The organism is Bacteroides sp. DH3716P, from assembly GCF_025914115.1.
In the GTDB taxonomy this organism is placed as follows: domain Bacteria; phylum Bacteroidota; class Bacteroidia; order Bacteroidales; family Bacteroidaceae; genus Bacteroides; species Bacteroides ovatus.
Window position 1 is genome coordinate 3,419,064 of sequence record NZ_CP083673.1, and the last position, 57,671, is coordinate 3,476,734.

50 protein-coding genes, 2 tRNA genes and 1 pseudogene (1 of these 53 only partly in view) are annotated in these 57,671 nt (G+C 41.1%); 42 read left to right on the forward strand and 11 right to left on the reverse strand.

Annotation, left to right across the window (positions count from 1 at the left end; translation table 11 throughout):
• Window positions 1-232: 232 nt before the first annotated feature.
• Window positions 233-796, reverse strand: coding sequence for an RNA polymerase sigma-70 factor (locus KQP79_RS12680; RefSeq protein WP_004302268.1), 564 nt, complete (start codon window positions 794-796; stop codon window positions 233-235).
• A gap of 173 nt (window positions 797-969) precedes the next feature.
• On the opposite strand from KQP79_RS12680, the gene KQP79_RS12685 reads away from it, so the two are divergent.
• From KQP79_RS12685 to KQP79_RS12755, 15 genes and pseudogenes are all read left to right on the forward strand, one after another.
• Entirely contained in the window at window positions 970-2,961 is a 1,992-nt protein-coding gene (locus KQP79_RS12685) for an SUMF1/EgtB/PvdO family nonheme iron enzyme (RefSeq protein ID WP_004319714.1), read from the forward strand.
• A gap of 94 nt (window positions 2,962-3,055) precedes the next feature.
• A complete protein-coding gene (locus KQP79_RS12690) occupies window positions 3,056-3,976 on the forward strand; it encodes a FecR family protein (RefSeq protein ID WP_008648521.1) in 921 nt (306 codons plus the stop codon).
• Window positions 3,977-4,227: 251 nt separating this feature from the next.
• On the forward strand, window positions 4,228-7,521 hold the full coding sequence (locus tag KQP79_RS12695; RefSeq protein ID WP_004319711.1) for a SusC/RagA family TonB-linked outer membrane protein: 3,294 nt from the start codon (window positions 4,228-4,230) through the stop codon (window positions 7,519-7,521).
• A 23-nt stretch (window positions 7,522-7,544) separates the two neighbouring features.
• Entirely contained in the window at window positions 7,545-9,158 is a 1,614-nt protein-coding gene (locus KQP79_RS12700) for a SusD/RagB family nutrient-binding outer membrane lipoprotein (protein WP_022199280.1), read from the forward strand.
• A gap of 24 nt (window positions 9,159-9,182) precedes the next feature.
• On the forward strand, window positions 9,183-10,268 hold the full coding sequence (locus KQP79_RS12705; protein ID WP_004319710.1) for an endo-beta-N-acetylglucosaminidase family protein: 1,086 nt from the start codon (window positions 9,183-9,185) through the stop codon (window positions 10,266-10,268).
• Between the two features lie 22 nt (window positions 10,269-10,290).
• A complete protein-coding gene (locus KQP79_RS12710) occupies window positions 10,291-11,505 on the forward strand; it encodes a DUF1735 and LamG domain-containing protein (protein ID WP_004319707.1) in 1,215 nt (404 codons plus the stop codon).
• Window positions 11,506-11,535: 30 nt separating this feature from the next.
• A complete protein-coding gene (locus KQP79_RS12715; RefSeq protein WP_224440802.1) occupies window positions 11,536-12,810 on the forward strand; it encodes a BT_3987 domain-containing protein in 1,275 nt (424 codons plus the stop codon).
• A 65-nt stretch (window positions 12,811-12,875) separates the two neighbouring features.
• Window positions 12,876-13,952, forward strand: coding sequence for a DUF1573 domain-containing protein (locus KQP79_RS12720; RefSeq protein WP_004310010.1), 1,077 nt, complete (start codon window positions 12,876-12,878; stop codon window positions 13,950-13,952).
• A gap of 73 nt (window positions 13,953-14,025) precedes the next feature.
• A pseudogene (locus KQP79_RS12725) lies at window positions 14,026-16,373 on the forward strand (glycoside hydrolase family 3 N-terminal domain-containing protein).
• 261 nt (window positions 16,374-16,634) lie between these two features.
• A complete protein-coding gene (locus KQP79_RS12730; protein WP_004310012.1) occupies window positions 16,635-17,174 on the forward strand; it encodes an RNA polymerase sigma-70 factor in 540 nt (179 codons plus the stop codon).
• Between the two features lie 47 nt (window positions 17,175-17,221).
• Window positions 17,222-18,211, forward strand: a complete 990-nt coding sequence (locus tag KQP79_RS12735) for a FecR family protein (RefSeq protein WP_004310013.1) — start codon at window positions 17,222-17,224, stop codon at window positions 18,209-18,211.
• Window positions 18,212-18,387: 176 nt separating this feature from the next.
• Complete coding sequence (locus tag KQP79_RS12740) at window positions 18,388-21,675, forward strand: SusC/RagA family TonB-linked outer membrane protein (protein ID WP_004310014.1); 3,288 nt, start codon at window positions 18,388-18,390, stop codon at window positions 21,673-21,675.
• Between the two features lie 27 nt (window positions 21,676-21,702).
• The gene (locus tag KQP79_RS12745) at window positions 21,703-23,274 is read left to right on the forward strand and encodes a RagB/SusD family nutrient uptake outer membrane protein (RefSeq protein ID WP_022199277.1); all 1,572 of its coding nucleotides are present in this window, start codon (window positions 21,703-21,705) and stop codon (window positions 23,272-23,274) included.
• Window positions 23,275-23,298: 24 nt separating this feature from the next.
• Window positions 23,299-24,324 (forward strand): glycoside hydrolase family 18, encoded by a 1,026-nt coding sequence (locus KQP79_RS12750; protein ID WP_138343422.1) that lies wholly within the window; start codon window positions 23,299-23,301, stop codon window positions 24,322-24,324.
• Window positions 24,325-24,336: 12 nt separating this feature from the next.
• Complete coding sequence (locus KQP79_RS12755; protein WP_004310017.1) at window positions 24,337-25,539, forward strand: DUF1735 and LamG domain-containing protein; 1,203 nt, start codon at window positions 24,337-24,339, stop codon at window positions 25,537-25,539.
• Window positions 25,540-25,671: 132 nt separating this feature from the next.
• Here KQP79_RS12755 and KQP79_RS12760 read toward each other — a convergent pair whose 3' ends face one another.
• Window positions 25,672-26,148 (reverse strand): Dps family protein, encoded by a 477-nt coding sequence (locus tag KQP79_RS12760; protein ID WP_004305814.1) that lies wholly within the window; start codon window positions 26,146-26,148, stop codon window positions 25,672-25,674.
• Window positions 26,149-26,285: 137 nt separating this feature from the next.
• Here KQP79_RS12760 and KQP79_RS12765 point away from each other — a divergent pair, with 137 nt between their 5' ends.
• Window positions 26,286-27,212 carry a hydrogen peroxide-inducible genes activator gene (locus tag KQP79_RS12765; protein ID WP_138343420.1) on the forward strand — a complete coding sequence of 309 codons (927 nt, stop codon included), beginning with the start codon at window positions 26,286-26,288 and terminating at the stop codon, window positions 27,210-27,212.
• 307 nt (window positions 27,213-27,519) lie between these two features.
• Window positions 27,520-28,200 carry an MIP family channel protein gene (locus tag KQP79_RS12770; RefSeq protein ID WP_138343418.1) on the forward strand — a complete coding sequence of 227 codons (681 nt, stop codon included), beginning with the start codon at window positions 27,520-27,522 and terminating at the stop codon, window positions 28,198-28,200.
• A 137-nt stretch (window positions 28,201-28,337) separates the two neighbouring features.
• Here KQP79_RS12770 and KQP79_RS12775 read toward each other — a convergent pair whose 3' ends face one another.
• Window positions 28,338-29,060 carry a NigD-like protein gene (locus KQP79_RS12775; RefSeq protein ID WP_004305817.1) on the reverse strand — a complete coding sequence of 241 codons (723 nt, stop codon included), beginning with the start codon at window positions 29,058-29,060 and terminating at the stop codon, window positions 28,338-28,340.
• Window positions 29,061-29,235: 175 nt separating this feature from the next.
• Between KQP79_RS12775 and KQP79_RS12780 the strand changes: the two genes are divergently transcribed.
• From KQP79_RS12780 to KQP79_RS12845, 14 genes are all read left to right on the forward strand, one after another.
• A complete protein-coding gene (locus KQP79_RS12780; protein WP_004302282.1) occupies window positions 29,236-29,784 on the forward strand; it encodes an RNA polymerase sigma factor in 549 nt (182 codons plus the stop codon).
• Window positions 29,785-29,790: 6 nt separating this feature from the next.
• The gene (locus tag KQP79_RS12785; protein ID WP_138343416.1) at window positions 29,791-31,095 is read left to right on the forward strand and encodes an outer membrane beta-barrel protein; all 1,305 of its coding nucleotides are present in this window, start codon (window positions 29,791-29,793) and stop codon (window positions 31,093-31,095) included.
• A 212-nt stretch (window positions 31,096-31,307) separates the two neighbouring features.
• A complete protein-coding gene (locus tag KQP79_RS12790; protein ID WP_004302285.1) occupies window positions 31,308-31,904 on the forward strand; it encodes an RNA polymerase sigma-70 factor in 597 nt (198 codons plus the stop codon).
• 63 nt (window positions 31,905-31,967) lie between these two features.
• Window positions 31,968-32,930, forward strand: a complete 963-nt coding sequence (locus tag KQP79_RS12795) for a FecR family protein (RefSeq protein ID WP_022199097.1) — start codon at window positions 31,968-31,970, stop codon at window positions 32,928-32,930.
• Window positions 32,931-33,089: 159 nt separating this feature from the next.
• Window positions 33,090-36,632, forward strand: coding sequence for a TonB-dependent receptor (locus KQP79_RS12800; protein WP_004302288.1), 3,543 nt, complete (start codon window positions 33,090-33,092; stop codon window positions 36,630-36,632).
• A 19-nt stretch (window positions 36,633-36,651) separates the two neighbouring features.
• Complete coding sequence (locus tag KQP79_RS12805; RefSeq protein ID WP_004302289.1) at window positions 36,652-38,097, forward strand: RagB/SusD family nutrient uptake outer membrane protein; 1,446 nt, start codon at window positions 36,652-36,654, stop codon at window positions 38,095-38,097.
• Between the two features lie 12 nt (window positions 38,098-38,109).
• A complete protein-coding gene (locus KQP79_RS12810; protein ID WP_008774983.1) occupies window positions 38,110-39,264 on the forward strand; it encodes a glycerophosphodiester phosphodiesterase family protein in 1,155 nt (384 codons plus the stop codon).
• Between the two features lie 28 nt (window positions 39,265-39,292).
• A complete protein-coding gene (locus tag KQP79_RS12815; RefSeq protein ID WP_317130708.1) occupies window positions 39,293-41,047 on the forward strand; it encodes a PKD domain-containing protein in 1,755 nt (584 codons plus the stop codon).
• 6 nt (window positions 41,048-41,053) lie between these two features.
• A complete protein-coding gene (locus KQP79_RS12820; protein WP_008774981.1) occupies window positions 41,054-41,959 on the forward strand; it encodes a glycerophosphodiester phosphodiesterase family protein in 906 nt (301 codons plus the stop codon).
• Between the two features lie 13 nt (window positions 41,960-41,972).
• Window positions 41,973-43,328, forward strand: a complete 1,356-nt coding sequence (locus tag KQP79_RS12825) for an MFS transporter (protein ID WP_008774980.1) — start codon at window positions 41,973-41,975, stop codon at window positions 43,326-43,328.
• 126 nt (window positions 43,329-43,454) lie between these two features.
• Window positions 43,455-43,589, forward strand: coding sequence for a hypothetical protein (locus KQP79_RS12830; RefSeq protein WP_004302294.1), 135 nt, complete (start codon window positions 43,455-43,457; stop codon window positions 43,587-43,589).
• 8 nt (window positions 43,590-43,597) lie between these two features.
• Window positions 43,598-43,843: a hypothetical protein gene (locus KQP79_RS12835; protein WP_004315521.1), complete on the forward strand. Its 246-nt coding sequence runs from the start codon at window positions 43,598-43,600 to the stop codon at window positions 43,841-43,843.
• Window positions 43,844-43,952: 109 nt separating this feature from the next.
• Window positions 43,953-44,255, forward strand: a complete 303-nt coding sequence (locus tag KQP79_RS12840; protein ID WP_049703407.1) for a type II toxin-antitoxin system RelE/ParE family toxin — start codon at window positions 43,953-43,955, stop codon at window positions 44,253-44,255.
• Window positions 44,221-44,523, forward strand: coding sequence for a helix-turn-helix domain-containing protein (locus tag KQP79_RS12845; protein ID WP_008774978.1), 303 nt, complete (start codon window positions 44,221-44,223; stop codon window positions 44,521-44,523). The genes KQP79_RS12840 and KQP79_RS12845 overlap by 35 nt, the downstream gene beginning before the upstream one ends.
• Window positions 44,524-44,759: 236 nt before the next feature.
• On the opposite strand, the gene KQP79_RS12850 is transcribed toward KQP79_RS12845, so the two are convergent.
• Together KQP79_RS12850 and KQP79_RS12855 are read right to left on the reverse strand one after the other, a co-directional pair.
• Entirely contained in the window at window positions 44,760-46,877 is a 2,118-nt protein-coding gene (locus tag KQP79_RS12850) for a BT4734/BF3469 family protein (protein WP_171036013.1), read from the reverse strand.
• A gap of 87 nt (window positions 46,878-46,964) precedes the next feature.
• Window positions 46,965-47,195: a DUF4248 domain-containing protein gene (locus tag KQP79_RS12855; RefSeq protein WP_004302304.1), complete on the reverse strand. Its 231-nt coding sequence runs from the start codon at window positions 47,193-47,195 to the stop codon at window positions 46,965-46,967.
• A 193-nt stretch (window positions 47,196-47,388) separates the two neighbouring features.
• Between KQP79_RS12855 and KQP79_RS12860 the strand changes: the two genes are divergently transcribed.
• From KQP79_RS12860 to KQP79_RS12870, 3 genes are read left to right on the forward strand one after another with little or no spacing between them, the layout of a single operon-like run.
• Window positions 47,389-47,892, forward strand: a complete 504-nt coding sequence (locus KQP79_RS12860; RefSeq protein ID WP_004305836.1) for an HU family DNA-binding protein — start codon at window positions 47,389-47,391, stop codon at window positions 47,890-47,892.
• A complete protein-coding gene (locus tag KQP79_RS12865; protein WP_004302306.1) occupies window positions 47,889-48,080 on the forward strand; it encodes a hypothetical protein in 192 nt (63 codons plus the stop codon). Before KQP79_RS12860 ends, KQP79_RS12865 begins: the two co-directional genes overlap by 4 nt.
• Window positions 48,067-48,510 (forward strand): N-acetylmuramoyl-L-alanine amidase, encoded by a 444-nt coding sequence (locus KQP79_RS12870; protein WP_015532735.1) that lies wholly within the window; start codon window positions 48,067-48,069, stop codon window positions 48,508-48,510. The genes KQP79_RS12865 and KQP79_RS12870 overlap by 14 nt, the downstream gene beginning before the upstream one ends.
• 27 nt (window positions 48,511-48,537) lie before the next feature.
• Here the strand turns inward: KQP79_RS12870 and pflA are convergent, their stop codons facing one another.
• Both pflA and pflB read right to left on the reverse strand, forming a co-directional pair.
• Window positions 48,538-49,266, reverse strand: coding sequence for a pyruvate formate-lyase-activating protein (gene pflA / locus KQP79_RS12875; protein WP_004308786.1), 729 nt, complete (start codon window positions 49,264-49,266; stop codon window positions 48,538-48,540).
• Window positions 49,267-49,281: 15 nt separating this feature from the next.
• Window positions 49,282-51,510 (reverse strand): formate C-acetyltransferase, encoded by a 2,229-nt coding sequence (gene pflB, locus KQP79_RS12880; protein WP_004308785.1) that lies wholly within the window; start codon window positions 51,508-51,510, stop codon window positions 49,282-49,284.
• 242 nt (window positions 51,511-51,752) lie between these two features.
• Here pflB and KQP79_RS12885 point away from each other — a divergent pair.
• The 8 genes from KQP79_RS12885 to KQP79_RS12920 all read left to right on the forward strand — a co-directional run bounded on the left by KQP79_RS12885 (window position 51,753) and on the right by KQP79_RS12920 (window position 56,001).
• Window positions 51,753-51,837 (forward strand) — tRNA-Ser (locus KQP79_RS12885).
• Window position 51,838: 1 nt separating this feature from the next.
• A tRNA-Ser gene (locus KQP79_RS12890) sits at window positions 51,839-51,923 on the forward strand.
• 273 nt (window positions 51,924-52,196) lie between these two features.
• Window positions 52,197-53,426 carry a site-specific integrase gene (locus KQP79_RS12895; RefSeq protein WP_008648492.1) on the forward strand — a complete coding sequence of 410 codons (1,230 nt, stop codon included), beginning with the start codon at window positions 52,197-52,199 and terminating at the stop codon, window positions 53,424-53,426.
• Between the two features lie 84 nt (window positions 53,427-53,510).
• The gene (locus tag KQP79_RS12900; RefSeq protein WP_070751237.1) at window positions 53,511-54,041 is read left to right on the forward strand and encodes an ORF6N domain-containing protein; all 531 of its coding nucleotides are present in this window, start codon (window positions 53,511-53,513) and stop codon (window positions 54,039-54,041) included.
• Window positions 54,042-54,183: 142 nt separating this feature from the next.
• The gene (locus KQP79_RS12905; RefSeq protein ID WP_080597449.1) at window positions 54,184-54,384 is read left to right on the forward strand and encodes a hypothetical protein; all 201 of its coding nucleotides are present in this window, start codon (window positions 54,184-54,186) and stop codon (window positions 54,382-54,384) included.
• Between the two features lie 290 nt (window positions 54,385-54,674).
• A complete protein-coding gene (locus KQP79_RS12910; RefSeq protein ID WP_004329650.1) occupies window positions 54,675-55,208 on the forward strand; it encodes an antirestriction protein ArdA in 534 nt (177 codons plus the stop codon).
• Window positions 55,209-55,285: 77 nt separating this feature from the next.
• On the forward strand, window positions 55,286-55,507 hold the full coding sequence (locus tag KQP79_RS12915) for a DUF3873 domain-containing protein (protein WP_070751238.1): 222 nt from the start codon (window positions 55,286-55,288) through the stop codon (window positions 55,505-55,507).
• Window positions 55,508-55,518: 11 nt separating this feature from the next.
• Window positions 55,519-56,001, forward strand: coding sequence for a DUF6956 domain-containing protein (locus KQP79_RS12920; protein ID WP_070751239.1), 483 nt, complete (start codon window positions 55,519-55,521; stop codon window positions 55,999-56,001).
• Between the two features lie 203 nt (window positions 56,002-56,204).
• Here KQP79_RS12920 and KQP79_RS12925 read toward each other — a convergent pair whose 3' ends face one another.
• The 4 genes in view from KQP79_RS12925 to traN are tightly spaced (at most 13 nt apart) and all read right to left on the reverse strand, a layout consistent with a single transcriptional unit that may run on beyond the window.
• A complete protein-coding gene (locus KQP79_RS12925; RefSeq protein WP_004327301.1) occupies window positions 56,205-56,525 on the reverse strand; it encodes a hypothetical protein in 321 nt (106 codons plus the stop codon).
• A gap of 12 nt (window positions 56,526-56,537) precedes the next feature.
• A complete protein-coding gene (locus KQP79_RS12930; RefSeq protein WP_004329653.1) occupies window positions 56,538-56,996 on the reverse strand; it encodes a DUF3872 domain-containing protein in 459 nt (152 codons plus the stop codon).
• A 13-nt stretch (window positions 56,997-57,009) separates the two neighbouring features.
• Complete coding sequence (locus KQP79_RS12935) at window positions 57,010-57,591, reverse strand: conjugal transfer protein TraO (RefSeq protein WP_005785941.1); 582 nt, start codon at window positions 57,589-57,591, stop codon at window positions 57,010-57,012.
• A 3-nt stretch (window positions 57,592-57,594) separates the two neighbouring features.
• Window positions 57,595-57,671, reverse strand: the end of a protein-coding gene (gene traN, locus KQP79_RS12940) for a conjugative transposon protein TraN (RefSeq protein ID WP_227035165.1). 859 nt of this gene lie beyond the right edge of the window; only the last 77 of its 936 coding nucleotides appear in the window; the start codon falls outside the window, past its right edge — the gene reads right to left on this strand; the stop codon is at window positions 57,595-57,597.

Sequence of the window (57,671 nt, forward strand, 5' to 3'; positions counted from 1 at the left end):
TGAATCTGAAAAGACTAAAAGCGGGATGGGATGAAAAATATTTGTCACAACTTTTACAGGAAAATAATTTTTAATGCGTCTGCCCTGCAACTGATAGCTTATCTGTCCACACAAGTAAGCCCCTGCTAACTATTAAGCAGAGTGATATAAACAACAGGACTAATACATATATAGAGTACGACTGTTTTTCAAAAGAAAGGCATATACCAGGAAGAGAACATGAGGATGTAGATTATGCACGAAGAAATAACAAGAGTAATAGTGGCATATACTCCTTTAATTCATTACGTAAAAGTTCCATCGTTTTTTGTTTATATCGATTGATAGACTTCACGCTAAGATTCATCTCTTCTGCAATCTCTGTATGAGTTTTGCCTTCAAAGAAACTTTTAATAAAGACCGTTCGATAGTTTTCGGGAAGTTTGTTTAATGTCTCATACAACATTCTGTATAGCTCATCAAGAGTATATATACTATCCGGTTCTGTTTCATAGACAGGAGCTTTCTTCTGTATATTTTCCGCATAGCTCCATTCATATTCCTGATGTTTCAGGAAATTCAGGCAGCTATTTTTTACGCACATTTTGATGTAAGCTAATGCGGTGTTCGATTGAAGATCAAAAGAATCAGTATCCAGTTTATCCCATAATGAGGTGAATACATCCGAAACGATGTCTTCACGTGTTTCTTTATCATCAACAAACCTTTTTGCATACAAACAAAATGGGGCATAATACTCCTCATAAAGTTGTTTGAAAGCCCGTTCCTTAGTCTGTTTGGAAAAAGATATTTTCATTATTTAGAGGTTCTGTAGTTTTTCATTTTGCTGCAAATATATAATAAGATAATTATCAAAGCCTAATTTTCGATTCTTTTTTTTGCTTTCAACACTAATGAATAGAAAATAATCAGATGAGGCTGTCCTTTTGTATATAGGTTGATTGTATTATATATAAACGGGATTAAAATATGAAAAACAAGTTTTTTTTATTGGCTATAACCTTTTGTTTGCCAATACATTCTCAAGGAGTTTCCAAGTCTTTTATTCCGATGGCTGAAATACCTGCCGGAAGTTTTTATATGGGAAGTGACGGATTAGGCGAAGATTTTGATGAGGCTCCTATCCATCAGGTAATAATCTCTCGCCCGTTTCGTATGGGAATCACTGAAATAACGAATGCGCAATATGAATCATTCCGTCCGGAACATCGGGCATTACGAGGAAAAAACGGTGTTTCGCTGGAAGATGATGAAGCAGTCGTCAATGTGAGTTATTCCGATGCTGTTGCCTTTTGTGAATGGCTTAGCCGGAAAGAAGGCAAAAACTATCGTTTGCCAACAGAAGCGGAATGGGAATATGCTTGTCGGGCAGGCACATACACACTATTTTCTACAGGAGACGGGTTACCTGCAGTTTATCATCGGAATCAAAAAGTGGTTCGTGACTTTGATCCGGTATCTTTAAAAGTAGCCCAGACTCCTCCTAATACATTCGGGCTTTATGATATGCATGGAAATGTGGAAGAATGGTGCTTGGATTGGTATGCTCCTTATTCCGCAGAAAAGCAGAAAGACCCGGCAGGACCGTTGACCGGAGAGTTTCGGGTCACTCGAGGAGGGAGTCATCACACCCCGGAGAAATACTTGCGAAGTGCCAATCGACTGGCTATGCTCCCGGAAGATAAACATTCCCAAACCGGATTTAGAATTGTGGAAGCAGATACTCGTTTGAATGTATCGGGAACATCTGCCCCTGTCCCGTTCAATCAGAAATCTGTAGAAAATACATCTATAAAATGGAAAAAAGTATCTGCTATCACACCGATGTTTTTGCCTCCGATACCATTTGTGGTACGTCCGGTATGTGATTCGAATACCCCATTTTATCTGCATAATCATCAGCCTGCAGTTACGTGGTGTGATAATGGAGATTTGCTGGCAATATGGTTTTCTGCAAATGAAGAGAATGGGAGAGGGATGGTAGTACTCGGTTCCCGCTTGCGTGCCGGGCACACTGATTGGGATGTGGCTTCTTTATTCTTTAAAGTTCCGGATCGGAATATGACAGGAAGCGCTTTGCTCAATGACGGGAAAGGAAAATTGTATCATATCAATGGAGTGGAAGCATCGGGAGACTGGCAGAATCTCGCAATGGTACTACGTACCAGCACAGATAACGGTGCTTCATGGAGCACTCCTAAACTGATAGCTCCCGAACATACCAAACGTCATCAGGTAATAGCTGGTACGATTCGCACACGTGAGGGATGGCTGGTTCAAGCCTGTGATGCGGGTCCCGGCAGTCATGACGGGGCAGCTGTTCAAATCAGTAAAGATGGAGGAAAAACATGGTGCGATCCTTGGGATGGCGCTCCTTTGCCGGATTTCAAAGAAGGAGGAACGGGAAGTACAATCGCAGGTATCCATGCGGGAATTGTACAATTAGGGAACGGAAGTTTGATGGCTATGGGGCGTGGTAATAGCATACGGAATAAAGAAGGAAAGCTCCGAATGCCAATGAGCATATCAGATGATATGGGAAAGACCTGGAAATATGTAGCAAGCGAACTCCCTCCTATTGACGGAGGTCAGCGTCTTGTTTTAATGAGACTGAATGAAGGACCTTTGCTATTGGTTTCTTTCACAGACCATCCGCAACGTACGCCTTTGGAAGAACGTGGTCTGGAATTTAAGGATAAAAATGGAAATGTGAAGAAAGGATATGGCATGTATGCGGCTCTTTCCTACGATGAGGGAAAAACATGGCCGGTAAGAAAACTACTGACGGACGGTGAATATCGTTTTTTAAACGGTGGAGCATGGACGGGATATTTCGAAATGGATGAAAATCATGCTGAACCACGTGGCTATCTTGCAGGAACACAAACTCCTGATAATGTGGTTCATATCCTTAGTAGCCGATTGCATTACCGCTTCAATTTGGCATGGCTCGAAAAATAAAATAAAAAAAGTTTGTTTTTGCTGTCCTTTTCCAATTACTTCAGTTGTATTATAAGTGTAATTACAATTAAAAGATAAGATTTTGAAAGAAAATATGGAAAATATGAGTCCGGAATCATTGCTCCGTAAAGCACAAGCATTGGGAGATGATATTAAAGAAATGGAATCCATTGATGTATTGGGTGCCTATTATCAAGCACAAACCAAAATAAAAACTAATAGAAGAAAGAACATGTATAATCAACTGATGCGTTATGCAGCATTTCTGACTATACCTTTATTTCTCTCTTCTCTGGTTTTGGGATATTTATATTTTAGTGGAACAGAAACCGACGAGAAATATGCAGAGGTGGTAACCGCTACCGGTTCTGTCATACGTTATGAACTTCCGGATCATTCTGTAGTATGGTTGAATGCAGGTAGTACATTGCGTTATCCTACCACTTTCAAGAAAGACAACCGGTTGGTAGAACTGAAGGGTGAGGCATATTTCGAAGTGCAGGCAGACAAAGATCGTCCTTTCTATGTAAATACTCCGAATGGCTTGAGCGTATATGTTTATGGTACCAAATTTAATGTAGCTGCTTATGAGGATGATAATTATATAGAAACAGTATTGGAAAAGGGTAAGGTAAATGTGATAACCCCCGATCAGGAAACAATCGTATTGGCTCCTGGAGAACAGTTGCTTTACGACAAACAGAGTCAAAAGTCGAAAAAAAATAAAGTGGATGTCTATGGAAAGATAGCTTGGAAAGATGGAAAACTAATTTTCAGAAATGCTTCATTAGAAGAAATCCTGAAGCGTCTGGAACGACATTTCAATGTAGAAATTCAGTTTAACAATAGGTCTGGAAAAGAATATAAGTACCGGGCTACTTTCCGGACTGAAACTCTGTCGCAGATATTGGATTATCTGGCCAGGTCTGCCGATTTAAAATGGAAAATTGAAGAACCGCAACAACAGGCAGATGATACATTATCAAAGACTAAAATTAGAGTAGATTTATATTAGAGTAGTAACCCTTAAAATAAAAGCCCATGGAATAACACAAGAGAATAAAAGAAAGGAAGAAAGCTGCTACCAACAGCTGTCTTCCTCCGAATTTTCCAGATTCACGGTACAAGGTCTCGCAAACACTAGCCGGAATCAAACCATAGTTCATTTAGTAATAAACTTTAGTTAGCCACAAATGTATGAAAAAAAATCATTCATTTACAGCATTATGTCCTAAATATGCTTTAAATCTAAAACTTCCTTTAGTTATGAGGATTAGTCTAGCACTACTTTTCGCAGTAGTATTACAACTTTCTGCCGAAGATGGCTATGCCCAGCGAACGCGGGTTGCCATTTCAATGAACAATGTATCTGTAGAACAGGTACTGAATAAAATAGAGGAGACGTCCGACTATGTTTTCCTTTATAATGATAAAACAATTCAGAAGAATCGTATTGTTTCTGTGAGAAACAATTCAGGTAAGATCCTGGATATTCTTGATGAGGTATTTAAAGGAACCAACATTACTTATACAGTGGTTGATAAGCAGATTATCTTGTCTACCAATAAATTGAATGTAACAGAGCAAGATCCGACTATTCAGGTAAAAGGTACAGTGAAAGATACAAAAGGAGAACCTTTGATCGGAGTGAATGTGAAAGTAAAAGGGACAACTACCGGTGCTATTACAGATTTCGACGGAAACTTTCAGATTCAAGCTAAAAAGGGAGCGGTATTGGAGATCTCTTATATTGGATATGCTTCTCAAGAGGTGAAGGTTACAGATAATAAATCGCTTTCCATTGTGATGACGGAAGATGCAAAAGTCTTGAATGAGGTTGTTGTAACGGCTTTGGGCATTAAACGCGAAACCAAGTCTTTGACATACAATGTGCAGCAGATTGGCGGCGACGAAGTGGCAAAGGCGAAAGATATGAATGTGATGAGCAGTCTTGCCGGTAAGGTGGCGGGTGTGAATATCAATGCAAGTTCATCCGGTATTGGAGGCGGTGCCCGTGTGGTAATGCGTGGTACGAAGTCTATATCAGGTAATAACAACGCTCTATATGTAGTAGATGGAGTTCCTTTGGCTAATATATCAGGTGAACAACCCGACGATCAGTATACGGGTGCCGGACAATCCGGTGACGGATTGGCTAACTTCAACGCTGATGATATAGAATCAATTTCAGTACTTAGCGGATCGGCCGCCGCTGCACTATACGGTTCGGCTGCTGCCAATGGTGTGGTACTTATCACAACGAAGAAAGGAGCTGTAGATAAAACCAGATTGACTTACAGTAATAATTCAACTTTCTATTCACCATTCCGATTGCCGGAATTCCAGAATACGTATGGTTCGGAAACTGGAGAGTGGTATAGTTGGGCATCTAAATTGTCATCTCCTACCGATTATGAAGTTAAAGATTTTTTTCAGACAGGTTACAATGTAGCAAACACTGTAAGTCTGACTACAGGGACACAAAAAAATCAAACCTATGTATCCGTAGGTGCTGTGAATGCCCGGGGTATCATTCAGAATAATGACTTGGACAGATATAATTTCTCTGTTCGTAACACGACCTCTATGCTGAATGATAAACTGACGATGGATTTAAGTTTTATGTATTCTAATGTAAAGGAACAGAATATGTTGTCGCAAGGAGAGTATGCCAATCCATTGGTTCCCGTTTATTTATTTCCGCGCGGTGATGATTTCTCGAAATATCAGTATTATGAACGATATGATGTAGACCGTAACATAAAAACACAGTTCTGGCCATTGAAAGAAAATGGATTATCCATGCAGAATCCTTACTGGATTACGAACCGGAATATGTATACCAACAAGAAAGACCGTTTTCTGGCAAGCGGTTCACTAAAATATACGATAACAGATTGGTTGAATGTTTCCGGACGCGTGAAACTGGATAAGGAAACTATCAACTCGGAAAAGAAAATGTATGCTTCCACTTTGAATGTGATTGCTGAAAACTCGGATAAAGGAGCATACGTGCAATCGAACAAGAATACCAGTCAGATATATGCGGATGCCATGTTGAATATCAATAAATATTTCTATCACGACACATGGAATCTGACAGCATCTTTAGGTGCCAGTTTATTGGATTTGGATTATAAGGAACTTAATTTTGGCGGCGGATTGCTGACCATTCCTAATCTGTTTACTTCTAACAATGCGAACGTTTCCGGTAAATTAACCTATAAAAATACGAACTATCACGACCGTACCAATTCTTTATTCGGAACATTCTCATTAGGATATAAGGGCATGGTTTATGTAGATGGTTCGTTACGTAATGACTGGATATCTGCTTTGGCAGGAACAAACCATTCTTCCATATTATATCCTTCTATCGGTGCTTCAGCGATTCTGACTAATATGTTTACAATGAAATCTAACATTCTTTCTTATGCAAAGGTCCGCCTTTCATATAGTGAGGTGGGTAATGCACCGGAAAGATTCAGGGCTATCACTACTTACGCAGTGTTGGGAGGGTTGAATACCACTTCTTATTTCCCGATAAAAGACCTTAAACCGGAGAGAACTCATTCATGGGAAGGAGGATTTAATTTAGGTCTGTTTGATAATAAACTGACACTGGACGTGACAGCTTATAAGACATATACGGAGAATCAGCTCTTCAGTCCGGAAATTTCTACAACAACCGGATATTCTAAATTATATGTAAATGCAGGTAAAGTAACGAATAAAGGTATTGAGTTAGCTCTTGGCTTTAAACAGAATATAGGGCCTGTAGATTGGAAAACAACTTTACTATGGTCGCTCAACAGAAACCGCATTGACCAATTACTCCCTGAATATACAAATGAAGAGTTGGGAGTGACAGTACATCTGGACGAAATGGATGTCTATTCGTTAGGCGGTGCCAAACAGCGGCTAACAGTAGGGGGCTCTATGGGAGATGTATATGTGAATACAATGAGAACTGATGAGCATGGACATATCTGGATGAATTCAATGACGGGTACATTGGAAACAGATAAGAATAATTATGTCTATGCTGGTAATACCAATCCGAAATATACTCTTAGCTGGAGAAATGAATTTAATTGGAAAGGAATCAGTCTCGGATTTATGTTGAATGCCCGTGTAGGTGGTATCGGAGTTTCTGCCACTCAAGCTGTAATGGACTATTATGGAGTGTCTAAGACATCGGCAGAAGCGCGGGATAATGGTGGCGTGAAAGTAAACGGCCAGATGATTGATGCCCAGACATGGTATCAGACTATCGGAGCTAATGGTACAGGTTATGTAGGTTCTATGTATGTATATAGTATGACGAATGTTCGTTTGGGAGAATTGACATTGGGATATGATATTCCGATCAATAAATGGTGTAAATGGATTTCTGGATTGAATGTGTCCTTTGTAGGACGTAATTTATGGATGCTATATTGTAAGGCTCCATTTGACCCGGAATCTACTGCAAGTACAGGTACTTATAACCAGGGTATGGACTATTTCATGCAACCGAGTTTGAGATCGATGGGATTTTCTGCAAAGATTTCTTTCTAATTGGATAACCTTTAAAAAAAATAATGATGAACATACGTAAGTTTTTTAAAGTAAGGAACTACTACTTACTCCTTGGAGTAATCATGATAAATGTAGGTTGTACAAAGAATTTTTTGGAGTACAATACCAATCCTAATGAAGCAACCGATGAGATGACGGATTGGGATAATGTGAGAACTGGTTCTCTTCTTTTACAGATGGAGCAGAACGTACTGGTGGTAGCACAACCGGGACTTAATATCGGTTCGGACAGATATCAGACTGTGGAAGTGATGGGTGGAGATGGTTATGTCGGCTATTTTGGTTTTCCTGCTCCCAGTATCAATTCTGCCGGTCGTTACAATTGGGATAAAAGAAGTTGGTATGGTGATATGTTCACTACCAATTACCTGACGACTATGAATGCCTGGCGTGAAATAAGAAAAGCGATTAACAATGACGAAGATCCCCGGTTTTCTATGGCACAAATTCTGAAAGTAGCGGCAATGCATCGTGTGACAGATACCTATGGCCCTATTCCTTATTTGAATTTTGGAGTTTCAAAAGAAGTGCCTTATGATTCGCAAAAGGATGTTTATTACAGATTCTTTGAAGAATTGGATGGAGCTATCAATAACTTGGATAGTTATGCTGCATCCGGAAGTAAAGTTTTGTCATCATGGGATTGTGTGTTCAACGGTGATGTTACATCTTGGATAAAGTTTGCCAATTCACTTCGTTTGCGTCTTGCATTGCATCTTGCCTATGTGGATGAAACAAAGGCAAAAAGTGAAGCCCAACTGGCTATTGGCAATAGTTATGGATTGATGAATGTGAAGTCTGATTTAGCAGAACTTCAGCATATTACTCCGATAGCGACTTATGAAAGTCCTCTGTATATTCTGAAAGGATGGGATGATATTTGTATGGGAGCGACGCTGGATTCATACATGAATGGTTATCAGGATCCACGACTTTCTGCTTACTTCGAGGCAGGTACGGGTGGAAAATATCGGGGTATAAGAGCCGGAATGTCAAAGGACGTAAGTAAGGATAAATATATAACAGGAATCTTTGCCGAACCACAGGCAACCGCTACTTCCAATGTAGTGTGGATGCGTTCATCTGAATCATATTTCTTGTTGGCGGAATATGCTTTGCGTTGGGGAACGAATGCCGATGCTAAAAAGTATTATGAAGATGGAATAAGAATGTCATTTGATGAACATGGTGTATCAGGAGCTGACGCGTATCTGACAAGAACTGCGGCGGGTGGATATGTGCCTGCCAATTATGAGGATCCGGTGACATCATCTCATTCCATGGATGCTTTGGGGACTGTTTCTATCGCTTGGGATGAATCGGGAGATTTTAAAACAAATCTGGAACAAATCATTACTCAAAAGTACATTGCTCTTTATCCGGTGGGACAAGAGGCATGGACAGAGTTCCGCCGTACCGGTTATCCGAAAGTATTTCCGGTTGTTGTGAACGAAAGTTCCGGAGGTTCTGTAGACACAAATATACAAATCCGCAGATTACCTTATCCGGAATCGGAATATAATACGAATAGAACAGAGTTGGATAAAGGCATCACACTTTTAGGTGGCGTAGATAACCCGGGTGTCAGATTGTGGTGGGATGTGCCTAATAAATAATTGGTTACTTAAATAATGCAGAATATGAAAAGAAATTATGTATATTTTTTGTTCACCTATCTCTTGACATTTGTTGTGAGTGGTTGTGATACGGATATTGAACCGGAAGTTATACAGGCAGCTAATACTTATAATGAAGAATATTATCAGAACCTGCGTGAATATAAGAAAACAGATCATGCTATTTGTTTCGGCTGGTATGCCGGTTATACTTCAGAAGCATCTCCTTCGCAGGGGCTTCATTTCACTGGTCTGCCGGATAGTCTGGACATTGTCAGTCTGTGGTCAGGTATTCCTTCCAACAATCCGGCTTATGTAGAAACGAGTTATTATAACGAGCGTTATTTGCCGACTGCTTATGAGGAAATGAATTATATCCGTACAGTAAAGGGGACTCGCGTTGTGATGTGTACGATTTGCCGTATTGGAAGTACGGAGTTTCCTAAAACCGACGCAGGTATCGAGGCTTATGCTTTGCATCTTGCGAGATGTGTGTTGCGTAATGATCTGGATGGTTTGGACTTGGACTACGAACCGGAAGGCGACTGGTTGCAAAATGATAACTTTACAAAGTTTATAAAGGTATTGGGAAATTATTTCGGTCCTCAATCGGGTACAGGCAAATTATTAATTGTTGACTTCTATAATCAGCTGCCTCCTAAGGAAACAGAACCTTATGTCGATTATTTTGTACGACAATGTTACACCACCGGTAGTGCTCAAAGTTTGCAATCTAAATTTGACCAGCTTAGCAGCTGGTGTCCTCCTGAAAAATTCGTTGCTACGGAACAAATGGGATGGTACTGGCAGAATGGTGGAGTCGAATTTACGGAAGCCGATGGAAATAAAGTAGATTCATGGGGCAATCCAATCTATTCTGTAATAGGTATGGCACGCTGGAATCCTACACAAGGACGAAAAGGCGGATTCGGTGGATATTATTTTGAATATGAATACAATACCACTCGTCCTGCTAATCAGGCTATAGGTGATAAAGAGAAAGCCGCTATTCCTTATTATAGCCTTCGGCGTGGTATTCAGGAACAAAATCCTGCCGGAAAGCCTGTACAACAGTCTACTAAACAAGAAACGGAAGAAGAAAATGGATGAATTTTAAATTTGTATGCAAGGTATGAAAACATTGAATAATATAAAAAAGATATGGGGAGCTGCTTTGATAGGAATAGCTTCTTTTATGCTGCTGGGATGCCAGGAAGCCGCTCAAAAAGGTGACGGGTTGTTAATGACCGGAACATCTTCGGATAGATTGGTAAAGTTCGCCATTGATGGATTTCCATCTGCGTATGCTGTTTCTGTGACTTCAACTTCTCGCGTTGAATCGGATATTCAGGTGAATCTGGCTGTTGATGCAAGTCTGGTTGATACTTATAATGAGGAAATGGGAACCAATTATTATCCCATTCCGGATAAATCATATACATTTGAAAATCCGGAGGTTACTATTTCAGCAGGACAGGCAATTTCTTCTGCTGCCTCTCTTTCAATTGCCGATGATTCGGAATTTGTTCCGGGACGTGTTTATTTGATACCGGTTACCATAAAAAGTGCGACGGGAGATTTGGATATTATAGAAGCAGGGCGTACTATTTTCCTGAAAGTATCTCGAACATTGCGTTTCCATGCTCCGTATGTAGGACAGGCTTCTATGGCTTATCAATTTTTGCTTCCGGATCCTATTCCTTCTTTGCCTACTTATACATGGGAAGTGAAGATTTACGCCACTAAATTCCGTTCTTCCGGAGCTTCCGGTACTACCCGTGTTTGCTCATTTGGAGGTAGTGAAGCATCTGTAGAAGGGGGAGCGATTGATGATGGAGGCTTTAAATGTGACCAGAACCTGCTTCGTTTTGGTGAAGGAACGGATGAACCGAACCAGTTGCATGTAACAACTAAACAGGGTAAAATGTCATCGAATACTCGCTTTGCTTTAAATACCTGGTATGCTGTTGCCTTGGTAAATGACGGCAGTACGTTGACATTGTATATCAATGGAGAGAAAGATAACTCAATGACAGTTGCTCCGTATGAATATGCGCTTTATGGAGTACAGATCGGTATGCCTTCAAAAGGTTATCAATCTTCACAATTGTTTTATGGTCGTTTGAGTGAGATGCGTCTTTGGACTCGTCCTTTGTCTGCTCGTGAAATTAAAGCAAATGTATGTGGGGTAGACCCTTCTACCAATGGGCTTGTGTCTTATTGGAGAATGAATGAAGGAGAAGGAACTACTTTCTATGATTTATCTCCGTCAAAGCGTGATATCAGTTATAAGAATGGAATCACGATTGACTGGACTTATGATGATACGAATAAATGTCTTGAATAAGGTAATAATAAATGAATAGACTGTATGATAATGAAAAACAATATAAATAGATTAACTCTCCTTTTGCTTGTTTTATTGGGAGGAGTAGGATTCACATCTTGTTCGGATGATGACAATGATTTTATTGAATTGCCGACAATAGAGATGCCACAGTCGGAGGCAGGACCTGTTTCTATTGATTATAGGGAGATACTGGATGCAGGAAGCTATGTCTATGATTATACTATCAAACTGGATAAACCTGCTGCTACTACTTTATTGTGTGACATTGCCGTGGACGAAAGTATGGTAGAGGCTTATAACGCTGCAAATAACACGTCTTATAAGATGATGCCCGCTTTTGTCTATGAGTTGCAAGCTAAAAATGCGATAGTGAAGGCAGGACAGCAAGAATCCAATTCCTTATCAGTTAAGTTTTCATCATTGTTCGGTTTGGTGGAAGGTGAAGAATATTTGCTTCCTATTGTTGCAACAATAGATGAAACGTGTGTAGGACAATTTGTAACGGACACTCGTTCTGTTTCTTATTTTACGATTAGCATTGATGGGGAATTGGATTATATACCGGGATTGAATATGAGTTCTTATTCAACGGATATGTATCGTACGTTAAGTTTCGCAAATGATGAAGTAGTTACGATTGAAGATAATACACATACGTTTGAAATGCTTGTATATCCATATAATTGGCACAGTGGAACTAATTATATAGGTACATGGCGTGGTAAGGATACCAACAATAATAATGAGGTTTTTAGTGGTTGTGAACTACGTGTAACTGGTGCAACGGGAGCGTCTAATATTGGTAATCGTCAATGTGACTTGACATTGGCTAATCAAAATATAACGTTGCCGGCTAATCAATGGGTTAGGTTGACTATTACTTGTGACGGAACGAAAACGGGCCAGAATACTGAGGTTGCTTATCGTTTATATATTAACGGTGAGGAAGTTGCTTCTGCAAAACCTACTAAACGTTGGGGACCATCCTCTTCTCAAAGATTCAAGGTGGGATATACGTTGACTGGTATTCAGTTTGGTAATACAAGTTCAAGTATGTATTTTGATGGTCTGATTTCTGATATTCGTATGTGGAAGAAGTGTCTGACAGCGGAAGAAGTAAAAGCTAACTTGCGTACAATAGCTTCTCCATCTTCTTCGGACTTATATGGCTATTGGAAATTGGATGAAGGAGAAGGAAATACATTGAAGGACAGTTCGGGCAATGGGCGTGATTTAACTTTCCCGGCTTCGGCAAATATCATTTGGAATGCAGAATTCAATGATTTGCCTCAAGATAATTAAAATGTGATTTTATATTGGGAGTTATTGTGTTTTTACGTAGCTCCCAATATTAACTTAAAGAAATGATGATGAAACGTTTTATGTCAGCTTTGATCGTTTTACTGTGCTCTATTGTTGGCGTATGTGCGCAACAACAGGGAAGAGCTGTATTGCGTTTTGATACTACTACTTGGAATTTTGGTAATATTCAGGAAGTAGGAGGCAAAGTGAGTCATACTTTTCATTTTACTAATATGCATACTTCTCCGGTTGTGATTGAAGAAGTGATTTCAACTTGTGGGTGTGCCATTTCTGTTTATAGTAAACAACCTGTAAAACCAGGGCATACAGGCACTATTACCGTAACTTTCGATCCTAAAGGGCGAACAAACTTTTTCTCTAAGAGTATAAGGGTTGTTTCTAATTCAGGGCAAAGTGTCAATACTCTTTGGGTAAAAGGCACGATAAATACAATGAATCGTATAGAGGATGAATATCCTTATTCTTTATCATCAGATATTTTGGCAGACCGAATGACTCTATCTTATGATCTGTTACAACATAATGGGAGGCCAAAACAATTGGAAATTAGAATCTATAACCGATCGGATAAAATGGTCAGGTTGTCATACTCGCTGTTGGATAAGAGCGGATGTTTGTCGATTTCTATGCCATCATCTCTTCAAGGTCGATCTTATGCGACTATAAAAATAACAGCTTCTCCTTTAAAAGGCTTTTACGGTACATTTAAAGATAAGATTATTATTAGTGCCAATTCCGTACACAGTTCTCCTATACAAATCTTTGGTACAGTGATTGATGATATGAGAAAAGTAAGCACGGCAACTGCTCCCCGGATGAAATGTTCACAATCTTATTTTAATTTGGGGAATATCTCATTAAAAAAGCATATTCAGCGAAAAGTAAAAGTTACTAATGAAGGGGCGAATCCTCTTATTATCCGCAAGATAGAATGTCCGGAATTTGTTTCTACTAATATCCGGGGTGAAAAGGTTTTGAAGCAAAATGAGTGTCTGGAGGTTCTGTTTGAATTAAATGTATCATCTTCAAACCATCTATTGGATGCAAAGGTCAAGTTGATAACAAATGATGCTCATCAACCTGTACATACAGTTATATTTGAAGGAGAAATAGGTAAGTAGGATTGAATATCTCTATTTGAAAGATTAGAAATACACTATAAATTAATTGAGTCATTTTACTGCATATAACATTATGATAAAACGATTGTATATCTTGGTGATAGTACAGATGGTATGTACTTTGGGGTTTACTCAATCCTCTCCCTCGTTACCTGCTTACAAAGATCGCTGTTTGTCGATAGATATAAGACTTTCAGATTTACTTTCCCGCATGACTTTAGAAGAAAAGGTCGGTCAGTTACTTTGTCCTTTAGGTTGGGAAATGTATGAAATCCATGGTAGTGAAGTTCATCCTTCCGAAAAGTTCAAGCAATTAATCAAAGAAAGGAATGTAGGAATGCTTTGGGCAACCTATCGTGCCGATCCTTGGACAAAGAAAACTATAGCAAATGGACTTAATCCGGAACTGGCAGCAAAGGCAGGAAATGCATTGCAAAAGTATGTGATGGAGAATACCCGTCTGGGAATTCCGATGTTTTTAGCAGAAGAAGCCCCTCATGGGCACATGGCAATTGGTACTACTGTTTTTCCTACGGGTATCGGAATGGCGGCTACCTGGTCACCGGAGTTAGTAAAAGAAGTTGGTCAAGTTATCGCTAAAGAAATTCGTTCCCAAGGTGGGCATATTAGTTACGGTCCCGTACTTGATCTGACCCGTGATCCCCGTTGGTCCCGCGTGGAAGAAACATTTGGGGAAGATCCGGTATTAAGCGGGACTTTGGGGGCGGCAATGGTAGATGGATTAATCAACGGAAATATTTCCCGGAAAAACAGTACGATAGCTACTCTAAAGCATTTTTTAGCCTATGCCGTACCGGAGGGCGGACAGAATGGGAATCAAGCTTTAGTTGGAATGAGAGAATTGCATGAAAACTTCCTACCGCCTTTTAAAAAAGCGATTGATGCTGGTGCTCTTTCTGTGATGACTTCTTATAATTCAATAGACGGAATCCCATGTACTGCCAACTCATATTTGCTGAATCAACTGTTGCGAAATGAGTGGAAGTTTAGAGGTTTTGTTGTTTCCGATTTATATAGTATTGAAGGAATATATGAAAGTCATTATACGGCTTCTTCTATAGAGGATGCGGCTATTCAAGCAGTTTCTGCCGGAGTAGATGTTGACTTAGGTGGAGAAGCTTATACGAATATTTATCGGGCTGTAAAAGAGAAACGTTTGTCAGAGGCTATTATTGATGAAGTCGTTTGCAGGGTTCTACGATTAAAATTTGAAATGGGATTGTTTGAAAATCCATACGTAGATCCCCAAATAGCGATTGAAAGAGTTCGTAATGCAAATCATATTGCCAATGCACGACGGATGGCACAAGCATCGGTGACTTTATTAAAGAATAGGCATGACATTCTGCCTTTGAGTAAAAACATCCGTAAAGTAGCGGTAATTGGCCCAAATGCAGATAATTGTTATAATATGCTGGGTGATTATACAGCTCCCCAAAAAGACGAAAATATAAAAACGGTACTGGATGGAATCATTTCTAAATTATCTCTTTCACGTGTTGAGTATGTAAGAGGTTGCGCTATCCGTGATACTACCAACAATGAAATAGCGAAAGCAGTTGAAGCTGCTAATCGTGCAGATGTGGTGATTGCAGTAGTGGGTGGTTCCAGTGCTCGTGATTTTAAAACGACTTATAAAGAGACGGGAGCTGCTATTGCAGATAAAAGCCAAATCAGTGATATGGAGTGTGGAGAAGGCTTTGATCGTGCAACTCTTTCTTTGTTAGGAAAACAGCTGGAATTACTAGAATCCTTGAAATCAACGAGAAAGCCCCTGATTGTGGTTTACATTGAGGGACGTCCATTAAATAAAAATTGGGCAGCGGAACATGCAGATGCATTGCTGACCGCCTATTATCCCGGACAAGAGGGGGGGATGCCATTGCTGATGTTTTATTTGGTGATTATAATCCGGCAGGTCGCTTGCCTGTTTCTGTTCCCCGGTCAGAGGGACAAATTCCCGTATATTATAATAAGAAAGCCCCTAAATGTCACGATTATGTAGAAATGTCTGCCTCCCCATTGTATTCATTTGGATATGGATTAAGTTATTCAACTTTCGAATATTCCAATTTAAAAGTGACACAACAAGCGCCTTTGCATTTTGAAATATCATTTGATGTAGAAAACACAGGAAAGTATGATGGTGAAGAAGTGGCTCAACTTTATATTCGTGATGAGTATGCTTCTGTAGTCCGGGCACTTCGGCAACTCAAACATTTTAAGCGTTTCTTTTTGAAGCAGGGAGAGAAAAAAACAATTGTATTCACTTTGGTAGAAGAGGATTTATCCATTATCAATCAAAAAATGGAGCGAATCGTAGAACCGGGAAGCTTCCAGCTGATGATTGGAGCAGCGTCGGATGATATCAGATTATCAAAGACGATTTCTGTGAAATAAGTTAATTTGCTCATATAGTGTCAATAATCATGACACTGTATGAGTACACTATAGAAATATGATTATGTCATCATGTTCAAGAAGAAAATATATTTTTTCTATTTGGGTTGGTAATGACCCTTATTAGAACGACTTATTGGCGTGGTAGATGACTGGATGACATAAATATATTTATTTTTATCGTTGTTATTATTTGTTTTTTTTGATAAAAGCGTTTATTTTTGGCTCTCATAAAAAATAAATCTAACCGGACGATCTTTGATGACACACATAAAAGAACAAGAAAAGAAGAGAAAATTTGAACAATTTTTCATTCTTACTTTTCCTAAAGTAAAAGCTTTCGCATGGAAAATCCTACATTCGGAAGAAGATGCAGAAGATATTGCCCAGGATATATTCGTCAAACTGTGGGATAATCCAGAGATTTGGGAGAATAAAGAGACATGGGATAGCTATATTTATACAATGGCTCGTAATCAGATTTATAACTTCCTGAAACATCAGTCCGTAGAACTTAATTATCAGGAAAAACTATCTCAAGAAAATTCTCCTTCTTATGAATTTGATATGTATGATAAGCTTTATGCAAAAGAACTCCAACTTTTAATAAAACTTACTTTAGATAATATGCCAGAGCAACGGAGAAAAGTTTTTTCTATGAGCCGGCAAAGAGGAATGAGTAATCAGGAAATAGCTGATAATCTGCAGCTTTCCGTTCGGACTGTAGAACGACATATCTATTTAGCTTTGCAAGAATTAAAAAAAGTCATTTTAATTGCATTTTTTTTCTGTTTCTATTGAGTAGTCTGTTTTAGCTAGTTGTCTATATATTATAAGGCAACAGAAAAATGGAGAATTATATTCAAAAAATAATTAGTGTATTCACAGCTTCCAAGCATAGTGAGAAAGTAATTGAAGAAGTGCATCAATGGCTGGTGGATAAAGAGCATTCTGATGAAAAAGAGGCTGCTTTACATACACTATGGAGTGAAACTGACGGTAAAGCTGATGCGGGTACATGGGCTTCTCTTTCTAATGTATATAATAAGATAGGTGCAGGTCAACAAAAAACTGTGCGAAAATTCCGAATGCAGATATGGCAATATGCAGCAGTTGCAGTAGTTGTACTGGCTGTTGCTATTTCAGGAACTTTCTTTTATGCTAAGAATATGTATTCGGAAGTTGCTATGATAGAAAAATTCACTCCTGCTGGTGATATGATTACAATCGAACTACCCGATGGAAGTAAAGTACAGACTAATTCCGGAACCTTATTACTTTATCCGGAAGCTTTCAAAGGAGATACTCGCACGGTATATTTGGTAGGAGAAGCTAATTTTAAGGTGAAAAAGGATCCGGAGAAACCATTTATTGTGAGATCGGGAAGCATGGCTGTTACAGCTTTGGGGACAGAGTTTAATGTGGGTGCTTATCCGGAAAGTAATGAAATTGTTGCAACATTACTTCATGGGAAGATAAAAGTAGATTGTGATGAAGAAAGAAGAAACTATATACTACATCCGGGACAGCAAATTATATATCAAAAAAATAGTGGTCAAGTAGTGTTAGCTAATGCTGATGTAGAAGCTGTAACAGCTTGGCAAAAGGGATTGTATATATTCCGCGGAGATACGATGAAAGAAATCATAGCTGAATTGGAGCGTCGCTTTAATATCACATTCCAATGTAATACCAGTCATTTCAGTAATGATAAATATAATTTTAGTTTCCGTAAAAACTCGGATATTGGAGAAATTATGGATATTATGAAAGAAGTAGTAGGAGGATTTGATTATAAAATAGAAGAGAATGTATGTTATATAAAACTGATTAAGTAATTATCTTACAAATATTTTGTTTAACCTTAAATATCATTGATTATGTAAAAAAGTATCCGGAAAAAGGATGCCGCCTGATTCCGGATATGAAATGACTTTTTTAGTATTAAAGCTACCGGCTTAAATCTTTGATGAATATAATATTATGAGTTTAACACTAAAAACGCTACTAAGATATGAATTTATATCTATTAAAAGCTAAATGTATAACATTTTTTTGCTGTTTGCTATTCGCGCAAACAGTGCTCTTTGCTCAAAGTAATGTGAAAATAACTATTAAGAAAAATGAAATAACATTACGAGAAGCATTGACAGAAGTTGAGAAACAATCTAAAATGTCCGTTGCCTATAATGAATCTCAACTTGGAGGAAGTAAACGTATTTCTTTGAATGTGAGTGAACTACCGTTAGAACAGGCACTCAAGGTCATATTAAAAGGAACAGGATTTAGTTATAAATTAAAAGATAGCTATATCATGATAATTCCGGAAAAAAAGGAAGAGTCTGTATCAAAGGAAATACAAGGTCGGGTTGTGGACGAACAAGGAGAAGCCTTGATTGGAGTTAATGTTTCAATTAATGGTGGTAGTGGTGGTACAATAACTAACCTGAATGGAGATTTTACAATCCGTGTTACCAAAAACGATTTCCTGAAGGTTTCGTATATCGGGTATACGACTCAAATGGTTAAAATATCAGATAAGACTGTTTATAATATTACAATGGCTTCTGACACAAAGGCCTTGGATGAAGTGGTTGTTACAGCATTGGGTATTAAGAGAGAAGCTAAGGCATTGACGTATAATGTGCAGGAAATAAAAGCTGCCGGTATAACAAAAGTGAAAGATGCCAACTTTATAAATAGCCTTTCTGGTAAGGTAGCAGGTGTGACTATTAATCAGAGTTCGTCTGGAACTGGAGGATCTTCCCGCGTTGTCATGCGTGGTACCAAATCATTATTTGGTGAAAACAATGCGTTGTACGTTTTGGATGGTATTCCAATGCAAGGGTTAAGAACCAAACAATCAGATAATTTTTATGAGTCAGTGGAAGTGGCCGACGGAGATGGAATATCTAATATTAATCCGGAGGATATAGAAAGTATGTCCATCCTGACTGGTGCTTCTGCAGCCTCCTTATATGGTAATAGAGGTGCGAATGGTGTGATACTGATCACAACCAAAAAAGGTGCGATTGGAAAACCCAGAATAAGTTATTCAAATAGCACTAGTTTTTCAAGACCTTTTATTACTCCTGAATTCCAGAATACGTATGGACGTAAAGAAGGTGAATTTAAAAGTTGGGGGGATAAATTAGAGAAACCTTCCGATTATAATCCTTTGGATTTCTTTCAAACAGGATTTAATACAATGAATTCTATTGCTGTATCTACTGGTACAGAAACAAATCAGACGCATATATCTTTTGGGTCTGTAAATTCAGAAGGTGTCATTGATAATAATAAATATAATCGCTATAATTTTACATTCCGTAATTCTTGGGACATCGTTAAAGACGTTTTAAGTATGGATATGGGATTATTTTATATCAAACAGAATAACCAAAACAGTAACGGACAAGGTATGTACTATAATCCGTTGGTTCCAGTCTATTTGTTTCCACCAAGTGATGATATGAATAAATATGTAGTTTATGAACGATATGACGCTGATAGAAACTTCAAAACTCAATATTGGCCTTATAAAAATCAGGGATTGGGTATGCAGAATCCATATTGGATTATTAATCGTAATATGTTCAATACTGATAGAGACCGCTATATCATGTCATTATCAATGAAATGGAATATAACCAATTGGCTTAATATTATCGGACGTGCCCGCGTTGATAATGCTTATACTGATTTCGAACGTAAATTATACGCTTCCACTGATGGTTTGTTCTCCAAATCTCAAGGTAACTATATGACACAGGAAGACAAGAATACTGCAACTTATCTTGATTTCTTAGTAAATATAGATAAGAAATTCGGGGAGAATTATCACTTGTTAGTAAACCTTGGTGGTAGTTATTATGATGAAAAATATAAATCAAGTACTTTTGAAGGCAATCTGCTTGGAGTACCGAACTTTTTCCATCCAAGTAATATACCTTCAACAGAAAGCGGATATAGCAAACAATCATTGCATACCCAGACTCAATCTCTATATGGTAAAGCAGAACTGGGGTACCGCAATTTTCTTTATGCTGACGTGACAAGTCGTATAGACTGGTTTTCTACATTGGTAGGTACTTCCAAGGAATATGTATTCTATCCGTCCGTAGGTCTTTCTGTAGTGTTGTCAGAGATTATTCCGCTTCCTAAAAAAGTATTCTCTTTCTGGAAGATTCGTGGTTCCTATGCGCAAGTAGGTAATCCTCCAAGTGCATACTTGCCTTATGCAACAGTGGTTTTGGAAAATGGTAATGCTACAAGTGCTAACTTCTCACCTGCCAATCATCTTAAAGCGGAAATGACCAAAGCATTTGAATTTGGTATGGACTTACGGTTGTTTGATAATAAATTGAACCTTGCAGCAACATATTACAATTCAAACACATACAATCAGTTGTTTAAATATGAATTGCCGCCCAGCACAGGATACGCTTTTGCATATGAAAATGCAGGAAAAGTAAACAACTGGGGTATTGAACTAAGTGTAGGTTTTAATCAGGATTTAGGCCCGGTAAATTGGAACTCAAATTTGATTTATTCAATGAACCGTAATGAAATCAAAGAGTTACTTCCTGAGTATGTGACTGACCGCACTACTAGTACAACAGTAAAATCACCAACAGAATTTTCCGTTGCCAGTGCAGATTCATACAGAATGATTTTGAAAGAAGGTGGTACTATGTCTGATATCTATGCGACAAAATTGAAACAAGACTTACATGGTGATATTCTTATTTCAAATGGAGGTGTATCGGCTGAAGAAAATACTTTCATAAAAGTTGGTTCGGCAGCTCCTAAGTATAATCTAGGATTTAGAAACAGTTTTTCTTGGAAAGGGGTGGAACTTGATTTTCTGATTGACGCGCGTGTTGGCGGTGAGGTGATTTCCGCTACACAAGCTTTGATGGATCAATTCGGAGTATCACAACAAACAGCTACAGCCCGTGATAACGGTGGTGTACCTGTAAATAATGGAAAGTTGGATGCAGAACAATATTATGGTACCGTTGCTTCCGGAAAAACAGGTTTACTGGCGCATTATGTGTACAGTGCGACTAATGTTCGTTTACGTGAAATGTCATTATCATATATGCTTCCGGCAAAGTGGTTCGGAGAAAAATTAAACATTTCTCTGTCACTGACAGGACACAATTTGCTGATGTTTTATAAGAAAGCTCCGTTTGATCCGGAACTAACAGCAAATACAGGAACTTATTATCAGGGTTTCGATTATTTTATGCCACCTAGCTTACGCAGTTTCGGTTTTGGTGTAAAAGTTAACTTTTGATTTTAATACTTTAATACGAAGAATAAAATGAAAAATAGAATCTATAACGTTATACAAACTTGCTTCCTGGTGTTTGCTGTTTGCTTTTTATTGGGAAGTTGTATGTCTGATACGATTAATCTGGATCCTGATAAAGTTCAAGAAAAAGAATTGGATAAAGATAATTTATGGGGCAGCTATCTTACTACGATGCAACGTAGGGTAGTATCTGAAGATGTTAACTTGTTTCAACGCTCGGAAGACCTTTTTGGCAACATGTATTCTGGATATTTTGCCGGAACGCAAAATTGGGGCGGAGGAGCGAATGGAACGACTTATGCTATTTCTGACGAATGGAAAGATGCACCTTTTAAAAGTGCATTTGTAGAGTTCTTATCTTCATGGAATATTTTACGCCAAAAGGTAGACTCTGCATCTGTATTGTTTGCTGTCGGTGAAATTGTAAAAGTGACAGCTATACATAAAACTACAGATATGTACGGTCCGTTACCTTATCTAAAGTTTGGTCTGACTAATCCTGTCCCTTATGATTCGCAAGAAGCTATCTATAAATCTTTTTTCAAAGAACTGAACCATGCTATTGATATCTTGACCAAGTTTGATCAAGCTAACCCAAATTCTAAGGCATTGGAAAAGTTTGATTTAATATTTGGCAGTAACATACCTAATTGGATTCGTTTTGCGAATTCTTTGAAGCTGCGTTTGGCAATACGTTTAAGTGCTGTTTATCCGGAGGCTCAAAAAGAAGCAGAAGCTGCTGTTACACATTCGTATGGAGTGATTGAAACAAATGATAATAATCCGGCAATGCAATCTAATTCAACTCTTTCGTTCACCTATCACAACCCTATAAATAGTATTAGCAGCGCAGACGGCTATGAAGAAGATGTAATGGGAGCTAGTATGGATGCTTATTTGAATGGGTTTGGAGATCCACGTATATCCGTATTTTTCCAATTGTCTTCAAATGACAATTATCGTGGATTGCGTAACGGACATAAGAATGGTGATATATTTAAAGGTGATTTAGGACTCTCCAAACCTAATATATTGCAAGGAACCCCTTATGTTTGGATGACAGCTGCAGAAGTTTATTTTTTGCGGGCAGAAGGTGCCTTGAAGACATGGAACATGAAAGGAACCGCTAAAAGTTTGTATCATTCAGGCATACGTGCTTCTTTCGAACAACATGGAGTAAAAGGAGTGGAAACTTATCTTGCAAGTACTAAAGTGCCGGCAAAATACCCTGGATTCAAAAGCAGTCCTTCCGCACCAGCCCCATCTGATGTTACGATAGTCTGGGATGAAAATGATAAAGAAAAGCAGTTAGAACAGATCATCACCCAAAAATGGATAGCAATGTACCCATTAGGACAGGAAGCATGGAGTGAATTCCGCAGAACAGGCTATCCTAAGATCTATGAAATAGTTAATAATGAGAGTGGTGGTGTTATTAGCTCTTCTGTACAGATCCGTCGTGTTCCTTTCCCCTATTCCGAATATCAAGGAAATAAAGAAGAGGTGGAAAAAGCCGTTAAACTATTGGGTGGTCCGGATACCGGAGCTACTCGCTTATGGTGGGATGTAGAAAATAAGTAATCATATTCTTTTAGATAAAACGACATGAAGAAATTATTAACATATATAATAGTTTTCGTAATAGTTGGTACGGGAATTATATCGTGTAATACAGATATAGAAGCTTTGGATATAGTGGTGCCTGATAAGATGTCCAAAGAATATTGGGAAAATTTAAGAGCATATAAAGCAAGAAACGACCATGAAGTCTTTTTTGGCTGGTTTGGCGGATGGACGGCTAACTCTGCTGATATGATCAACTATTTAAGAAGTGTGCCTGACAGTGTAGATATTATTTCTATTTGGGGAGCTTACCAGAACTTAAGTCCGGCACAAATGGAAGATTTACGTTATGTACAGGATGTGAAAGGAACTCGTGTCACATATACTATCTTTGCTCACAAAATTCCAGATGAATTTATGTCTGGTGAAAATCATGAGATTGCTACTCCTGAAGGAATAGAAGAGTATGCCAAGTCTTTGGTAGATACTATGTATAAGTATGGTTATCAGGGTATTGATCTTGATTATGAACCCGGCTATCAGGAATTTCCTGGGGTTCCGTTCAGTGGTCCTTTAGTAGGTCCGTCTTATATGTGGCCTGATTATATGGATAATATGGAAATGTTTGTAAAGGCATTAGGAAAATATATTGGTCCGAAGTCGGGAACTCGTAATCTATTAATTATTGATGGAGTACCTTATCATTTAAAGCAAGGATTGGCTGAATATTTTAATTATGGAGTGGTTCAGTCTTATAATTCTAGGGGATATCAAGATCTGCAGGGGCGTTTCGATAATGCAGCTAAAAATGGTTGGAAACCGGAACAATACATTTTTGCTGAAACCTTTGAGGGGGGTAAGTATGCAAATGGAGGAGTAGATCACTCTTTAAGAGAAGGCGGGTCGGTACCTTCATTAGAAGGAATGGCACGTTTCCTCCCCATGTATGAAGGAAAATTAGCCACCCGCAAAGGAGGATGTGGTACCTATCACATGGAGAACGATTACCGTTCCAATCCTAATTACAAATGGACACGTAATGCGATCAGAATAATGAACGAACATTAAAGTTTAGAAAAAATGAAACAGAATATAAAATACATATTATTAAGCTTGCTTGTCCTTCTAATGGTATCATGCCAGAAAAGTCAGGAATACTATGAAGGATTATATGTTGTTGGCGCAGATCAATTATCACCGGTTGCTAATCTGACAATTGATGATTTGCCTGCAGTTATCGGAATTAAAGTTGCTTCATCATGTGCGATAGGAGATCATGTAGAAGTGGGTATGAAGGCCACTCCGGAATTAGTGGAGTCTTTCAATAAGGAATATAAGAAGAATTATGAACTTCTTCCTGAAAAGTCGTACAAGTTGGAGAATACAACATTAACTATTGAAAATGGAAAGAATACTTCCACAGATGGTGTGCGTTTAAGTGTTATCAGCCGGGACTTATTAAAGGAAGGCAAAACGTATCTGCTTCCTATAAGTATTGTGAGTGTGTCGGATAAGAATTTGTCCGTAATAGAAGGTTCACGTACCATATACATTGTTATCAATCAAATTATTATTACTCAAGCTGCGGATATTTCTGCTAATAACGGGTATTTCAAGGTCGATTTCAGAAAAGAATCTCAATACAATACCACGGCATTGAATAATGTAACATTTGAAGCACGAGTTCGTTTTAAAAAGATGACTTCTACCAGTGGAAAATGGTGCTTCTCTGTTATGGGATTGGAAGAGAATTTCTGTTTGCGTACTGCCGGTGATAATAAAAGCGGTTGGAAATTGCAATTGAGTGGAGGTAGTCCGGCAATTGATTCCAGAGATGTTTTACCCAATGATAAATGGTTGCATTTGGCTTGTGTATATGACGGTTCACAAGGAAAGAAGTTTGTATATGTTAATGGTGAATTACAGGGAGAACTTCCGGATACAAGAGGTACTATCGATTTAACGCAAGCCTATGGACATGATAAAAATGCAGCATTCTATATTGGTCAGTCTGCAGCAGATAATCGTTATATGGATGGGTATGTAAGTGAAGTACGTGTATGGGCTGTTGCTCGTTCGGCTGCTGATCTGAAAAATAATGTCTGCTGGGTGGACCCTTTAACAGATGGTTTAGTGGCTTATTGGAGATTTAATGAGTCTACTCCGGATAATAATAAAGTAATAACCGACCTTACAGGAAACGGATATAGTGCTACTTATGCCGGACGTGGAACGCTCAATTTTGTACAAGGAGTTCGTTGTCCTGATAATGCTGCTGAATAGCAAAACTATATATCCTTATAAAAGGAAAAATGAAGAAATAGATAATGGTAGACTGACTAAAAAGTCTTCCTATATATAATAGAAGATGTCCCGATTGCAAATAAGCAAGACCGGGACATCTTTTTATTTTAATTACTTGCTATTATAAGCAACCAACATCCAAACCAATTTTTCCTGTTCTTTCAAATAATCGCTCATCATCGAAACGGTTACTTCGTCTCCGGCTTGAGAAGCGATAGACAAAATCTTACGTTCTTCGCCAATCAGATAACTGATAGACTGAAGGATATTATTCAATGCTTCGTCTCCGTTGCTTACCTTATCCACTTCATTCACATTTGCTACTTTTAGATAATCGCTGAATTTATTGGCAGGAGTACCACCCAGCATCAAGATACGTTCTGCGATTTCATCCACCTTTTCAGCCGTGTCATCATACATCTTTTCGAATTGACTGTGGAGTACAAAGAAATTATGTCCCTTGATATTCCAGTGGAAACCGCGAAGATTGGTGTAATACACTTGGAAGTCTGCTAATAGTTGTTGCAAAGATGCTACTACGTTGTTTGCTCCCGATTCGTTCAGTTTGATAAATTCTAAAGTTTTCATATTCTTTTATTTTTAATGATTTATACTTGCTTTCTTTTTTTTCTGTACTGCAAAGATAAGGCGGAAAATGCTTGTTGTCAAACTGAAAATTTCTATCTTTGCATAGATGAAATCTATAACTTAATATGATTTGATAGATGACAATACAACAATTAGAATATATACTAGCTGTAGACCAGTTCAGGCATTTCGCACGGGCAGCTGAATATTGCCGTGTGACGCAACCCACTTTGAGTGCCATGATTCAGAAGCTGGAAGATGAACTGGGAGTAAAGTTGTTCGATAGGACGGTACAGCCCGTTTGTCCGACAGCCATTGGACAGAAAGTGATAGACCAGGCTCGCGTGATTCTGGCGCAGGCAGCTCAAGTGAAAGAAATAATCAGTGAAGATAAGCAGTCATTATCAGGCGTATTCCGCTTGGGAGTATTGCCAACTATCGCTCCTTATTTGCTTCCTCGCTTTTTTCCTCAATTGATGGAAAAATATCCCGAACTGGATATTCGTGTCACGGAAATGAAAACACAGGATATTCAGCAGGCTTTGCATGCCGGCGATTTGGATGCAGGGATTATTGCCAGTAAATTAGAAGACACATTTTTGACGGAAGAAACTCTTTTCTATGAGCAATTCTATGCTTATGTATCACGGAAAGAACCCTCATTCAAACATGACGTTATCCGCACTTCCGATATAACAGGCGAACATCTTTGGCTTTTGGACGAAGGACACTGCTTTCGCGATCAACTCGTCCGTTTTTGTCAGATGGAGGCTGTTAAGGTTAATCAGATGGCCTATCGTTTGGGAAGTATGGAAACCTTTATGCGAATGGTAGAAAGTGGAAAAGGAATCACTTTTATTCCCGAACTGGCAGTGATGCAATTGACAGAAGAACAGCGACAATTAGTACGCCCGTTTGCCATCCCCCGACCGACACGACAGGTGGTGTTGGCGACAAATAGAGATTTTATTCGTCACAGTCTGCTATGCGTCCTGAAAGAGGAAATAAAGGCGGTGGTTCCCAAGGAAATGCTTTCTTTGCAGCCCATACAATGTTTGTTATAGTATATTAGAGATTGAGATGATTCCTGCTCATCTTTTTTGATTGGCAGGAGTCTTTTTACACTTATCTTAGCTCCTTTAAAATAGAAAGAGCTGACAATGATTATCATCCCCATCCCCCGTACCGAATATCAAATGTTTATCCGTTCAAAGAATGGAGGCCAATATGACATGAAGAAGGTCTTTTTTTATTTTAATAAATAAATGTTCGTTCAAAAATGCTGCAAAGATAGTCATTATTGTACATATAAATTTTTATTCAGACCTAAAATCCTATATTTGGCGAAACAACTATTTATATTTAGTGATTATGAAAAAGTACATTGCAGAAATGATTGGAACGATGGTGCTCGTCCTTATGGGATGTGGTAGTGCCGTTTTTGCTGGTGGTTTGGCTGATACAGTAGGCGCTGGGGTTGGAACGATCGGCGTAGCTTTAGCCTTTGGTTTGTCCGTAGTAGCGATGGCGTATGCTATCGGAGGTATTTCGGGATGTCACATTAATCCTGCTATTACATTAGGAGTGTTTTTGACTCGTCGTATGAATGGAAAAGATGCAGGTATGTATATGATTTTCCAGGTAATCGGAGCTATTATCGGCTCGGCTATTCTTTTTGCTTTAGTTGCTACCGGTGCTCATGACGGGCCTACAGCGACAGGTTCGAATGGTTTTGGTGATGGAGAAATGTTGCAGGCATTTATTGCGGAAGCAGTATTTACTTTCATTTTTGTATTGGTAGTGCTCGGCTCTACCGATTCGAAGAAGGGAGCAGGTAATCTGGCAGGACTTGCCATCGGTTTGACTCTTGTGTTAGTACATATTGTATGTATTCCTATCACAGGGACTTCTGTGAACCCGGCACGTAGTATTGCTCCGGCATTATTCCAAGGAGGAGAAGCATTGTCACAGTTGTGGTTATTCATCATTGCTCCATTTGTAGGAGCTGCATTGAGTGCAGTTGTTTGGAATTATCTGGGAGATAAGAAATAACTCTTTTAGAAGAAAGAATATAAAGAAGAAAGTAAAAGGGCGGCAGTTTCACAACTACCGCCCTCTTTTGCGTAATTAATATATTATATTAAAAAAGAGTGTGTTTCGCATGTTCACATTAGATTAGTCGTCTAAGTCTAAGGAAATTTCACTTCATAAGTTTTCGGCCCGCCATAAATGGTGTTGACACGAATTCTTAGTCCCTTTTTCCCCTCCATCCGGTTTTTAATCTTATCCAGTTTGAAAGACACATATCCTTCACCCAAACGTTGAGGATCATCTCCTTCACTGTTATGACGGAATTCCAGATTGATATATTCGTCCTCCGCATTGCCTTCGTCAGCAGTGGGAGCAGTCTCTTCTTTGTCATTAATCACCAGATTCAGGAAATGTTTTTTATCTTCACTATGTGTTCCGTAATATTGGAATTCAATCGTCAGATATTTATTATCCTTATTGATCCACATATAAGTCGTGTTGATCTTATCATCTCCGATTTTCTCTTCGTCGTTGTCATCTTCACCCATTGTGACGATGTCTTTGGTTAAGATTGGATTGATACCTTTCACCTGAATATTAAGGTCGTATCCATTCACAGGCTCTTCCAACTCGTTGAATATCACAAAAGCTCTTTGTCCCTCCACCCAATCTTCATTGTTCCATCCTTGTGAGTTGCTGGGATACATCTTTTTCCCGTCATCCAAAGTGAAATAAAATTCCTTGCTATCTTGGCTAATCATATTGATGGTGCTGATAGCCAGAAGATCGGACGAATTATCATCGTCGTCCAAGCATGACTGGAGAATCGGCATGGTAGTCATAATAGCAAAGATAAAGGCTATGAATTTAAATTTCTTCATATACTTACTAGGTTTTAGATTTTATAATATTTATGTTTTCTGTAGTGAAAATGCAAGAGGATAGAAAATATTGCATTCGGATCTGTTAAAGAAACAAAAGTGATAAAAGAGTTGTTCTCTCTATGCAGTATTTCTATCTTTGCTGCATTTATAAGGTAAACACGTGTATAAGAGAATGGAAGAAATAGAGTTGTCGGAACAATGTAGGCTGGGTAATAATCGGGCCCGCAAGGAACTGTATGAACAGTATGCGGGGCGTATGCTTGGCATCTGTCTACGCTATACCGGCGACCGGGATACAGCCCAGGATCTGCTTCACGACGGTTTTTTAAAGATATTCGATTCGTTCGATAAGTTCACCTGGAGGGGTGAAGGCTCTTTGCGAGCCTGGATGGAACGGGTGATGGTCAACACAGTTTTACAGTATCTTCGGAAAAATGATGTGATTAATCAGTCGACACCTTTGGAAGAGTTGCCCGAAGAATATGAAGAGCCGGATGCTTCCGATGTAGAAGCGATACCACAAAATGTGTTGATGCAGTTTATTGAAGAATTACCCGCCGGCTATCGTACTGTGTTCAATCTTTATACATTTGAAGACAAATCGCATAAAGAAATCGCACAGGTATTAGGTATCAATGAAAAATCTTCAGCTTCGCAACTGTTTCGTGCGAAGAGTGTATTAGCAAAAAGAGTAAAAGAATGGATAATGCATAATGGATAGATAGAGATGGAAGAGAAAGAATTGTGGATGAATAAGTTGAAGGAGAAGCTTGCGGATTATTCCGAACCGGCGCCTGCTTCCGGTTGGGAACAACTGGAGAAAGAACTTATGCCTCCTGTGGAGAAGAAAATATATCCTTATCGAAAATGGATGATGGCTGCTGCAGCTATTATAATATTAGCTGTCGTTTCGTCAGTAAGTCTGTATTTTCTAGGGACACCCGCTGCGGATGAAATACGTCATATACAAACTCCGGCATTGGCTTCCACGCCCGATGCATTGCCGGGTGTGCAACAACCGGATATGCAGGGAACTGCTGTGGAACCTGTCTTACGGCCGGTAACTCGCGAAGATCGTTTGGCGAAAGTCGACAGGAATCATACGGAGCAGAAAACAGGTGTAGATCCATTAGGGATCGGTAATGAAAATAAACTTTCAACAGGAAATGGAGAAGACTCTTTGAGTGAGGAAGATAAGAATGTAAAAGGAAATGGAGAAACTGAAAATGTAAAAGATGAATCGAAGCAGGCAGAAAATACAGATGTCAGTCAGGGACAGTCACAGGATACAGAGCGATCGAATAACAGACCGCGTCGTCCTTCCGGTAAAGACAAACTTCATATTCCGACAGAAAAAAGATCTTCTCAAAAGGGAACATGGTCAATGGGACTTTCGGTAGGAAATTCAGGAGGTGCTTCAACAGAAGTAGGTGCCGGATCTCATGCTTATATGTCACGTGTGAGTATGCTTTCAGTTTCCAACGGTCTGATGGAGACGATTCCTAATGACCAAACATTGGTTTTCGAAGATGGAGTACCTTACCTGCGTCAGGCAAAACAGGTGGTTGACATTAAACATCATCAGCCTATTTCTTTCGGATTGTCCGTTCGTAAAGGTTTAGCTAAAGGATTCTCTCTTGAGACAGGACTGACTTATACGCTGCTTTCTTCGGATGCAAAACTGGCAGGTGAAGAACAACAGATAGAGCAGAAACTGCATTATATCGGTATTCCGTTGCGTGCCAACTGGAACTTCCTGGATAAGAGACTCGTCACTCTTTATGTTTCCGGTGGAGGTATGGTTGAGAAATGTGTTTATGGAAAGCTAGGATCTGAAAAAGAAACAGTGAAGCCTTTGCAGTTCTCGGTATCCGGTGGTGTAGGTGCGCAGATCAATGCAACGAAACGTTTGGGTATTTACGTGGAACCGGGTGTTGCTTATTATTTCAATGATGGCTCCGATATACAGACTATACGTAAAGAGAATCCGTTTAACTTCAACATACAAGCAGGTGTTCGTCTGACTTATTAGTACGAACTACCTCACTAAATATAGTAACGCCATCCGGTTCGGATACCGTCACTATCCTGATTGGATAGCGTCATTATCCTGACCGGATGGCGTTACTATTTGCTATTTACTATCTTTTTCTTCAGAAAAGTCGGATAATTGAGAAAATATTAATAATATTGTCACCTGTTTATGACCTATGGCTGCATACCTTTGTTGCAAAATTCTAAGATATGGTAGATTCTACAGATGAAAAACATTTATTAATCGACTTAAAAGGCGGTTCCTTTCAGGCATTCGAAAGATTGTATAATATGTATAGTGGCAAACTGTACAATTTCATTATGCGACTCTCTTCCGGCAATCAATATATGGCCGAAGAAGTGGTGCAAGCCACTTTCATTCGTATATGGGAAGTGCATGAAAAAGTAGACCCGGCTTCCTCGTTTATCTCTTTTCTCTGTACGATTGCCAAAAACTTATTGATGAATATGTATCAGCGTCAGACCGTAGAGTATGTTTACAATGAATATCTCATGAAAAGTAGCGTAGACCGTGATTCACAGACAGAAGAGAATATTGATCTGCGCTTTTTGAATGAGTATATCGATTCTCTTGCCGAAGAACTGCCTGCGCAACGGAAGAAAATATTCATTTTGAGCAAAAGGCAGAATTACACAAATAAAGAAATAGCCGAAATCATGGGAATTTCCGAAAGTACGGTTGCTACCCAATTATCTTTGGCTGTGAAATTTATGCGTGAACAGTTGATGAAGCATTATGATAAGGTAATTACCCTTTTGTTGGCCTTTTTTGTTAATGAAATGTAATAGTAATACTTGTTTTTGGATGGGAAGTAGGATGAAAATGTATACTTGTAAATAAGTGGAAAGATGGATAAGACACATTATAAAGAGCTAATTGAAAAATATTTCGAAGAAACGATCACGGATGTCGAGATAAAAGAACTGTCAGACTGGATAAAGAATGACCGTCAGTTGCATGACTGGTGGGAACAAGAGTTTGAGAGATCGGATTCCTCCATGAACCCAGTGTTGCGTGATAAACTTTTTGCCCGGATCAAAGAAGAGACTTTGGGCAAGGAAGTGCGCCCCCTCCGTATCATCCCTTGGAAATGGGTTGCTGCCATTTTATTACCTGTCTGTGTCGCTTTCTTCACTTACTATCTTTTAGATTCTTCTCCAACGGCAGAAACACCCTTTATTGTGAAAGCGGGCAAGGGAGATAAAGCAACCATCGAATTGCCGGACGGAACAAATGTTGTTCTCAATTCAGCTTCCCAATTAAGTTACCTGAATAACTTCGGAGAAAATGTGCGTCGTGTGCAACTAAATGGTGAAGCCTATTTTAAAGTAGCCCATGATGAGAAACACGCCTTCATTGTGCAAATCGGTGATTTGGAAGTGAAAGTGCTCGGTACTTCTTTTAATGTATCTGCCTATGAAGATGCCAAAGACGTGACAGTCGTTCTTTTGGAAGGAAAAGTAGGGGTCTATGCGCAGAAAATATCGCATATCATGAAGCCCGGCGACAAAATAGAATATAATAAAGCCACTCATAAGATAACAGCCACTCAAGTGCATCCGAATGATTATATTGAATGGACGAAAGGAAATATGTACTTTGAGAAAGAATCTTTGGAAAATATAATGAAAACCCTTTCACGCATCTATGACGTAGAGATTCGTTTCGACTCCAATAAACTACCTAATGAATATTTCACCGGAACCATTCCGGGAGGCGGCATACAGAATGCGCTGAATATTCTGATGCTAACTTCACCTTTCTTTTATGAAATGGACGGTTCGGTGATAGTTTTGAAAGAGAAATTGTAGAAAAAATAATGAATAGAGCCATTCCGAAGCCCACTACTTAGGAATGGCTTTTTTGTTCTCTGAATTGAATAAGTTAACGAGAGTTAAAGTCTGATAGGCGATTGGACGAGTGAGTATAGTAGTCTGTATACCTATCAAACAACTTAAAAGTTTTGATATATGAAGCACAAAACAACCTTTGAAAAACTCCCTCAAACAAACGTGGGGAGAAGTAAGAACTGGAAAACACTGCGGGCTATTTGTCTGCTATTGTTTTTAAGCGTCTCTTTTACCGCTTATTCTCAAATAACGGTGAATGTGAAAGACATCTCTTTGAGAGCCTCTTTAAAGAAAATCGAGCAAGTAAGCAATTACAAATTCTTCTACAATGAGAGCCTTCCGGAGTTAAACCAAAAAGTTTCGTTAAATGTGAAAGATGCAACGATTGAACAAACCATGCAACAACTTTTGGGTAAAATGGAGTTAACCTACAAGAAAGAGCAAGAGAATGTCATTGTATTGATTCGTAAACCACAAGAAAAGCAGCGTAATATAAAGGTTTCAGGAACCGTAGTTGATTCGAATGGAGAGCCTATTATCGGTGCTAGTGTTGTGGTCAAGGGTACATCTAATGGAACAATAACCGATTTAGATGGTAATTTTTCCATCAATGATGTCTCTGAAACATCTCAACTAACAGTTTCCTACATCGGATATAAACCCGTTCAACTTCGTGCTACCGATAAAAATATGGCGAAAGTTGTTCTGCAGGAAGATAGTAAGATGATTGAAGAAGTCGTAGTCGTTGGCTATACTCCTATGCGTAAGAGTGATTTTACAGGTTCTTTGGCAAGTGTTAAGGCTAGTGAATTATCTCTTTCAGCAGCAACTGCCGGACAAGCTTTAGTAGGTAAAGTCGCTGGTGTACAGGTGATGCAGACAAGTGGTGCGCCGGGAGAAGGAGTGAAGATTAAAGTTCGTGGAACGAACTCTCTTTCAGCTAGTACAACACCTCTCTATGTGATTGATGGATATCCGGCTTCAGAAGATGTATATATCAATCCCGAGGATATCGAAACTATTGATGTATTGAAAGACGCAGCTTCGGCAGCCATTTATGGTTCTCGCGGTGCCAGTGGCGTGGTACTTATCACCACAAAGAGGGGGAATTCAGGAAAAGCCCGTATTGATTATGACTATCAGTTTAGTATGCAACAAGTAGAGCGTAAGATTAAGTTGCTGGATGCCTATCAATACAGGGATTTGGTGATTGAAGCCCGTAATAATTCTTATCGTGATAAAGCAGAAGCTGCTGGAAAATCATGGAACCCATTGGATGATAATGCAATAAGAGCTTCAAAAGGTTTTAACTTGAATGAAGTGGGCATTTCTGATTTGTTTTTTGATTTCACAACCGGAAAACCGGTCGATCCTACTTACAATACAGATTGGCAGGACGCCATCTATGGGAATGCTCCGATGCATCGTCATAATCTATCTGTTACAGGAGGACAGGATTTCTTGAAATATCGTTTTAGTTTGGGTTATCTGGATCAGGATGGAATTATAGCTCCTTCCGGACATAAGCGTTTGAATGTTCGTGCCAATGTAGATGCAGAAGTCACGAAACGCTTGAAAGTTGGAGTAAACTTTTCTTTTGTTGATGTTTCGGAACGACAGGTTCAAGCAGACGGTCGTTATATAAATGATGGTGTCGTACAAAGTGCTCTATTAATGTTTCCTCAATTCCCTGTATATAATTCGGATGGAACTTATGCAGTCGGAAATCAGATTGCGATGAAAGCTGATGGCTATCAGATGGTCGAGAATCCCGTGGCACTTGCTCATGAAATTGATATCCGCAACAAGTCAAGCCGAATGAATTTCAATGCTAATATCACTTATGATATATTGAAACAGCTTCAGTTTAAAGCCAATTTGGGAACTCAATATTATACTTCCCGTTATAATTACTATCGTCCGCGTACTGTAGGACAAGATGGTGATATGCCCAATTCGGATGCTGTTCAGGCACGTGTGAAAGCTCGTGACATAACAAATCGTGATATTGACCGTTTGGGAGAGTTTACGTTAAATTATAATGGTGAATTCGGGAAACATCGCCTGAATGCTTTAGTGGGCTACACCTTACAGAAAAAAACTTATGACCGCGTAGCCGTTGAAGCAACAGGTTTTCCCGACGACCGTATTCATGAAGTGACAGCGCATGGTCCGAATGCTTCCGATATAGGCTTGTATAGCAGCGATACCCGAAAGGCTGCATGGACAATGATGTCTTATCTGGCACGTGTAAACTATTCATTCGATAATCGCTATGTAGTGACGGGTACAGTAAGAACTGACGGATCTTCACGTTTTGGAAAAGAAAACCGTTGGGGTTGGTTTCCTTCTATTTCTTTAGGTTGGACTATATCGAATGAAAAGTTTTATCAGGATTTGTTAGGTAATAATTCATCCTTAAAACTTCGTGCCAGTTGGGGATTGAGTGGAAACAACAATATTGGTAACTACGAGCATACAGCTACTATGTCTCAAGGTGGTTACGTATATGGTAATACTGTCGAAACAGCCTATTGGCAAGGAACTTTCAAAGATGCGGCTATCGGATGGGAAAAAACATCCCAATACAATGTAGGGTTTGATTTGGGATTATTCAATGGTCGTGTCAACTTGATAGGTAACTATTATAATAGTCTTTCGTATGATTTGTTGTACGACCAGCCTATATCATCCATATCGGGCTCTTCCAGTGTAAAAACAAACTTGAAAAATGCAAAAGTACGTAATAGCGGAGTTGATTTCCAAATAGACGGGCGTATTTTGACAGGAGATTTTAAATGGAATGTAAGTGCTAATATATCAGTAAATCGAAATAAAGTTGTCGATTTGGGTGGTATTAATGATTTGTATTTAGTTAGTGAGCGCAATGTGGTAAGCCATGTGACCCGTTCCGGGCTTCCTATCGGCTCTTTCTATGGCTACATTGCTGATGGTATTATTTCCGAGAAGGATTACACCAATATAATGATTGATAAAAGCAATCTGGTTAATGGCAAATTTCCTGACGGATATCAGTTGATAGGACCGGCAGTTCCTAATTATAATAACATACATCCGGGAGATGTGAAATGGCGGGATGTTGATAAGAATGGTTTGATTACAGAAAACGACCGTGAAATTCTAGGCAATGCTTACCCGGATTTTACATACGGTATCAGTACCGATTTCTCTTATAAGAACTTTGATTTGAGAGCGACATTTACCGGTTCTCAAGGAGCTGAAGTAATAAACTTCCAGAAATATTATCTGTACAATATGGAAGGCTCCGGCAATCAGTTGGCATCTGTTTTGAACCGTTGGCATTCTGACGAAAATCCGGGTTCCGGCGGAGTGTTTCGTGCAGCGCGTAGTTCCACTCCTAATACCAGTCAGCGGCTTAGTTCTTATATGGTGGATGATGCTTCCTATTTCCGTTGTGCAAATATCACATTGGGGTATAATTTTCCGGTGAAGTGGATGCAGAAAGTGAGCGTTCAGGCGTTGAGGCTATATGTCAGTGTTGACAATTTATTCACATTGACCGATTATGAAGGATATAATCCTGAAGTGGATTATAAAGGTAATAACCTGTTACCCGGTTTTGATTGGGGGGTTTATCCTTTGGCACGTACTTATAGTATAGGAGCAAAAATAACTTTTTAAATAAATAAAGAATCAGATTATGAAAAAATACATAGTATTTATCGCAGTAAGTTCGCTATTGTTTTGCAGTAGTTGTACGAGTTTTCTGGAAGAAACCAATCCAAATAAGATTCCGGCCAGTACTTTCTATCAGACCGAAGATGATATTGCAATGGCTGCGAATGGTGCGTATGCAGCTTTGAGAGGAAACGGGTATTATAAGAATATGTATTTATACACAGATGTTCGTTCGGAAAACACCACGTTGCAGGATCCGGGAGCAGGAAATGGGGTTAATTATCAATTTTATAACTATACATTGACAACAGATAATGCACAAGTGAAAACTCATTGGGCAGATTTGTATAAATGCGTGACAAGAGCTAATATAATATTGGATCAGATAGATGATATTCCTTTTAAGGATGAAGTTGTGAAAAACCAGAAAAAGGCGGAAATGTATTTCTTGCGTGGATTGACTTATTTTCATCTTGTAATGCAGTTTGGAGATGTCCCTATCGTAACCAAAGAACTAAAGACGAAAGATGAAATTCAGAAATATACTGCCCGCCAGCCAAAGAGCGAAGTCTATAATTTGATTATTTCCGATTTGACACAGGTTATTAATAGTGAATTGCCGGATATTCAAACGGGTAATGGGGTAGGCCGTGCTTCAAAAGCTGCTGCGTATGCTTTATTGGGCAAAGTTTACTTGACAATGGCTGCTGATTCTGATTTTCAGTCGGAAAGAACTTCAAATCTGCAATCTGCGAAAACAAATTTAGTTGCAGCATGGAACATGAAACCTTTTACAAGCCTGAAAGATATCCCTTATGCTGATGTTTTTGATAAGGAAGCTCAAACATTCTGTCAAGAGAATATTTTTCAGGTGATGTATAAAGGAGGCAACTCCAGTTTAGCCTCAAATTACGCCTATATATTTCAACCCACTTCCCAGACGGGGCTTACTTCGCAGAAAACGGGGACGGGGAATAATATACCGACGTCTGATATGATGAGTGCCTATGAATCGGGAGATACGCGTAAGGCTATCTCGTGCGGTACGTCACAGAACGTTAATTATGTGAAGAAGTACACAGATCTCGATGACATAAATGGCTATGGGGCGAATAACTGGATTGTGCTTCGTTATGCCGATGTCGCATTAATGTTGGCAGAAGTGAAAATGCATTTGAGCGAGAATGATGCGGTAAGCTATTTGAACATGGTACGCGAACGTGCTGGTCTGGATGATTATTCCGGCAGTAGTTTGCGCGATGCGATCCTTCGTGAGAGAAGAGTCGAGTTTGCTTTTGAAGGACAGTATTGGTATGATTTGTTACGTCTTTATTCTCGTCAGGAACTGTTGGAGCACATGAAAGCGAAGAATCCAAATTTCTCTGCGAAAGATTTTTTGTTGCCTATCCCGTATGATGAACATAAACTGGATCCGACAAGAATGTATCAAAATGAAGGATATAACTAAAAATAAAATAGTATGATAAGAAAAATCTCAAATATCATTTATATATCAGTATTAGCAGTCGTTTTATTTGCTTGTGGGGATGATAGTACGATTGAAGAACAGGGGAGTGGAACGATTACTGCTAGAGTTATGGCAAGTAATGCCTATCCGGCATTAGAAGAGAAAGTTGTTCTGAAGGTAGCTCTTAATGATGGGCAAGACATCCAATCTGTGGTTTGGACGATGGAAGGGCAGACATTGGGTGAAGAACCTGAATTGGAATATACGTTTACGAAAGAAGGAAGTTATAATATTTCGGTTAGGGTGACAGATAAGACTGGCAATGTAGCGGCGGCTCTGCAGAAATTACAAGTATCCGGCAAGAGTTTACGTTATGCTTTGCAACACTTTGACCCTGCAAAAGTTTGGATAATGGGGCATCGTGGCAATTCTTCCAACCCGAATATTCCCGAAAATTCGATAGCTGGAATTGAAAGTTGTATAGAATTAGGGGGAGCTGTAGATATTGTAGAAGTAGATCCTCGCATGACAAAGGATGGAGTAATTGTGTTGATGCATGATGAAACCATAGACAGGACAACTACAGGGAAGGGGAAAGTGAAAGATTTGACTTATGAGCAGCTCCAGTCTTATCGTCTGAAGCTGGCAGACGGCACAGTAACCAATCACACGGTCCCCTCTTTGTATGACGCATTGGTTGCAGGGCGGGGAAAGATCTTTTTTGATTTGGACTTCTTGAATAAAGTGTCTCCTAAAGAACTGTATGATGTTGTGAAAAGCTGTGGGATGTTAGACCGTGTGTTCTTTTATACATCTAATAATCGGGATGTCTTGCAGAATATTTTGGATTATTCGCCGGCTCCTATACCTTATCCGCAGTGTGAAAACGAGGAGCATGCAGATTTCCTTTCACAGCAACCAGGAGTGATGTTTGCCCAGATATCTTTGTCGAAAACATTAAATGGCGGGCTCTCGACAGCCATATCTTCAAAAGGGCTGTTTGTCTCGACTAATATGTTAGATATGAATGGTTATACCTATGATACACAGATGACACAAGGAAACTATACAGGAGTGGACTTGATTTTGTCGAAGGGGATTAATTTGATACAGACAGACCATCCCCAGTTGCTGGATGCCTATCTGAAACAGAGAGGTAAAAGATAATTGGTTTTAATCTTAAATAATGAATAGAATGATTATGAAGAAATATATATTCCTGATAGTGACAGTCGTTTGTCTATTTGCATGTAAGGACGGCGATGAAGTGCGGCAGACAACCTCCCCGGAGGCTTCTTTTTCTATAGATAAAGAAGAATATACGGTCGGTGATATCGTTTATCTGACTGATGAATCAGTAAAGACGGAAGGAGAGATAGTAGAGTATTTCTGGCATTTTGGATTTGAGGGGGAAGGGAATAGGGCTACTACTAAAGATGCGTCCGTTTTGTATAAGAGGGCTGGAACCTATGTTATTAAATTAACCGTGACAGATGAATTCGGAGGATATGCAACTGCATCCCATACTGTTGTGATTCGTCCGACGAATATGCCTCCGGTTACAAACTTCAGCTATAGCCCTGCCATTTGTAAAGTGAATGAGAAAGTTCAATTTACCGATAAGTCTGTGGATGAGGATGGAGAAATTGTTTCTTACGAGTGGGATTTTGGCAATGGGCAGACTTCTCAAGAAAAAGACCCGGAAATAACTTTCACGACAACAGGATTTGTAACTGTAAAGCTGACAGCTACTGATGATCGTGGAGCTACAAATACAAAGCAAGCTACTTTATACGTTCGTGATACTTCTATATCCGGAGTAACTGTCCTTTGGGATAAGACGTTTGAGGTATCCTCTTCTTTACGGTCTATCTCTCCTGCTGTAGGTGACAACGGGGATGTATATGTGTCATCCAATGCACTCCACCTTTTTGCTTATTCGCCGTCTGGAGAGCAAAAATGGATGTTTGATTTAAGTAAGGACGGAGGAGCTGGAGATCAAGGTTCGTCTCCTATGATAGGTGCGGACGGAACTATTTATATGGGTGCGAGTACAACAGACAAAAACATAAGCAGCAGTCTGTATGCTATTCATCCGGATGGAACACAAAAGTGGAGATATGAACTAGGTATTGGTACTAATATTCCCTATATTTCTCCCGCTTTGTCTCGTGATGGCAATATCTTGATTGGAAATAGAGGGACCGATGGTTCTGTACACATGGTTGACCGTAGTTCCGGCAGACAACTTTGGAGACGCAAATCTCCCAATGGTGGTGCTAATGGTGGTATATCGGTTGGACAGAATGGAGTTATCTATTCAGCCTTGTCGGGAGCGAACGGATTTGCCCGTACTACGCAAGATGGTGTGAACTTGTCTCCTAATCTAGGGAAAGGAAATACGGCTGCTGCTGTATATCCCGCTATTGATGCGCAAGGAAATGTATATGTGGCATTTTCAGAGGGAGTGGTTGCTGCTTATGATAACCAGGGTAATGAGCTATGGAGATATCCGGCGAGTGGTACTATGGGCAAGATTGACCAGGGAGGACCGGCTATCGGTGCTGACGGAACCATCTATGTGGGTACAAAGAATCCGAATGCCCAAGTTGTTGCCCTGACTAAAGGAGGAGCAAAGAAATGGAGTTATTCCTCTGTCGCTGAAATAGGAACAACACCGGCTATAGACAGTGACGGAAATATTCACATCTGTGATGATGGCGGTAACTATATAATATTGAATGCTGATGGTACGGAGAAATATAAGAGACAATTAGGTTCTAAAATTTGGTCGTCACCAGTCATTGCTGACTATGGTATTGTGTATGTCACGTATGAGGATAATGGTGCCTGCAAATTGATAGCTATTGATTGTGGTATTGAAGGGCCTGCAAATTCACCATGGGCACAGCGCGGACAGAATGCAAAAAGAAATGCTTTACAAAAATAAAAAGATATGCTTAGAAAGATAAATATATTAATAGCTTTAACCCTTCTGATAATAGGAGGGTTAGAGGCACAGAATCATTCGGATAAAATAATTGCGAATCTACAGAAGCCTGCAAGTAATTCAGTTTTAGTTGTTTCTCATCGAGCTGACTGGCGTAATGCTCCGGAGAACTCCCTGCAGGCTATCCAGAATTGTATTGATATGGGGGTAGATGTAATTGAAATCGATCTGAAGAAAACCAAGGATGGACATCTGATTTTGATGCATGACAAGAAAATTGATCGTACTACAACAGGAAAAGGTTATCCGGCAGACTATACATTGGAAGAATTACGTCAGTTCCGTTTGAAAAGTGGTACAGGGCATAAAACAGCTCATTTGATACCGACATTGGAAGAAGTAATGTCATTATGTAAAGGTAAGATCCTTGTTAATATTGATAAAGGCTATGATTACTTCAAAGATGTATATGCTGTTTTGAAAGAAACAGGAACTGTTCAGCAATGTATTATTAAAGCCGGACTTCCTTATGAACAAGTCAAGGCTGAAAACGGTGATGTATTGGATAAGGTAATCTTCATGCCTATTGTACAACTTCATAAAGACGGGGCGGAAGCTGTCATTGATAGTTATCAGACACATATGAAACCTGCTGCTTATGAATTAGTGTTTGATAGTGACAGTCCGGAGATTCTTAATTTGATAAAGAAAGTACGTAATACAGGCTCTAATCTTTTTATAAATACGCTTTGGCCCGAACTATGTGGCGGGCATGACGACGACCGTGCAGTAGAACTTCATCAGCCGGATGAAAGTTGGGGGTGGATAATTGGCCAGGGAGCCAAGCTAATTCAAACAGACCGCCCAGCTCTATTATTAGAGTATCTACGCGAAAAGAAACTTCACGACTAAACGCACTTTCTTCATGTTGAAACAACTAATCAATTTTTACAAGGTCTCTTCGCCGAGACCTTGTAACGGAGAAGCTTTGTCTTCATCCGATGCTCGCCGTCTGAAGTTTCTGAAATGGTCTACTTTCCTTTCTGCGACTTTTGGTTACGGTATGTATTATGTGTGCCGTCTTAGCCTGAATGTCGTAAAGAAACCTATTGTAGATGAAGGCATTTTTTCGGAAACAGAGTTAGGCATCATAGGTTCCGTATTGTTTTTCACCTATGCCATCGGAAAATTCACGAACGGTTTCCTTGCCGACCGTAGTAATATCAACCGTTTTATGACTACCGGTTTATTGATAACTGCTTTGGTTAACCTCTGTCTCGGTTTTACTAATTCTTTTATCCTGTTCGCTATCCTTTGGGGGATTAGCGGCTGGTTTCAATCTATGGGAGCAGCCTCTTGTGTAGTAGGGCTTTCTCGTTGGTTCACGGACAAAGAGCGCGGTTCATACTATGGCTTTTGGTCTGCGAGCCATAATATCGGCGAAGCGTTGACTTTTCTGATAATAGCCTCAATTGTCAGTGTGTTGGGCTGGCGGTATGGTTTCTTCGGAGCCGGTATAGTGGGATTGATAGGAGCGTTGATCGTCTGGAAGTTCTTCCATGATACTCCCGAAAGCATGGGATTTCCTTCGGTGAATGTTCCCAAACAGAAAAAGGAAATGAGTGAGACAGAAACGGCTGATTTTAATAAAGCACAGTGTCAGGTATTGCTGATGCCTGCCATTTGGATACTGGCTCTTTCGAGTGCTTTTATGTATATCAGTCGTTATGCTATCAATAGTTGGGGCGTTTTTTATTTGGAAGCTCAAAAGGGTTACTCTACATTGGATGCCAGTTTTATCATTTCTATTTGTCCGGTCTGTGGCATAATCGGTACTATGTTTTCAGGTGTTATTTCCGATAAGTTATTTGGTGGACGTCGCAATGTTCCTGCGTTAATTTTCGGGTTGATGAATGTGTTTGCTCTTTGTTTGTTTCTCTTAGTTCCGGGAGCTCATTTTTGGATAGACGTGTTGGCAATGGTTCTTTTCGGTTTAGGTATCGGAGTTTTGATCTGTTTTCTGGGTGGTTTGATGGCAGTGGATATTGCTCCCCGTAATGCTTCGGGTGCTGCATTGGGAGTAGTCGGTATTGCCAGCTACATCGGTGCCGGATTGCAGGACGTGATGAGCGGTATACTGATAGAAGGGCAAAAGACTGTTCAGAATGGAGTAGATGTTTATGACTTCACCTATATCAATTGGTTTTGGATTGGTGCTGCTTTGCTTTCGGTGTTGTTTGCTTTGCTGGTATGGAATGCAAAATCAAAAGAAATGGATTAAAGTGAGTACATTAGGTTAGAATATAAGTCTTTGTTTTCGAGGTATTAGACACCATTCCGGGAAGTAAGTAATGATTGCTTATCTTTCTGGAATGGCTTTTTTATAATCAATTAAATAGAAAGTTTTATGGAAAATTCATTGAATGATGAATTATTGTGTTCATTGAAAGATGAACTTCGTGAAGTAACCGCACAAATCAATGTGCATAGTGAAAAATTAATGGATCTGCTCGACCAAAAAAAAGAATCGTCAGTCAACTGACTCGAGAGATGTCGCATCTCACGCCTGTCATCATCGAGTATCGGGGAAATCCGAAGCAATATGTCTCTGTTGTGCTCGATGCCATCAATCTGGGTAGGTTGACGTATGACGGAGTAGCAAATTGCGAACAGACTTTTCGTGCGTTAGCAAGCGTTGTAGATGTGATAAGCCCTAAGAATGGGAAAACGCTTAGTGTAGAGACGCTGGTGTCTTATGAGAAGAAAAAGCGTGCTGGAGAATTTGAGGAAAAATAATATAAAATAAAAAGACGATTGTTGTATAGTTGAACAACAATTCGCATATTTGCAGTATGGAAAGCCTCAACGTAACCTCCGTACATACGGAGGTTACGTTGAGGCTTTCATGGAGACTTTAACCGAAAAGGAACAAGATAAAATCCAGTATGGACTACTCTTGTTGAAAACACAAGAAAGACTCTCCACTAAATTTGTAAAATTTGTTCAGGACGGAGTTTTTGAACTTCGTACAGAATATAATGGTAATATATACCGGGTATTTTTCATATTTGATGATGGAAATATTGTAGTGTTGTTTAATGGCTTTCAAAAGAAGTCGCAAAAAACACCGGGTAGTGAAATAGATAAAGCATTAAAAATAAAGGAGGAATATTATGCAGATAAACAATCATCAAATAGTAGATTATGACGCTGTTCTTGGTGCGAAATTTGGAGCAGAAGGTACTCCCGAACGTGCGGAAGCAGAAGAAAAAGCGTATGCTTTCTATACCGGGCAAATTATCGAAGACGCAAGGAAAAAGGCTAAGATTACTCAAGCAGAATTAGCCCGGCGTATCGGTTCCGACCGTTCTTATATTTCAAGAGTGGAAAGTGGTCAGACAGAACCTAAGGTTTCTACCTTCTATCGCATCATGAATGCGTTAGGTTGTAGGATAGAATTTTCGATGTCTTTATAAGAAGCGATTAAAAAAACATGGTGGGAAATTTGAAAAAGATAACTGTCTTTTTCAAATTTCCCACCGTTTTTTTGAGGAAGAAAAAGGAAAAGGTGAGGGTAGGTGAGGGTAAATTTCTAACATTCGTATTTTTTTTAGAAGAAAATAGAAGAATAGAAATAAGAAATATAAAAATGAAAAGTTGCAAAAGTACCCTCACCAACCCTCACCTTTTTGCGTGCGAAGGAGATGAAATCTTATTCATATAGCCTGTTTGATTTCACCTGTTCCGTATCAATAATGAATACAGTGTATCTTCTCCCGTTTTTTCCCTTATGAAATTCGAAGCCGTGTTTGGACATCACTTTTCCTAGTTGGGCTTTGGTTCCGTGAGAATATTGATACCCCGTCCGTTCGCGAATCAATTCCGCAATTTCAGTGACCGTCAGATAATGCACCTTTTCGAAACGTTCCGGTTTGCGGATATGTGTCAACACCAGTTCTTCTTCCGGTGAGTGGAAAATGAAATCCTCGTTGTTCTCTTCAATCCGTGAGTTTTCCGACTGGGTGAACCAATACTGATACCCCGGCTTGTTGAGCAGATACTTGATTTGTGCATACAACTGCGCGTAGTTTATTTTGATAAACTCCATCGAGTTGACATGAAAGCAGAGAAAACGGCGGTTACCTGTGGTGTCGTGAAGCACTTCCTGGTAATTGCATGTGCCGGCAAAAGAAGCCGTATGAGGAAAGTTTTGCGAACGCCGCGCGTATGGCAGGCGGATGCTGATTACTTTGCGGGTAACCAAATCCTTGAAGATATTCAGTTCCCGTCCGTTCATCCCTTCAAACTCATCCAGATTGATAAGCATCGCCTGCGCTATTTTGGCCAGATCATCCTTGTTGTTCGGGTTGATAAGACCGGTAGAAAGATAGGCGCGCAATTCGGGCGGCAGCAGGTTGTTGATAAACGTAGTCTTTCCAATGTTCTGTATTTCGCTGCAAAGCAACAAAACAGTGTGGTTCACCACATCATCTTGTGTGGCGGCAGCGCACATTCCCACCAGATAACGTTCCAGACATTCTACCCAAAATTTCTGGTGACTAGTATGCACGCTGTTGGCAAGGATACCGATATAATCCGTTCCGTCCCATTCAGGCAGCGAGTCTAAATACTCGCGAATAGGATGGTAAGTGCTGCTGAAGTCGGAGTAGATCAGATTCTGAATCGTTTTGACGGTGCACGAATAGCCTAGTTCGTTCATCTCCATCCAAATGCTGTTTTCCATCATTTCGTCGAGAATATGGAAAGGTTCCGGTTGCTCCGTGTCCGTTTTCCTTCTGCGATATTCCATGATATGAAGCACTTCGTTGTAGCGTGTATCGTAATTTTCTTTGATATGTTGCTCAATCTGTAATATTCGCTTCTGCGTACTATTCAGCTTGCGGGTGTCGAATTCCTCGTTGTGTCCGTAAGCACTCCCGATCAGTGCGTCCATTTCATCCGCGGGAAGATCGGTGAACTGGCTCTTGATAAAAGCTGCCGCCTCTTCCTGGGGGACGCCGTAGCGATTGTACATACAAGCCAGGCAATGCAGGTAGTTGTTCCGGTTGCCGGTGACGTACTTTTCGGATTTATTGTGATAATAGTTCAGAGTCACCATTAAGGAAGCGTGCGAGGAATGGTAGTTGAGTGCCACTTGTTCGGTGAGGGGATTGTTGTCTGGTGCTGTCGTCTTCTTCTTTTTGCCGGATGCCCTTTTCTTCTTTTGAGACTTGAAGAACATCGGTGGCTGTTCCACGATGACAGCTGTGGCATCGGGATTGAAATAAATATCCGGATCGTAAGAGAACAGGCAAGTACGGCTGACATCTTGTCCGGAAGTGTCGACCTCAACTCCGCAGAGCTGGGCATAAAAGGAAGCGATTTTGTGATAAGCGGCATGATGGAAATCTTCAATTTCCTGAATCGTTTCGGGCAATGTCCCGTCCGTCCGGCATACACGTACCACGATTTTCAGTCCCATTCCTTTGGGACTGATGAAAGCGATGCGGGTGTGGGCACACTTTTTTGCCAGTGCGAGGATGCGTGCCAATGCTTCCTGTGTCTGATGGTCGATGTCTACCACGATGTATCCCAGATACTTGACGAGAGTTGCGTTTGAACGTCCTCCCCGGTAGTTGGCTGAAAAGGTGATTTCCGGTAGTTCTATTTTCTTTTCGTTGGCTGCTTTCTCGCCTTGTTCCGTGAAGATTCGGCGCACGTCCTCCACTGTTTCCTGGTATGTGCCGTTGCTGATGGCCGATACGATTTCTTCTTCTGTCATTTCGGCTATGACGCGGTAAAAGTCTTGAAAGATGGTAAAATGCTCCATGTTGGTTTGTTCTTTTTAATTTGCGGTTGCAAAGAAATTTGTTTGTAAAATAATAGAATGGAACTTTTCGTTTTTTTGATTAAGTTCCTAGGGTTCTCCCAAATAGCGTATGATCGTTGCCACTTGCCGGGGAGAGAGAAGGCGGTTGCGGGCACGATAGCCTTCTTGTTCGAGTTCTTGCAGGAGCGGAAGGTTGTAGACAATCCAACGACGTAGTATTTGTAAGGCTACTTTGAGGCATACGTTGGGGTTGTAAAGATGAGCTAGTTCCGACTTTTTATAAGTGCGGATAAGAAACGGTTGGTCCGGATAATACATGATGAATGATGTTTGATTTATGCTATAAAGTTACTGAAAATTAATGGTTTATTAAAAGAATAACGTCATTATTATTCATAGAGTATCAGGAAACTTCGTTGGGGAATCCGGAGGGTGGAAAATGTGTTATCTTTATGTCGTTAACAAATAAGGAACGCGTTCGAAATGTGTGAAATCTTAAAATTATTTTATTATGGCAATGACAGTAACTTATTCAGTAGTGCCGCGCAAGAATCCTGCCAAAAAGGATGAGTCGGCAAAGTATTACGCGCAGGCACAGGCTTCGGGAGAGTTGGATTTTGAAGAGTTGTGCGAGGGAATCACCAGCCGGTCTACCTGTACGGAGACAGATGTGCGTGCCGCCATTTCGGGTATTCTTTATGAGGCGAAGCGTGCGTTGAAAGCGGGAAGAATAGTCCGGCTGGGTGATTTGGGCAGTTTGCAGATCGGGTTGAACAGTGAAGGAGCTGTGTCGGTCAAGGAGTTTTCAAGTTCGCTGATTACGGCTGCCCATATTATTTTCCGTCCCGGAAAGACGTTGGCGGACATCACGAAGATTCTTAGCTACCAGCAGGTAACGACGCGTGCGGTGGCCCAAACGGGCGGTAGCGGCAATGAAGGAGAAGACGATGACAAAGGTTCCGGTGGTGGTTCAGACGGTGGTGGAAGCGGAGAAGCTCCGGACCCGGCAGCATGATAACTTTAATATTGGATCAAATGAAAGAAATTGTAACTAAGATTTTGGATGTAATCATGTTCCTTGTGCCTTTCTTCGGAAAAAGAAAGCGGAACAGAATTGTGAGAGAGGTGCGCTTCAATGCTACCCATAAGGAAGTGTGTAATGTGAAAACAACGGAAAGGGAGAAGGACGATGAGAAAGATTAGTCTGATTGTGATTCACTGCTCTGCTACCCGTGCTGATCGCGACTTCACGGCGAAGGATGTGGACACTGCCCATCGCTTTCGGGGCTTTTCTTGTTGGGGGTATCATTATTATATCCGCAAGTCGGGACAGATAGAACCGATGAGGGATGAAGATACGGTGGGTGCTCATGCACGCGGTTTTAATGCGATTAGTTTAGGGGTGTGCTATGAAGGCGGACTGGATGAGGACGGAAAGGCAGCGGATACACGTACTTCCTGCCAGAAAGAATCTTTGCATCGCCTGGTGCGCGAACTGTTGCAGCGTTATCCGGATGCAAAGGTGGTCGGTCATCGGGACTTGAGTCCTGACACCAATTATAATGGAATTGTTGACCCTTGGGAGCGGATCAAAGAGTGTCCCTGTTTCGAGGTGAAAGCAGAGACATGGTGATTTTTATCCTATTTATTACTGTGGTGGTTAATTGACCACCACAGTAGTGAAATACTCTTTAAATACCTCCGCGGCTTTTTCAAGTTGTTCGGGGGTATTTTCTTTTACGTCTTTCAGCTTGTATTCCTGCTCCATCGCTTCATACTTATGTACGCCTAATGTATGATAAGGCAGGATTTCCACTCGTTGCACCATCTTATATTTTCCCAGAGCCTCTCCCAAGCGGCGGATATCCTCTTCGAAATCGCTGTATCCGGGCACTAATACATAACGCAGCCAGAAAGGTTTCTCGTTTTCTTCCAGCCATGCTGCCGTGCGGATGGTTTGCTCGTTACTTCTTCCGGTCAGTGCTTGATGGCGTGCCGGATTGAACTCTTTAATATCCAGCAATACAAGATCCGTCAGTTTGAAAAGTTCTTCTACTTCTTCGTTCCAGATACCGCCGTTGCTGTCTATGCATACATGTATTCCCTTTTCTTTCAGTTCACGCACTAAAGGGACTAGTGCTTTGGCCTGAAACGTAGGTTCTCCTCCGGAGAAAGTGACTCCTCCGCGTTTCCCGAAAAAAGGACGTTGGCTCATAGCCATGCGGACGATTTCTTCCGGTGGGGTAGGTGTGCCTCCTTTTCCGGCTATCGTGTCGGGGTTGGCACAATACAGGCAGCGGAAATTGCATCCTTGAAGAAAAACGACGAGCCGTAAGCCCGGCCCGTCGAATGTTCCCATACTTTCGTATGAATGTACGTTTATCGTCATATTGAGTAGATCTGATTACATACGTTCGTGGAAGCTACGGCTGATAACTTCCAATTGATGTTCGCGGCTCAACTTCACGAAGTTTACGGCATAACCGGAAACACGGATGGTGAGTTGCGGATATTTTTCCGGATGTTCCATGGCATCGTAAAGCATTTCACGGTTCAGTACGTTCACGTTCAGGTGGTGAGCGCCTTTGGTGAAATAGCCATCCATCATTGTCACCAGATTTTCTACGCGATCCTCTTCAGTAGCTCCCAGTGATTTCGGAACGATGGAGAAGGTGTTGCTGATACCGTCTTGTGAGTCGCGGTAACGTAATTTCGCTACGGAACTCAAAGAGGCGATAGCACCGTTCTTGTCACGTCCGTGCATCGGGTTGGCTCCCGGAGCAAAAGCGACACCTTTGGCGCGTCCGTCGGGAGTAGCACCTGTTTTCTTGCCATACATCACGTTGGAAGTGATGGTGAGCAAAGATAAAGTAGGACGGGCATTCTTGTAAACCGGAAGTTTCTTCAATTCTTCGCTGAAGAAATAGACCAGGTCAACACCCAGGTGGTCTACCTTGTCGTTGTCATTACCGAAGCAAGGGAATTCGCCTTGAATATCGAAACCTTCTGTCAGACCGATGTCGTTGCGGCGTGCGGTTACTTTGGCATATTTGATGGCCGACAGTGAATCGAGGGCGATAGAAAGTCCGGCTACACCGTAAGCAAGGTTGATGCGTGGGTTTGTATCTACAAGAGCCATTTGGGCTTTTTCGTAGTAATACTTATCATGCATATAATGGATGATGTTCATCGCTTCGTTGTAAACACGGGCGATTTCTGTCAATACCTTCTTGTAGTTGCTCATTACTTCTTCGAAGTTCAGTGTGTCGCTGGTTAGTACGGGGATGTTTTTCACCATTACCGTACCGGTGTTTTCGCAGCGTCCGCCGTTGATGGCAAGCAGCAGGGCTTTTGCCAGGTTGCAACGTGCGCCGAAGAATTGGATTTGTTTTCCGATTTCCTGATAAGATACGCAGCACGCGATTCCGTAGTCGTCAGACTGGCGCACTTCACGCATCAGGTCGTCGTTTTCATATTGGATGGAAGAAGTGTCGATAGATACTTTTGCGCAGAATTCTTTGAATCCTTCCGGCAGTTCCGGGCTCCACAATACAGTCAGGTTCGGTTCCGGTGAAGGGCCGAGGTTGTAGAGTGTTTGCAGGAAGCGGAAAGAAGTCTTTGTCACCTTCGTGCGTCCGTCGTTGAGGCGTCCGCCCAGAGATTCGGTTACCCATGTCGGGTCGCCCGCAAAGATGTCGTTGTAAGATTGCATACGCAGGTGGCGCACCATACGCAGTTTGATGACAAACTGGTCGATCAGCTCCTGTGCGAAAGATTCTGTGATAGTTCCTTTGCTCAATTCATATTCCATATAAATGTCGAGGAACGAAGAGACGTTACCCAGTGACATGGCAGCACCGTCTTGTTCTTTTACGGCAGCAAGGTAAGCCATGTATACCCATTGTACTGCTTCTTGTGCGGTGTAGGCAGGACGGCTCAAGTCGAGTCCGTAGTATTCGCCCATTACTTTCATGTCTTTCAATGCCTTGATTTGCTCTGCCACTTCTTCGCGCAGGCGGATGCGGGCTTCGGTCATCGGACCGGTAAGGTTACGCAAGTCTTCTTTTTTTGCCTCAATCAGTCGGTCGATACCATAGAGAGCCATACGGCGGTAGTCGCCGATGATACGTCCACGGGCATAGTTGTCAGGAAGTCCGGTGAGGAATCCCAGAGAACGGAACGAACGGATTTCTTCGGTATATACGTCAAATACTCCGTCGTTGTGCGTCTTGCGGTAGTGAGTGAATATATCTTTTACACGGTCGTCCACTTCCACGCCGTTTTCGTGGCAGGCTTTGCTCACTACGTTGATACCTCCGAAAGGCTTGATGGCACGTTTCAGAAGTTCGTCTGTCTGCAGACCGACGATCAGTTCATTTTCTTTGTCGATATATCCGGCTTTATGAGAAGTGATGGTTGAGACGGTGACATTATCCAGTGAGCGTACGCCGTTATTGGCTCTTTCTTCTGCCAGTGCTTCGAGGCAGCGGTTCCATACAGCTTTTGTGCGTTCGGTAGGTCCTTCGAGGAAAGAAGCATCTCCATAATACGGAGTGATGTTGTGACTAACGAAATCTCTTACGTTGATTTCTGTGCTCCAAAGACCGTCTTTAAAGATCTTATTTAATTCCATAAATGATAAAATTAGAGGTTGTAGTTATCCTTTTCTTTAGAGCGCACAAAGTTACAACGTTTTTTCATATAATCAGCATAAATATGCTCTATTTTATGCTTTTCAACATAAAATACCTAGATATTGCTATTCTTTGGAAATGATGTTCGTGATTTTTTTTTTGTGAAAACTCTTGTAAGTTTAAAATATATTCGTACCTTTGCACCGCTTTTAACGAAAAGCACTTCTGATAAAGAAGTTTTGGAGAGGTGGCAGAGTGGTCGATTGCGGCGGTCTTGAAAACCGTTGTACTGCGAGGTACCCGGGGTTCGAATCCCTGTCTCTCNTTGGAGAGGTGGCAGAGTGGTCGATTGCGGCGGTCTTGAAAACCGTTGTACTGCGAGGTACCCGGGGTTCGAATCCCTGTCTCTCCGCTGAACGTGCTGGACAGAAATGGTCAGCAAACGGACAAAAAGCTACAAATCAATGATTTGTGGCTTTTTTTATTGCCCGAAAGTCCTGCTTCCAAGACTTCAAAAGTACGGTAAAAGACAAAGTTTCGTTACTAAATCGTTACCTATTCCCTGCCGGACAAAAACGGTAACGATTTGTCCATAAATGACCTGATAATGACTATATTAGTCCATAGTCTGCATAACTCGAAAACGAGAGGTAAAAACTAATTTTGCAACTAAAAATTTTGAGTTATGAAATCGACATTCAAGGTTCTTTTTTATTTGAAGAAAGGTTCTGAAAAGAAAAACGGCGAGGTTATGATTATGGCACGCATCACCATAGACGGCAAACTTTGCCAGTTCAGTACGAAACAGAGCATCCAGCCCGACAACTGGAGCATTGCTGCGGGCAAAGCCAAAGGCAGGGATGCCGGGAGGATAAACGCCCTTTTGGACGACATACGTTCTTCTCTGAATACCATTTACCACGAAATGCAGCGGCGTGACAACTACGTGACCGCCGAGAAAGTGAAAAACGAGTTTTTAGGTCATAGCGAGAGCCACGAAACAATCCTTTCATTGTTCCAAAAGCACAATGACGATGTGAAGCAGCTTGTGGGCATATCCAAGACGATAGCGACCTACCGCAAGTATGAAGTGACCCGCCGCCACCTCGCTGAATTTATCCAAAGCAAGTACAATGTATCGGACATATCCATAAAGGAGATAAGCCCGATGTTCATTACCGATTTTGAGTTGTATTTGCGTACCGCCTGCAAGTGCGGCTATAACACCACCGCCAAGTTCATGCAGTTCTTCAAGCGTATCATCATCATTGCCCGTAACAACGGCATACTGGTGGGCGACCCGTTCGCCAGCTACAAAATCCGGCTGGAAAAAGTGGACAGGGGTTATCTGACAGAGGACGAGATAAAAATCATCCTTAAAAAGAAAATGGTTTCCGAGCGGCTGGAACACGTCAGGGACTTGTTCGTCTTTTCCTGTTTCTGCGGTTTGGCTTACAGCGATGTCGCCAACTTGCGGCAGGAGAATATCCAAAAGTCCTTTGACGGCAACCTTTGGATAATCACCAAGCGGCAAAAGACGAATACGGACGTGAATGTCCCCCTGCTGGATATTCCCAAGATGATTTTGAAGAAGTACAAGGGCAAGTTGCCGGACGGGAAGATACTTCCCGTAATCAGCAATCAGAAGCTAAACGCCTACTTGAAAGAGATTGCCGATATATGCGGTATTAAAAAGAACCTGACGTTCCACCTTGCCCGGCACACGTTCGCCACGACCACCACGCTGTCAAAGGGCGTACCCATTGAAACGGTGTCCAAGATGCTGGGACACACAAACATAGAAACTACGCAAATTTACGCCCGCATCACCAACAGCAAGATAGGCAGCGATATGCAGGGGCTTGACAAGAAGTTTGTCGGCATCGAGAAGATTTACAAGGAAGTCGCCATGTAATCTTGATTATTGGGAACTGGTCACAATTTGTGACCAGTCCTTACTATTATTCCAACATTGCTAAATCTCCTAAAATATACGATTATGGATTTGCAGATTATCCAAAACAAGATTTTTGAGGTCAGAGGTTGCCGGGTGATGCTCGATTATCATTTGGCAGAACTCTACCAAGTGGAAACACGAGCCTTGAAGCAGGCGGTCAAGCGCAATATCGAGCGTTTTCCGGGTGATTTTATGTTTGTACTCACCCAAGAGGAAGCTAACTTGCTGTTATCCATAGGGGTATCACAAAATGTGATACCCCCTGCTTACAACTTCGGCGTTGCTATGCCTATGGCTTTCACCGAGCAGGGCGTAGCCATGCTTTCTTCGGTTCTCCGCTCCAAAGTAGCCATAGAAGTAAACATTTCAATCATGCGGGCTTTCGTCCTCATGCGCCAAATGGCAATCGGTTACGAGGAACTGTCAAGGCGCATCGAGGAACTGGAGGTAAGCACCGATGCGCAGTTCAACGAACTGTACCAAGCCCTTACCCAGCTTTTGAGCCAGTCGAAACAACAGAAAGAACGCCGTCCGGTAGGTTTCGTTACCTATAACCGTGACAAAAACGAATAGGTAACGATTTCGGTAACGAAATTCCGCCTAACAAACTATATCCCAATGAAGTACATTCTTCCACCTTGCGGGCAGTCCACCGACTACCCGCATTTTTTATATCCTTTTCCAACTGGCACATTCCCCGAAACGCCAGCCGTGCGTGGCATGGCTGACTGTATTCCGTGAAAAGAGCCGTTGGAAACCCGCACAAGCGTATTGCAAGCAAGCTCACAACACCCTTGCCTTTCCCGCCCGCATGGAGTGTTCCCTAAAAGATGAAAGAGAACAGGCACTTTTCCCCTGTTTCCCTATCTGTAAATCTTCCTCTTACGCAGTCCCCCAGCCGGGACAGTCGTTTTAATCATTTCAATAGGCAAAGGTAGTTACGTGTTCTTCACGATTTTGCAAGGTCGAGCCGTTCCGGTTTGGCGAAAAAATCTTCCCTGCCTTGCGAGGTATTTTTTGCCCAAAACCTTGCAAACTCTAAACACTACCCTTTTACGCCTATGTGAAACGAAAACGACCGACCCGACCGGAAGACGCATAAAAAAAAAGTCGGATTTACGGGAAACAGGAAAAAAGTTCAGTGAAACTTCAACTCCCTCACCTCTCAAATCCGCATAAAATTAAAAACTTAAAAATTACAGCAATATGGAAGCAAAGGTATTATCGGAAGCAAAAGTTTATGTAGGCACTTATGCCAAGTACAACAACGGTTCATTGTCCGGCGCATGGCTCGACCTTTCGGACTATTCGGACAAGGAAGAATTTTATGAAGCCTGCCGGGAACTTCACAAGGACGAGGAAGATGCGGAATACATGTTTCAGGACTGGGAGAACGTGCCGGAGGGCTTAATCGACGAAAGCTGGATTTCTGAAAACTTCTTCGCCCTGCGTGATGCGGTGGAGGATTTGAGCGACACCGAGCAGGAAGCCTTTTTCGTGTGGTGCAACTATAAAAGCCATGATTTGGGCGAGGAAGATGCGGACGACCTTGTACGTGATTTCCGGGATGAATATCAAGGGGAATATGACGATGAAGAAGATTTCGCCTATGAAATTGTAGAGGAATGTTACGACCTGCCGGAGTTCGCAAAGACCTATTTCGATTACAAACAGTTTGCCCGTGACCTGTTCATGTGCGATTACTGGTTTGATGACGGCTTTGTGTTCCGGGCGGCATAACAACCAATCCGGGCGGGGTGTCAAAGCCCTGCCCGCTTAAAACAACCAAGTTTATAACCATAAAAAAATAAGACATCATGCAGTCACTTAACAAAAACGGGGTAAGCATCACCCAAACACCGGGAGAAGAAAAGTTCGTGAAATGCCGTTTAGGGGCTTTCAGGGTACAAATTTATTATCAATATGACTACCGCCACACGGACGGCGAACTTTTCAGCACGGTAGCCAAAACGCTGGACGAGTGCCGCCGCAGGTGTGACGAATGGGTAGCGAAGAAGAACGGAGTAATAAACAAGTAAATTTTAGGGACATGAAAACGACAGAAGTAAACAAGGAGCTTATCGGCAGGCGTTGCGAGTGTATTTTTACGGGCTTAATGGTAACGGGTGTTATCGAGGACACAGAAGAAAACGAACACACCATAGAGGTAAAAGTCCGTTTCGACCACCCGCACCAGTGGGGCGATGATTTGTATAATGATGTGTGGGCGTGGGGGCGCAAAATAGACGAGTTCGGCACGCTGCACCATTTGCAACTGTTGGAGGACAAACCGGACTTTCAGATAATGACGGTAGTTTTCGGCGAGCCAATCAGCCGGATAGACCGCAGTGTTTTTGAAGATGTGGAAACGTGGGGCGTCTGTTCCCTGCAAGGCTGGGTAAACAGCTATGAAAGTGTCCGGTTTGTAGCCATAGACGACCATACGGCAATCATCACGGGCGAATATAACATGGAGCAGGTAAAGGTGTGGTTAGAGAAATACACGTCCATAAAGAGCCTTAAAACCAGTTGATAGAGAACGGCGGCTGTTTGCCGCCGTTACTTTCTTCCGTGAGCCTGCCAGCGGGTGAAGAAAGTAACAAAGAAGCCTTTCGTTTTCCCTATCATGGAAACAACCCGCCGATGCTTCCCGGCGGGCTGTCTGCCCGATATTTACGCTTTGCGTATCATTCCATACCCGGTTTCCCAAGAGGATGATAAAAACGGATGTCGCAACTATAAATCCTCATAGTGAATAAATTTTACACCAAGTATGCACACGGTTTCTTCTTCCTCGATGTCATATTTCCATGTCCGCTTAGTGACAAGCATTTCCGTTTCGCAATCGAACCATACCATTACGGGCGCATCATCTTCTTCGTCCGCCCATTTGAAAACCTGATTGGACGGCGTTTTCCATAATTCAGCACTGTCACGTTCGGAAATACAGTCCTTGTCCACAATGATGATGTCACCTACTGCCGGAACTGTATCTGTTTCCAACGTGGTTTCTATGTACCACGAGATGCCTTCTATATCCAATTCTATTTTTACCATGTCGTTTTGTTATTAGGGGGTTATTGTTTCCGTTCCTTCTTCGCTGTTGTCATTATTGAATGATAGTGTAAGTTGCTGCATCTGCCCGAAGCTGTCGATGATATAAATGTCAATCGTCTGCTGGTCGGTCGATGCCGAGGTGTAGTAGAGCCTGAACGTTTCTTTCTCCAGCGGGTAAAGGTCATTGGGCAGGAACACCGTGCCGTTATCCATTTCCAGCTTTCCTTTGCCGTCCGGCTGGAAATACCGTATCTGATAGGTAGTCGGCTGGTAATAGCCGCCACGCACCAGTCGGCAGCGTATTTCGGCGGTTTCCCCGACTTTCAGCCTTTTGGGTACTGGCAGTGTTTCGATGCTGAACGGGTACGCCTGCTGAATATCCAAGTTGTCATTACAGGCGGTGACAAGCACGAGGGCGGCCACGATGTAGCAGCCCATGATGATTTTATACATTACATTCTTCATATACATTATTATATAGCGGTCAGTTGATAATGAATTTCAGTCCCAAAGATACCTGCGTGTGGAACTTGCCTATGTCCGAGCCGAATAACGCCCGTTCCCTTGCGTTCAACAGCAGAGCCACCCGGTCGGTCAGGTAGGTTTCCAGTTCCAGCGTCAGCGCACCGCCGTAAATGAAGCAGTCCTTATCCAGCAAGGTAGAGCCGTCCGGCAGCAGCTTTTCGCTTCGGTTGCTTGTTTCGTACCCGGCGAGAGCCGACAAGCCCAATGAAAGGAAAAAGGTCTTTCGTCTGTCCGATAGGAATTTCAGGTAATAGCCGCCCTCTGCGGTGAACTGTTCTACGGGTATCTGCATATCCTTGTAGTCATACTTCTTGTGCAGGTATTCCCCGCCAATCACCCAGCGGTTGGCGTTCTTGGTGTAAACGCTGTACGCCGCCCCGATGTGGTAGGCAAAATCCGTATTGGCGTTCCAATGCACCCCGTCCGTCATGCCCGCCGTGACCTGCAAGCCTTTCATGCCCGGCAGGTATCTTTGTGCGTGTGCCTGAAACGAGGTCAGGCACAGCGCAAAGAGCATCATTATAAAGATGTGTCTTTTCATTCCCTATTTGATTTTTAGTTCGTCAATCACTTCTGCGTTCACGATGTCGGCGTTTTCCACCCGTATGGTCTGATGCCGCC

Excerpts from the sequence above, each read along its gene's own strand:
- KQP79_RS12680 (WP_004302268.1), bottom strand. The coding sequence starts at position 796 with ATGAAAATATCTTTTTCCAAACAGACTAAGGAACGGGCTTTCAAACAA.
- KQP79_RS12685 (WP_004319714.1), top strand. The coding sequence starts at position 970 with ATGAAAAACAAGTTTTTTTTATTGGCTATAACCTTTTGTTTGCCAATA.
- KQP79_RS12690 (WP_008648521.1), top strand. The coding sequence starts at position 3,056 with ATGGAAAATATGAGTCCGGAATCATTGCTCCGTAAAGCACAAGCATTG.
- KQP79_RS12695 (WP_004319711.1), top strand. The coding sequence starts at position 4,228 with ATGAGGATTAGTCTAGCACTACTTTTCGCAGTAGTATTACAACTTTCT.
- KQP79_RS12700 (WP_022199280.1), top strand. The coding sequence starts at position 7,545 with ATGATGAACATACGTAAGTTTTTTAAAGTAAGGAACTACTACTTACTC.
- KQP79_RS12705 (WP_004319710.1), top strand. The coding sequence starts at position 9,183 with ATGAAAAGAAATTATGTATATTTTTTGTTCACCTATCTCTTGACATTT.
- KQP79_RS12710 (WP_004319707.1), top strand. The coding sequence starts at position 10,291 with ATGAAAACATTGAATAATATAAAAAAGATATGGGGAGCTGCTTTGATA.
- KQP79_RS12715 (WP_224440802.1), top strand. The coding sequence starts at position 11,536 with ATGAAAAACAATATAAATAGATTAACTCTCCTTTTGCTTGTTTTATTG.
- KQP79_RS12720 (WP_004310010.1), top strand. The coding sequence starts at position 12,876 with ATGATGAAACGTTTTATGTCAGCTTTGATCGTTTTACTGTGCTCTATT.
- KQP79_RS12730 (WP_004310012.1), top strand. The coding sequence starts at position 16,635 with ATGACACACATAAAAGAACAAGAAAAGAAGAGAAAATTTGAACAATTT.
- KQP79_RS12735 (WP_004310013.1), top strand. The coding sequence starts at position 17,222 with ATGGAGAATTATATTCAAAAAATAATTAGTGTATTCACAGCTTCCAAG.
- KQP79_RS12740 (WP_004310014.1), top strand. The coding sequence starts at position 18,388 with ATGAATTTATATCTATTAAAAGCTAAATGTATAACATTTTTTTGCTGT.
- KQP79_RS12745 (WP_022199277.1), top strand. The coding sequence starts at position 21,703 with ATGAAAAATAGAATCTATAACGTTATACAAACTTGCTTCCTGGTGTTT.
- KQP79_RS12750 (WP_138343422.1), top strand. The coding sequence starts at position 23,299 with ATGAAGAAATTATTAACATATATAATAGTTTTCGTAATAGTTGGTACG.
- KQP79_RS12755 (WP_004310017.1), top strand. The coding sequence starts at position 24,337 with ATGAAACAGAATATAAAATACATATTATTAAGCTTGCTTGTCCTTCTA.
- KQP79_RS12760 (WP_004305814.1), bottom strand. The coding sequence starts at position 26,148 with ATGAAAACTTTAGAATTTATCAAACTGAACGAATCGGGAGCAAACAAC.
- KQP79_RS12765 (WP_138343420.1), top strand. The coding sequence starts at position 26,286 with ATGACAATACAACAATTAGAATATATACTAGCTGTAGACCAGTTCAGG.
- KQP79_RS12770 (WP_138343418.1), top strand. The coding sequence starts at position 27,520 with ATGAAAAAGTACATTGCAGAAATGATTGGAACGATGGTGCTCGTCCTT.
- KQP79_RS12775 (WP_004305817.1), bottom strand. The coding sequence starts at position 29,060 with ATGAAGAAATTTAAATTCATAGCCTTTATCTTTGCTATTATGACTACC.
- KQP79_RS12780 (WP_004302282.1), top strand. The coding sequence starts at position 29,236 with ATGGAAGAAATAGAGTTGTCGGAACAATGTAGGCTGGGTAATAATCGG.
- KQP79_RS12785 (WP_138343416.1), top strand. The coding sequence starts at position 29,791 with ATGGAAGAGAAAGAATTGTGGATGAATAAGTTGAAGGAGAAGCTTGCG.
- KQP79_RS12790 (WP_004302285.1), top strand. The coding sequence starts at position 31,308 with ATGGTAGATTCTACAGATGAAAAACATTTATTAATCGACTTAAAAGGC.
- KQP79_RS12795 (WP_022199097.1), top strand. The coding sequence starts at position 31,968 with ATGGATAAGACACATTATAAAGAGCTAATTGAAAAATATTTCGAAGAA.
- KQP79_RS12800 (WP_004302288.1), top strand. The coding sequence starts at position 33,090 with ATGAAGCACAAAACAACCTTTGAAAAACTCCCTCAAACAAACGTGGGG.
- KQP79_RS12805 (WP_004302289.1), top strand. The coding sequence starts at position 36,652 with ATGAAAAAATACATAGTATTTATCGCAGTAAGTTCGCTATTGTTTTGC.
- KQP79_RS12810 (WP_008774983.1), top strand. The coding sequence starts at position 38,110 with ATGATAAGAAAAATCTCAAATATCATTTATATATCAGTATTAGCAGTC.
- KQP79_RS12815 (WP_317130708.1), top strand. The coding sequence starts at position 39,293 with ATGATTATGAAGAAATATATATTCCTGATAGTGACAGTCGTTTGTCTA.
- KQP79_RS12820 (WP_008774981.1), top strand. The coding sequence starts at position 41,054 with ATGCTTAGAAAGATAAATATATTAATAGCTTTAACCCTTCTGATAATA.
- KQP79_RS12825 (WP_008774980.1), top strand. The coding sequence starts at position 41,973 with ATGTTGAAACAACTAATCAATTTTTACAAGGTCTCTTCGCCGAGACCT.
- KQP79_RS12830 (WP_004302294.1), top strand. The coding sequence starts at position 43,455 with ATGGAAAATTCATTGAATGATGAATTATTGTGTTCATTGAAAGATGAA.
- KQP79_RS12835 (WP_004315521.1), top strand. The coding sequence starts at position 43,598 with ATGTCGCATCTCACGCCTGTCATCATCGAGTATCGGGGAAATCCGAAG.
- KQP79_RS12840 (WP_049703407.1), top strand. The coding sequence starts at position 43,953 with ATGGAGACTTTAACCGAAAAGGAACAAGATAAAATCCAGTATGGACTA.
- KQP79_RS12845 (WP_008774978.1), top strand. The coding sequence starts at position 44,221 with ATGCAGATAAACAATCATCAAATAGTAGATTATGACGCTGTTCTTGGT.
- KQP79_RS12850 (WP_171036013.1), bottom strand. The coding sequence starts at position 46,877 with ATGGAGCATTTTACCATCTTTCAAGACTTTTACCGCGTCATAGCCGAA.
- KQP79_RS12855 (WP_004302304.1), bottom strand. The coding sequence starts at position 47,195 with ATGTATTATCCGGACCAACCGTTTCTTATCCGCACTTATAAAAAGTCG.
- KQP79_RS12860 (WP_004305836.1), top strand. The coding sequence starts at position 47,389 with ATGGCAATGACAGTAACTTATTCAGTAGTGCCGCGCAAGAATCCTGCC.
- KQP79_RS12865 (WP_004302306.1), top strand. The coding sequence starts at position 47,889 with ATGATAACTTTAATATTGGATCAAATGAAAGAAATTGTAACTAAGATT.
- KQP79_RS12870 (WP_015532735.1), top strand. The coding sequence starts at position 48,067 with ATGAGAAAGATTAGTCTGATTGTGATTCACTGCTCTGCTACCCGTGCT.
- pflA (WP_004308786.1), bottom strand. The coding sequence starts at position 49,266 with ATGACGATAAACGTACATTCATACGAAAGTATGGGAACATTCGACGGG.
- pflB (WP_004308785.1), bottom strand. The coding sequence starts at position 51,510 with ATGGAATTAAATAAGATCTTTAAAGACGGTCTTTGGAGCACAGAAATC.
- KQP79_RS12895 (WP_008648492.1), top strand. The coding sequence starts at position 52,197 with ATGAAATCGACATTCAAGGTTCTTTTTTATTTGAAGAAAGGTTCTGAA.
- KQP79_RS12900 (WP_070751237.1), top strand. The coding sequence starts at position 53,511 with ATGGATTTGCAGATTATCCAAAACAAGATTTTTGAGGTCAGAGGTTGC.
- KQP79_RS12910 (WP_004329650.1), top strand. The coding sequence starts at position 54,675 with ATGGAAGCAAAGGTATTATCGGAAGCAAAAGTTTATGTAGGCACTTAT.
- KQP79_RS12915 (WP_070751238.1), top strand. The coding sequence starts at position 55,286 with ATGCAGTCACTTAACAAAAACGGGGTAAGCATCACCCAAACACCGGGA.
- KQP79_RS12920 (WP_070751239.1), top strand. The coding sequence starts at position 55,519 with ATGAAAACGACAGAAGTAAACAAGGAGCTTATCGGCAGGCGTTGCGAG.
- KQP79_RS12925 (WP_004327301.1), bottom strand. The coding sequence starts at position 56,525 with ATGGTAAAAATAGAATTGGATATAGAAGGCATCTCGTGGTACATAGAA.
- KQP79_RS12930 (WP_004329653.1), bottom strand. The coding sequence starts at position 56,996 with ATGTATATGAAGAATGTAATGTATAAAATCATCATGGGCTGCTACATC.
- KQP79_RS12935 (WP_005785941.1), bottom strand. The coding sequence starts at position 57,591 with ATGAAAAGACACATCTTTATAATGATGCTCTTTGCGCTGTGCCTGACC.